This window comes from uncultured Enterovirga sp. (genome assembly GCF_964242715.1).
Lineage (GTDB): Bacteria > Pseudomonadota > Alphaproteobacteria > Rhizobiales > Beijerinckiaceae > Enterovirga.
In genome coordinates, this window is record NZ_CAXTAZ010000019.1 from 1 (window position 1) to 53,546 (window position 53,546).

Below are 53,546 nucleotides of genomic sequence, written 5' to 3' on the forward strand. Positions count from 1 at the left end.
CACCATGTCGACCGCGGTCATGATCATGCCGGGCGTGCAGAAGCCGCATTGCAGGCCGTGATGCTCGCGGAAGGCCGCCTGCATCGGGTGCAGCTCGGCGCCGTTGGCGAGCCCCTCGATCGTCAGCACCTCGGCGCCCTCGCACTGGACGGCAAGGATCGTGCAGGCCTTGATCGCCTCGCCGTCGAGATGGACCACGCAGGCGCCGCACTGGCTCGTGTCGCAGGCGACATGGGTGCCGGTGAGCCGGAGATTCTCCCGCAGGTATTGAACGAGCAGCGTGCGCGGGTCGATCTCGCCCGACACGGCCTTGCCGTTCACTGTCATCGACACGGACGCCATGTGCTCTCCTTGGCGGCCACCTTGAAGGGCGGCCTCGCGGTCCCGACCGCTTCGAACTGTTCTCAGGCGAATGTGGACGAGGGCTCGCCAGGGGGTCAAGCGCTTTGCGGCCCGGCGCGCTGTCCGGCCGCTCATCACGGAGCCGTGTCGGAACGGGTGCTCGTCGAAAACGTCGTAGGCTCAAGGAAAGCAGGCAGGCATGATCAAAACGGCGCTTCTCGCATTCGGACTGATCCTGTCCGCCGTCAGTGCTCGCGCGGCGGAGGGTGGCGAACTCTGGTCCGCGCTGCGGGACGGCGGGGTCGTCGCCATGGTGCGCCACGCCCGGGCGCCCGGGACCGGTGACCCGGCCGGCTTCCGGCTCGGCGATTGCGCTTCGCAACGCAACCTCGACGCCGCGGGCCGTAGCCAGGCGGTCGCGCTCGGTGCGCGCTTTCGCCAGGAGCGTGTGCCCGTCACGGAGGTGAGGTCGAGCCGCTGGTGCCGGGCCTTCGACACGGCGGCGCTGGCCTTTCCGGAGGTCGGGCTCACACCCGATTCGGCGCTCGATTCTTTCTTCGGTGAACGCGAGGCCGGGCCGGGCCAGACCGATTCCGTGCGGGCGCTCGTCGCGGGATGGCGCGACCGCAACACGGCCCTCCTTCTCGTGACGCACCAGGTCAACATCACGGCGCTGACCGGGGTCTATCCCGCCGAGGGCGAGGTGGTGGTCCTGCGCGGAACCGCGGCCGGCGTCGTCACGGTCCTGGGCCGGCTAAAACCCTAGGCGAACCCGCTGCCGCCTCGTTCGTTGACCGCCCGAACGAGGGACACAGAGATGCCGACCGACCTGCCGACAGCCCTGCCGAACGAACGCGCCATCCGGACACCCGGCACGATCGAACTCGATCCCACCAGCGGCGAGGTCGTCGCGACCGACGAGACCCGCCGCCTGATCTCCTCCAGCAAGGTCGAGGGCACCGCCGTCTACGACCGGGCCGGCGAGCAGATCGGGACGATCTCGAACTTCATGGTCGACAAGGTCTCGGGCCAGGTCGCTTACGCCGTCATGAGCTTCGGCGGCTTTTTGGGCCTCGGCGAGAACTACCACCCGCTGCCCTGGCGTTCGCTGACCTACGACGTCCGGCTCGGCGGCTACGTCGTCGACATCGACAAGACCAAGCTCGCCGACGCGCCCCATCACGGAGTGGGCCCCGACCCGTTCGTCGACGACGAATACGGCAAGAAGGTCGACGCCTATTATCGGACGGCACCGACCTCCTGAGGTGTACACGGCGGGGCTGGTGCGGACGGCGGGGGTCGAACCCGCACGGGGGTAACCCCGAGGGATTTTAAGTCCCTTGCGTCTACCAGTTTCGCCACGTCCGCATGCCTCGGCAGTATGGCCGTCACGGCCCGCGATCAAGGGCCGGGTCAGGCGGGCGGCACGCGCCAATCGTAGAGCCAGGCGTAGCGTTCCGTCATGCCGAACGGCCCGAGGCGGCGCATGACGAGGTCGCGCGCGAAGGCGACCGGGCCGCCGGCGTGGTAGGCGAAGCCGTTCCGCCGGGCCTGCGATTGTACCTTGCGGACCCGGCCGATCCGCTCGCGGCCGTAGCGGGCGAGCGCCGCTGGCACGTTCGCGGCATTCTGGCCGAGACGCGCGGCGAGATGAGCCGAATCCTCGATCGCGAGCGAGCCGCCCTGGGCGAGATAGGGCAGGACGGGATGGGCGGCGTCGCCGACGAGGGCCACCCGGCCGAGCGCGAGTTCGCGCACGGGGAGTTCGTAGAGCGACCACGCGGACCAGCGCGTCGCGGCACCGAGGAGGCGGTTCACGTCCCGGTGCCGGCCGGCGAAGAGTTCGAGCAGCCGCGCCGGCTCCTCGTCGCGCGACCAGCCCTCGATCGGTTCCGGCCGGCGCGCCAGCGCGACGACGTTGAGCAGCTTCCCGCCCGCGATCGGATAGTGGACGATATGCCGGGCCGGGCCGAGCCAGAGCCCGACCTCCTCGCGCAGGGAACCTTCCGGCAGCACCTCGATCGGCAAGGTCGTGCGGTAGGCGGCATAGCCGCCGTAGCGCGGCTGCCGGGCATCGCCGATCCCGGCCCGCATCTGCGACCAGAGCCCGTCCGCCCCGACCACGAGGTCGGCCTCGGCCGTCTCCTGCGCTCCGCTCTCCGAGGCGAGGGCCAATTGGACCGTCTCCGCGCCATTCTCGAGCGAGACGAGGCTCCGGCCGATGCGAAGGCGGATGTCGGGCCGGCTCCGGACGGCGTCGAGGAGGGCGGTATGCAGGTCCGCCCGCGCGATCAGGAGGAAGGGCGCGCCGAACCGCTCCCGCATGGCCGGGCCGAGCGCGACGCTGCCGATCTCGCGCCCGTTGCGCAGCGAGCGGACGAGGACGCGGCCGGGTTCGCAGGCGGCCCGGTTCAGCGCGGGACCGAGGCCGAGGTCGAGGAGGATGCGGGTCGCGTTCGGCGAGAGCTGGATCCCGGCCCCGGTCTCGCCGAAACCGGTGCGGCGCTCGTGGACCGTGATGGAATGGCCGGATCCCGCGAGGGCGAGCGCGGAGGTGAGGCCGCCGATCCCGGCCCCGGCGATCGCGATCCGCACCGGTTCGCGCCTCGCGGCGGCCTCAGGCCGCCCGGTCGTTCCAGAGACAGGCCTGCGGGTCGGCCTCGCCGGCGGAGAGCGTGCTCTTGAACTTGTAGAGCGTGCCGCAATAGGAGCAGATGGCCTCGTCCTCGCCGCCCGTGTCGATGAAGATATGCGGATGGTCGAAGGGCGGCTTTGCCCCGATGCACATGAACTCCCGCGATCCGACATGGATCACGCGAACACCCGGATCGTTGTGGAAATGCGGAACGCCCGAAACCGCCATGCGCCAAGCCTCGCCGGATGCCGAAATGGGGCCGTCCCGGCCCGGCCGGCTGTCTCGCACGCGGACAGCAGGGCGGCAATGCTCGGCTGGCCTGAGGGCCGCTCGTGAGCGCGCCGGAGGTGAAGCTCGCCCGGATCGGCGAGGCGGAGATCGCCTATGTCGACGTGCCGCCGGCCCAGCCTGCCGGCGGGGATCCCGCAACGATGCTCCTCATCCACGGCTTCGCCTCGACGCATGTCGTGAACTGGGTCGGGCCGTCCTGGACCGGAACCCTGACGCGAGCCGGCTACCGGGTCGTGGCGTTCGACAATCGCGGCCATGGCGGCTCGACCAAGTTCCACGATCCGGCCGCCTACGACACCCGGCTGATGGCGGCGGACGCAGTCGGGCTCCTCGACCATCTCGGCATCGATCAGGCCCATGTGATGGGCTATTCGATGGGCGCCCGTATCTCCGCCTACGTTGCTCTCGATCACCCCGGTCGCGTGCGCGCCCTGCTCCTCGGCGGGCTCGGCTTTCACCTTGTCGAAGGCGTAGGGCTGCCGCTCGGGATCGCGGATGCCATGGAGGCGCGCTCGGCCGACCAGATTTCCGACCCGACGCAGCGCATGTTCAGGCTCTTCGCCGAGCAGAATCGGAGCGATCTCGTCGCTCTCGCCGCATGCATCCGGGGCAGCCGTCAGGTGCTGTCTCCCGAGGAGGTCGCTCGCATCACGGCACCAACTCTCGTGTCCGTCGGTACCCGTGACGAGATCGCGGGACCCGCTGCCGCCCTCGCGGCTCTGTTCCCGAATGCCCGAGCCCTGGACATTCCCGGTCGGGATCACAACCTCGCGGTAGGAGATCGGGTGCACAAGGAGGGCGTGGTCGCGTTCCTGGCCGGACTTACCCCCTGATCCCCGTCACGACGGGGTGATGTCGGGATGCGACGATCCCGTGCTAGTCAGACGCCGGAGAGGTGCCGCATGTCCCAGACCCTGACGCGCCGCGACAGCGACTCGCTCGCCGGGATCATCGATCCGGTATGGAGTCGGCTGCGCGAGGACGCCGAGGCCGTGATCCGCGCCGAGCCCGCGCTCGCGACCTTCATCGTGACCACGATCCTGAACCACGACAGCCTGGAGGCGGCCGTGATCCACCGGGTCGCGAGCCGTCTCGGCCACCCGGCACTGTCCTCTGAACTGATCGCGCAGATCTATTCCGAACTGAACCTGCGCGACGGCAGCTTCGGCGAGGCCTTCAGGGCCGATATCCTGGCGGTCGCGGACCGCGACCCGGCCTGCTCTCGCCTGATCGAGCCCGTGCTCTACTTCAAGGGCTTCCATGCCATCCAGACGCACCGGCTGGCGCATGCGCTCTGGACGGAGGGGCGCCGCGACGTCTCGCTCTACCTCCAGAGTCGGGCCTCCGAGGTGTTCCAGACCGACATCCACCCGGCCGCCCGGCTCGGCCGCGGCCTCTTTCTCGACCACGCGACCGGCCTCGTCGTCGGCTCGACCGCCGTCATCGAGGACGACGTCTCGATGCTCCAGGGCGTCACGCTGGGCGGCACCGGCAAGGAATTGGGCGACCGGCATCCGAAGATCCGCCGCGGCGTCCTGATCGGAGCCGGGGCGAAAATCCTCGGCAATATCGAGGTCGGGCAATGCGCCCGGGTCGCGGCGGGCTCGGTGGTGCTGCAGGCGGTGCCCCGCAACACCACGGTCGCCGGGGTGCCGGCACGAGTGGTCGGGACGGCGGGCTGTGCCGAGCCGGCCCGGTCGATGGACCAGATCCTGTCCGAGAAGCAGGACGGCTGAGGCTTGCCGCCGCCGGCAGGGCGTGGCAATCGCTCGGCTTCAGAGGCTTCGCGCAGAGCGGCTTGCAGCTGGCCTGCTCGTGGGAGGTGACGTGGACAAGACCGAAATCGCGAAGCTGGAACGCTACCTGCGCGAGAAATTCGCCAACAAATCCATCAAGATCGCGGCCCGGCCGAAGAAGTCGGATTCGGCCGACGTCTATCTCGGCGACGAGCAGATCGGCACCGTTTCGCTCGACGACGAGGACGGCGATCGCTCCTTCGTCCTGACCATGCCGATCCTCGACGTGGACCTCGAAGGCTGAGCCCTTCGGCCGGGTGTTAACCCTCCCGGCAATCCTTGCTTAACGTTCGGTAAATGCGGGGCGACAAGGGCCTTCCCGGAGGTCGCGCCCATGTCCATTTCGCCCGCGAGCATCGAGCTCCTGAAGGCGCTCTGTCTCGGTTTCGCTTTTGCCGGACTCCTCGCCAGCGCCTACGAGCTCCTGGCGGAACGGCCGATCAGCTTCGGCCTGCTGCAATCGGGCGACGCCAGGGCCCTGGCCAGCATCCCGATCCTCGTCTTCTCGGCGCCGGCCATCATCATCCGCAACACGATCCGGGGGCGGCGGATCGACCGCCGGCCGGTCGCGGGCGTCGTGCTCGCGACGGTGATCGCCGGGTTCTGGAGCCTCCTCTGCGGCCGGCTCGTGCTGGACGCCGCCCTCCTGCTCCTGCCGGCTTGACAGGGAGGCTGCCCGGCATTTCGGTGCCGGGCGCCGCGAACAGGATGAGCGATGCCGGTCTACAGCCTCGACGGAATAGGCCCCGAATGCCCCCCGGATGACGCTTTCTGGGTCGCACCCGACGCGCAGGTGATCGGCAAGGTGCGGATCGGCCGCGACGTCGGGATCTGGTTCGGCGCGGTGCTCCGCGGCGACAACGAGATGATCGAGCTCGGCGACGGCACCAATATCCAGGAGGGCGCGATGCTCCACACCGACATGGGCTTTCCGATGCGGCTCGGCCTCGGCTGCACCATCGGCCATCACGCCATCCTGCACGGCTGCACGCTCGGCGACCACGTCCTGATCGGGATGGGCGCGACCGTCCTGAACGGCGCCCGGATCGGGGCCGGCAGCCTCGTCGGCGCGAACGCGCTCGTGACCGAGGGCAAGGTCTTCCCGGACCGCTCCCTGATCGTCGGCTCGCCGGCCAAGGTAGTCCGCGAGCTCGACGACGACGCGGTCGAGGGGCTTCGGCTGACCGCCGAAGGCTACGTCCGGAATTGGAAGCGGTTCCGGGCTGGCCTGAAGCGGCTGGACTGAGCGAGATCGGGGGCGGAGCTAGGCCCGCGCTCGACCTTCCTGCGTGCTTCGAGGCTCGCCTTCGGCTCCCCCGTCAGCATGAGGATGGGCGTGGATTCCACCACCTTCCTCATCCTGACGTCCCCCGCGAAGCGGGGCCTCGAAGGACGCAGGACAGTTTGGCCAGCCTGACCTATCGGTTCGCCGTCGTGATCGGCGAGGACCGGTCGCCGAGCGACACCCAGTCGCGGCCGTCCTGGCCTTCGCGCTTGACGAAGACATAGCCGGTCTCGTGCCAGGGCAGGACGGCGTTGCGCTTGTTGTCGAGGATCAGCTCGCCCTCGCTCGTGCGGACCATCAGCACCGCGTGACCCTCGCCCTGGTCGTCGATCACGACCGTCATGCGGAGCGCGCGTCGGGGCAGGCCGTATTGCTCGACCAGGGTCTTGCGCTTGAGAAGCTGGATGTCCTCGCAATCGCCGGCGCCGTCGCTCGGGATGTCCCAGCGATCGACGACACGCCAATGATCCATGTCCGTCACCGGGCGGATCGCGTCGTTGACCTGGCGGTTGACGGTGGTCAGCATCTTCCACAGGCGCGGCGTGAGGGTGATCGTGGCCGGCTCGGACGGGTCGACGTCGCATTCGCCGGCATAGGTCTGGCAGAACTTGGTCCAGGCCCGCACCGGATTGGCGATGCCGGTGCCCTCGATCCGGCCGATCGAGCCGGATTTGGGCAGGGCGGCGAGGGTTTGGCTGGCGGCCTGCATGCCGCTCGTCGCGACCGCCGTCGTGGCGAGGAACAGGGCCGCGACCGCATTGGCCGCAATGCGCGACCATCCTCGCGTGACGACACCGTTTGTCCGCATGCCGCACCGGCCGGTTAGGGTTTCCTTAACCGTGATCTCACGCGGCCGGCCGGCGCTCAAGGCGCAAATTTAAGCGTCGTTAACGTTGCCGCTTGGGTGTGGTTCCAAAGTCGCGGAGCCGGTGCGGGTAGCACCGGCTCTGCCCGCCTGACCGGCCGAGGGATGGGACGGGGGACCGGCCGGTCCAGCGAACTTGTCAGCGGTTGGCGGTCACCGTCGGAGAGGTGGCGCCGCCGAGCGACACCCAGCCGATCCGGTCGTGGCTCTCCCGCTTCACGAAGACGTAGCCGGTCTCGAACCAGGGCTGGGCGGCGTTCGTCTTGTTGTCGAGGACGATGTCGCCCCGGCTCGTCCGGATCATCAGGACGGCGTGGCCCTCGCCCTTCTCGTCGATCACGACCGTCATCCGCATCGCCCGGCGCGGCAGGCCCTGTTCGGCCAGGAGCTTGCGCTTGAGAAGCTGGAAGTCCTCGCAATCGCCGGCCCCGTCGGTCGGGATATTCCAGCGGTCCGCGACGCCCCAATGGTCCTCGTCGGTGACGGCCCGGATGCTTCCGTTGACGCTGCGGTTGACCGCCGTGATCGTGGCCCAGATCCGCGGCGTCAGCGTGACCACGGTTGGCTCGCTCGTATCCACCGCGCATTCGCCGGGCGTCCGGCGGCAGAACTCCGCCCAGCCCGCCAGCGGCCGGGCCTCGCCGCCGACCGGCGCCGCCACGACGACGGACGGCAACGACGCGAAACTCTGGCTATTGGCCGGGGCCAGTCCTGCAAAGATACCGATCGCCAGCCAGCCGGACCAGATGATCGTCTTCGTCGTCTTGAACATGTTCTTCCCCCTGTCCCGGGGCAGAACATGATCTGCGGCCATCCTTTTGAGCTGAAGCGATTACCGACAATTTGAGCGAACCGGCTTCGCGCAATTTCTTGATGCGAGGTAAGCTGAACTGCTATCTTGCGAAACACGGAGGATTTTACAGGTTCGGAAAAGGCGTCGGAAATTCGCGCATCGAGGGTGCGGACATGCGTGCGCATCCCGCCGCTCGGAGCGTTGCCGGAATCGAGAGCCCGGAACCTACGGCCGGTAGGCTAGTGGACAGCTCCGTGGAGCAGGGGCGTGCGTGTTGCCGACGGGCCCGCAGTTCTTGCCGCGCGCACCCTGCCCGGAACGACGGTCGCGCGAGGCGGCAGAGACCCGGCCGCCTCGACCCGCGGTCAGAGGATGATGTTTTCGTCCAGCCGGTCGGGGGAGAGCGCGAGCCGGAACTCGACCGCGATGCCGCCCTGGAAGTGACGCACGACTTTCGCGTTCGTGCTGCCGACCGTCACGGCCGCACCCAAGGGTGGCCGCGTCACCTCGAGCGAGATGGCGGAACCCGACAGCGAGACGTCGATGATGCGGGCCTCGAGCTCCCGGCCCGATTCAAGCTTGATGATCGTCATCGGGGACCGGGGCACGATGCGCTCGTGTCGGCGATCCTCGGGCAGGCCGAGCGCCTGGCGGTTGGCGAGCCAGGTGAGCTGAGAGGCGATCTTGTCGCGCTTGCGGATCGCGGCCGAGATCGAGAAGGCGAAACCCTGCGGAATGTGGCGCGTGATCTCGCCTTCCACCCGGCCGATATGTTCGAGATAGGCGACCACGCGCTCGCCGATCTTGCCCCGGACAGGCGCGATCATCAGCGCCCCGCCGGGTGACACGTCGATCGTCTGGCACGGATATTCCTGACGGTCGGCCAGCATGTAGCGGCCGAGCAGGGCGACCTGCACGCGTTGGTGGCGGCGCCGTTCGAGCCGGCGCGCTGCGAGTCGAGGGGCTCTCGCCTGCTGTGCGGTCATTCCGGGTGGCTCGATCCTATCGCGAGACGGATAGGCATAGAGCGAGACGGTTAACGCACGATGCAACCGACCCGTGAAGACTGCGAGTTAGATGCGTCCCCCGTCGTGAACCACGAAGAGCGACCGGCGACCGGCCGACGGACGCGGAAAGACGGCCTCGTCCGGTTCAGGGTCGAGATTCGGCTGGACGATGCGGAGCGAGCGCGTCTCGATCGAGCGGATCGGCACCAGGCCCGCCCAGGCCGGGATGGAGGCCGGCGACAGCGCGCCGAGCATGCGGGCCTGCGTGCGCCCGCGGTGGCGGAGCGGCAACAGCAGCATTTCGAGCGGAAGCTCCGACTCGTTTTCGTTCGTGGCGAGGAGCCCGATCACGACCCCGACCGTGTCGCCGATCACGAGCCGGATCACATGGTCGGCTTCCGGGCGGCCCTCGGGAGACCAGAGTTCGCGGAAGCTCTCGCCCTTCAGGTCGCGCCCGAACAGCGCCCGCAGGCGCGTGCCGGCGAGGCGGAACGAGGGTCCCGATCCCTCCTCCTGCGCCAGCATGAAGGTGTCGGCGAGGACGTGGCGCATACCGCCGGGCTGGATGTCGCCGCGGTCCGGCGCCGCCCGGTCGCCCCGGAGCGCGTCCCAATAGGCGAAGAGCATGCGCGAGGTCGTATGTTTCATTTCGGTACTCGGCCGCCCGGCGCGTCTGCGTTTCGCCGTCGTTTCGGATCATGCGAGCCCCGTCTCGGGACGGGGAATCGCGACTCGGTCGGTGAGGTGCAGGCTACACGCCGGGCGCCCGGGGCGATCCCCGCACGGGCTTATCAAGGTTAATCCCCAGGCCCTCCGGCCCGACTTGTCGGATCGGCGGCGGCTGCCCAAGGTGACCCGGATGAGACCGATCGACGGAGCCGCGCCGCGCGAACGCGCGATCAACATGCCGACCGGGCTCCTCGTGGCGATCGGCCTCCTCTTCGCGATCCAAGGCATCCGCTCCTGGCTCGACGACGTCACCGACCTCAACCTCCTGGTCGACCTCTCCTTCATCCCGGCGTCGTGGTCGGCCGCGTTCGGCTGGGCGACCCCGGAGGAGGTGGTGGGCGCCGTCGGGCGCGACGCGGCCGACCCGCAATCCGCCTTTCGCGTGGCGTGGGCCCAGTTCGTGACCGCGGAGGGACGGGCTTATCCCTGGACGTGGCTGAGCTATGCCGTCCTGCACGGCTCCTGGACGCATGTCGCGCTGAACGGCGTCTGGCTCGCGGCCTTCGGCACGCCGGTCGTGCGACGGGTTGGCGGCCTCCGCTCGCTCGTGCTGGCGGCCGCGACCGCGATCGGCGGAGCAACGGCGCAATGGATCGCCGATCCCCTGAGCGCGCAGCCGATGATCGGGGCGTCAGCGTCCGTGTCGGGCTTCATGGCGGCGGCCGCGACCTTCATCTTCGCCCGGCGGCCGGAGTCAGGGATGGCCGCCTTCCAGCATCTTCTGCCCCGGCGCGCCGGCCCGGACTGGAGCTTTCTCCGCCACCGAAGCGTCCTCACCTTCCTGGCGGTGTGGTTCGCCGGAAACCTGCTCTTCGGCCTGATCGCCGTGCCGCTCGGGATTGCGGAGGGCGCCGGCATCGCCTGGCAGGCTCATATCGGGGGGCTCGTCGTCGGGCTCCTCCTGTTCCCGTTCATCGATCCCGGGCCGGCCGCCGAGCCGCCCCGGGGGTTCGGCGCTTGAACGGCGCGGCCGCATTCGCGACAATGTTGCCGACACCGCCGGGCGACGAGCGGCGGCAGGGAGAATATCGATGAGCGTCGAGCACATTCTGGCGGAAAAGGGTCGCGACACGGTCACGATCACGCCCGACAAGACGCTGGCCGACGTCGTGGACATGCTGAGCCGGCATCGGATCGGCGCCGTCGTGGTGGTGGATGGCGACCGGACGGTTCGGGGCATTCTGTCGGAACGCGACGTGGTGAAAGCCCTGGCCGAGAGCGGCGCGGAGGCGCTGGCCGAACCCGTCTCGCGCCGGATGAGCACGGAGGTTGCGACCTGTTCCGCGACGGACGCGGTTCCGGCCCTGATGGCGGTGATGACGGAGGGCAAGTTCCGCCATATCCCGGTCGTCGAGGGCGGGCGTCTCGGCGGGATGGTGTCGATCGGGGATCTCGTGAAGCACCGGCTGGCCGAGATGGAGGCCGAGCACAAGGCGCTCCGGGACTACATCGCGACCGCCTGAGCATCGGGATTTCGGGCCGCGGAGGCAGCACCCAGAACCTCCCGGATGTCGGGCAGGACGCGGCGGGCCGCCTCGGCCCCCCGCTCGATGCATTCGGCCGCGCGATGGAATTCGAAGAGCCCGATCTGCTGCAGCTTCGGCGCGACCATCACGTCGGGCGGATCGCCCGCGAGGCGCGATCGCGAGATGCGGTCCTGGGTGATGTTGAAGGCGTCGATCATCACGGCGGCGATCCCGGGTGCCCCGCTCCGCCGCTTCGTGGCGCCGCCGAAGAAGCGCCGGGTGCCCTGCTCCTCGCTCACGGCTTCGACGACCTCGTCGGGCGCCGGCGTCTGGATCACGGTGCCGCGGAGCCGGATTTCGGCGTTCAGGTTCACGCAGACGACGAGGTCGGCGCCGAGCGCCCGGGCGACCGTGACGGGCACCGGATTGACGAGCGCGCCGTCCATCAGCCAGCGCCCGCCGACCCGCACGGGATCGAAGATGCCCGGGAGGGCGTAGGAGGCCGCGAGCGCCTCGACCAATGCTCCGCGCGTGAGCCAGATCTCGTGGCCCGTGGTCAGTTCGGTCGCGACGCTCGCGAAGCGGATCCCGAGATCCTCGATCCGCTGGTCACCGAGATCCATGTCGAGGAGTTTTCGTAGCCGGTCGCCGCCGATCAGGCCCGACCCGGCGATGTGGAAGTCGAGAAGGCCCATGATCCTGCGCTTGGTCAGCGTGCGGGCGAAGGCCTCGAGCGCGGCGAGCTTTCCGGCCGCGTAGCATCCGCCGACCACGGCCCCGATGGAGGAGCCGGCGATCACGTCCGGCCGAAGCCCTGCCTCTTCCAGCACGTGCAGGACGCCGATATGCGCCCAGCCGCGTGCCGCCCCTCCGCCGAGGACAAGCCCGAGCCGGAGGCGGCGCGAATCCGCATGGGTCGCCTTCGGCGGCGCCACGCGCGGATCCGTGGCGTGTCCGAAGGCAAGGCGAGCGAAGCCGTCGAGGAGCATCCCGGGTCCTCCGTCCCGTCCAACGCAGCCACCATGCCTTCCAGACCGTGAAGGCGGCGTGAATGGTGCGTTGATCGAGCTGTCGGTTCCGTTAGGCGCCGTATGGATGCCCGAAATGCCGATGGGAAGCTTGGCCGCCCTGAGGATCATCCTGCGTTGAACTCGGAACGTAGCTGTTCAGGCTTCAAGCGTCGGCGAAGGTGAGTCGGGCCGGCTTGTCGTCGGTGCCTGGTTCCACGACGCGGTAGAAGCAGCTCCGGCGACCGGTGTGGCAGCAGCCCCCGTCGCCCCCGACCGTGACCTTGATCCAGACCGAATCCTGGTCGCAATCGATCCGCATCTCGCGGACGCGCTGGACCTGGCCGCTCGTCGCGCCCTTGTGCCAGAGGGCGCCGCGCGAGCGCGACCAGTACCAGGCCTCGCCGGTCTCGATCGTCCGGGCCAGGGAATCGCGGTTCATGTGGGCAACCATCAGGAGTTCGCCGGTCCCGGCCTCGGTCGCCACGCAGGTGACGAGCCCGTCCGGACCGAAACGGGGCCGCAAATCCGTCCCCTCTTCCAGCTCCGCCTTCGACACGATCCCGTCCATGAAGCATCCCCTGCGGCACCCTCGCGCTGACTCGCGCGGAGGCGCCGAGCTTCCTATATCGGGTGGGAAGACGCTGATCCGCAAATGGCCGCCTCCATGCTGGACGACATCTACAACCGACGCATCCTGGAACTCGCAGCCGACATCCCGCGGCTCGGGCGGTTGCGGCAGCCGGACGCCACCGCCACGGCGCATTCGCGCCTCTGCGGATCGACCGTCACAGTGGATGTCGCGACTGACGGCGAGCGGGTTACGGATTTCGCGCATGAGGTGAAGGCCTGTGCCCTCGGCCAGGCCTCGTCGTCGATCATGGCCCGGAATGTCGTCGGTGCGACCGCGGAGGAACTCCGGCAGGTTCGGGACGAGATGCGCCGCATGCTGAAGGAGAGCGGCGCGCCGCCCGACGGGCGCTGGGCAGACCTCGCCGTGCTGGAACCCGTCCGCGACTACAAGGCCCGCCACGCCTCGACGCTCCTGACCTTCGACGCCGTGGTCGAGGCGCTCGACAAGGCCGCCCGCGAGCGGACCGACGCAGTGGAGCCCGAGGCCGCCTCGGCGTGAGCTTTGCGCCCGGCAGGCAGGCCGCCCGGCTCCTGATCCGGGGCTACCAGCTGACGCTGTCGGGCCTCGTCGGCCGAACCTGCCGCCATCTACCGAGCTGTTCGGACTATGCCTCCGAGGCGATCGGGCGTCACGGCCTCTGGCCTGGCGCCTGGATGGCCACAGCGAGATTCTGCCGCTGCGGACCCGGCGGTACGGAAGGGCTCGATTTCGTCTGCGAAGAGCTGCCCGGGGAGGCGGCCTGGTACCGGCCCTGGCGCTACGGCCGGTGGCGCGGCACGAACGAGCGGCCGCCGCGCCATCTCAGCCGGGCGTGACCAGGACCTCGACGTCGCGGTCGAGGCCGCTCTCAACCTTGAACTCGCGCGTATAGACCTTGCCGTCGTGGCGGGCGATGAGCGTGTATTCGCCCTCGGCCAGCGTCACGCGCGGAAAAGCCCCGATCGCCTCCCGAATGACGTCGCCGCCGGGTGTCAGGATGCTGAAGGCCGTCCCGGCAAAGGCCTCGCCGGCCTCTTGGGCGACGAGTTTCAGGGTCACGGTCGCGGCTCTGTGGTTGAGGGTCGCGTCCGTGATGCGGCCACTATCGACCTTGAGGTCGGCCCGCATGATCGCGTTCGACTCCCCGTAGGTCGAGACCACGTGGTAGCTGCCCTCCGGCAGCCGGACGAGGTCGCCCGCCTTCACATTCGAGGCGATGAGCCGGCCTTCGCTGTCGTTCGGCAGGGGCTGGAAGATGGACAGGCTGATCCGCTCGGGCGGGATCGGCACCTCGCCGATCGCACCCGAGATGCGGAGGCCGCCGCCTCCGATCACGAGCCGCTCCTGGACCGGTCCGCCCGAGATCGTGATCCGCTTCGTCGCGCTCGCGAGCCCGTAGGCGGCGTGGACCAGGTAGATGCCGGCCGGCAGCGTGGCCGTCGGGGTCGGGACGGTGTGTTTCGAGACGAGTTGCGGCGTCGCCCCGGCGCCCTTGTCCTCGTAGATGCGCCAGATCAGCCCGGACCGGATCGGACGCGAATCGCCGCTCGTGAAGGTGGCGCTGAGCGACAGCGTCTCGGGCCCCGTCGACCTCTCGCCCGGAATGGTCGGGGCCGGCACGGTGGGAAGGGCGGGCAGGATCGGCGCGCTGCCTGGCGGAGGGCCCGATCCGCGAAAGGCGGGCGGCGGCATCGGCTGGGCCAAGGCCACCGAATGCAACGCGAAAAGCGCGGCCGCCGAGATGGCCACGGCCACGGCTTTCACGGCCTCAAGGCTCGGTCCGTTCCGACGCGTCGGCGCCATGTCCGCCCACGATGCCGGTCGCCGCAGCCAGGAGGTTGCGGGCCGAGAGCGGGCGGAACCGCAGCTCGACGACGTGGCGGCCAGGCCCGACCTCGACACCTCTGAAGAGGAGGTTGGTCCGAAGGATTCGGGCCGGCTTGCCGTCAACGGTCGCTTCCCAGCCAGGATAATAGATGTCGTGCAGGACCACGACGGCGTTCCGGTCGCTATCGACCTCGAGTGAGACCGCATTGCGGCGATAGTCCCGGATGGTGACGCTGCCGCCCACGGGAGCGACGTCCGGCGAATCGTCTCGGAGGCCGTAATCCGCCTGCAATCCGTCGACCTGCTCCTGTTCCACCAGCGCCGTGGTGGTGCGGTCGAATTCCGGCAGTTCCTCCTGCGTGAGGACGGTCTCGGAATCCACCGCGACGAGCCGGGTGGCGAGATAGGCCCGCGGCGCGCCCGGACTCAGGCGATAGACCCACATCGAGCCCGCGCCGTAGAGGAGCGTCGCGGCGGTGATGCGCGGAAAGTGCTTCGGCAGCTTCTCGACCGGCCTGTCCAGAACCAGGTATTCGAGGCCGAGAAGACCAGCAAGCCGGCAGCGATAGCCCCGGAAGGTGCCCGGGAACATGCGCAGGTTGGGATCGACCGCATTCTCGCCCGGGCCGATGGCGCGTTCGTAATCCGCGAGCCGGAGCGGGTTGTAGCCGATCGTATCCTCGATCTGGAGGACCATGGAGGCGTTCTGCCAGCCGCCGGTCAGCCCCAAGATCTCGACCCTCGGACGCTCGCCCGCGGCGTGGCGCTTGGCGAGTTCGGTCCGGAGCACCTGCAGGCCCTGCGCCTGGTCGGGCGGAAGCGTCCGGAAGGCAACGTAGCGGTCGATCGGCTCGGCATTGAGCGCGGAAGCTGCGTTTCGCCAGATCAGCTCGCCGCCAGTGGCGGCCACGATGCAGGCGGCGGCGATCGCCCGGCGGCGCGCGGTGCCGTCGGTCCGGACGAGGAGCCAGGCGAAGGCGCCGGCTGCCAGCATCGCGACGGCGATCTCGCCGGCGGCCGTGGCCAGATGCTGGCCCCTGACGGCGAAGAGGAGGGCGCTCACGATCGCGCCGACGACGAGCGCGACGGTGAGCACGACGAGGATTGCGGCCCGGAGCGAGCGCCGTGAGGCGGAGAAGCGCGGCGCGCCATCCTGGACGAAGCGGTGGATGAGGTAGCCGCCCGAGAAGGCGAGGACGATGTTGATCAGGAAGGTCGCGTCGGCCGGGCGCCGATAGAGGGCGACACCCGGCAGGCTGTCGAAGATGAAGGAAAAGGCGGGCGTGTAGCGGCCGAGCGCGTAGACGAGCGTGACGAGGCCGAGCCAGAAGAAGAAGCGGAACTCGCGCGCGAGGAGGCGCCCGCCGGCCAGCCCGTGCCACAGGATCAGCACGGCCGGGATGGTGCCGACGAACAGGTAGTTCGTGGCCCGGTCGGTCCAGGTCCCCTCCGACAGCGAATGCCAGTCCGGACCCCAGTAATCGTAGGTCCACCGGAGCGAGCCGAACACGTTCGCGAACAGGATGGTGGCGAGGCTCTCCGGCGGCAGCGAGCCCATCGCGGCGACGCCGAAACCGAAGGAAGGCCGCGTCGAGGTGGTCAGGAACTGGGCCGTGAGCAGGACCGGCAGAGCGAGCAGGGCCGCGCCGATCAGCGCCATGAGCGCGAGAGGTCCGAGCCGCTCGCGCAGGTAGGAAACCCAGCGGCCGGACTGCGACGCGTGATAGCCGAGGAGCGCGACGAGCGACAATCCGGACAGGAAGGCGACCTGGTCGCGGCCGACGACCATTAGGCTCGCGACCACGGCGAAGATCGCGCCGAGGCCGTAGGAGCGTCGCCGGAGCGATTGCTCGAGAAGGTAGAAGGCCAGCGGGTAGAGACCGTAGCCGAAGATGATGCCGGTATGCTGGAGCCGGGCCGAGGCGGAGCCGCCGAGGACGAAGATCATCGCGGCGACGACGCCGCCTTCGGGACGCCAGCCGCGGCTCCGGAAGATCAGCAGCATGGCGAGCGCGCCCGGGAGGAGGTGGGCGAAGATCGCGAGGTCGAACAGCGTCATCGACGGCTTCGGTACGAGCCAGCCGAAAAGCAGCATCGTCGGTGTGAAGAGGAGGGATTGCGGGTCGGCCACGGACGGGTGGCCGCTGAAATGATATGGGTTCCAGAGCGGCCATTCCCCGCTGGCCAGCGATTCCGAGAGGAAGCGCAGCATGGGATAGAAATGGTTCTTGGAATCCCACGGCACGACGCTGCCGGTCAGTGGCCAGACGAGCGCGGCGGCGAGCCAGAACCCCATCACGGCAAGCGAGGCGACCCAGGCTTCCCTGGCCGCCCAGGCGCCATGAGCCGCAGCCCGGTCCGGTCGGGACGAGGCGAGGTCGGCCGGGATGGTTCCCCCGCCGTAAGCTCCGGCAAACTCTACGCGCATGACCTGTCAGACCTCGCCCGGCTGCGCTGTCGTCCTCGACACCCGCAGGCCGGATGCATTACAGGCCACGCCACTTGGCATCACCGACACGGCCTGGCACGCCCCCGAAACGTCAAACCCGCTCGCCCTCGCTCGACCGCCACCGAGGCGCGCCCTTACCATGTTCAGGCTCCGAGGCCGTCCAAAACAGGCCAACGATGACGGGAGGTCACGAGAAGGATCGCGCTGGCATGCGATGGCCTGCCGGGCGTTCCTCTTTTTCAGCCATAGCGTCTGAAGGCAAGATGAACAATTTGCTCGAACTTCTGCGATCGCGCCGGTCGGTCGCACCACACAACCTCGAAGGGCCCGGTCCTGGCCCGGCCGAACTCGAGGATCTCCTGACGATCGCGGCGCGCGTCCCCGATCACGGGCGGCTCGTGCCCTGGCGTTTCCTGGTGATCGCGGGCGAGGCGCGCCACCGGGTGGGCGAGGTGATCGCGGCGGCCGTGTCGGCCGACGAGCCGAATGCCACGCCCGAACGCCTCGCCACGGAACGCAACCGGCTCGCCCGCGCGCCGCTCGTGGTCGCGGTCGTGTCCCGGGCCCGCCCGCACCCGAAGATCCCGGAATGGGAGCAGGTCATGTCCGCCGGCGCGGTCTGCATGAACCTCGTCGTCGCCGCGAATGCGATGGGCTACGGCACGGCCTGGCTCAGCGAGTGGATCTGCTTCGACCGCCGCATCCTCGACAGACTGGGCCTCGAGCCCGCCGAGACGATGGCCGGCTTCATCCATATCGGCCGACCGACGGAGCGCCCGGCCGACCGGGCGCGGCCGGTTCTCGCCGACATCGTCACCCATCTTTGAGGATCCGATGTTCTTCGACGCGACCGCCAACGACCACGGCCTCCCGTTCAATCCGCTCAAGGCCCTGATCGGCCCCCGGCCGATCGGCTGGATCACCGCGTTGAGCGCCCGGGGCGAGCTGAACCTCTCGCCCTATTCCTTCTTCAACGCGATGGGCGAGAACCCCTTCGTCGTCGCCTTCTCGTCGAACGGCTACAAGGACGCCGTCGCCTTCATCGACGAGACCAAGGAATTCGTCTGCAATCTCGCGACCTGGGATCTGCGCGAGGCGATGAACCACACCTCGGCGCCGCTCCCCCGGGGGGAGAGCGAGGCGGCTTATGCCGGGCTCGATCTTTCGCCGTCCCGGATCGTCGCGACCCCGCGCGTGGCGGCGGCCTCGGCCGCCCTCGAATGCAAGTGGCTCCAGACGATCCAGATGAGCACGGTCGACGGCCGGCTCATGGACCAGTTCATGGTCCTCGGCCAGGTGGTCGGCGTCCATATCGAGGACCGCTTCATCGTCGACGGATTGGTCGACACGGCCGCGATGCGGCCGATCATGCGGGGCGGCTATCACGATTATTTCGTGGCGACGCCCGAGACGAAATTCTCGATGAACCGTCCGACGAAAGCCTGATCACTCCGGCCCGAACACCTCGCGGGCCACCTCGACCTCGCCGGCCTCCCGCAGGAGGACGGCCCGGTAGCCCTGCGCCCGGAGGCCGTCGAATCTGAGCCAGGGCTCGTCGGCCGTCCGCCCCGGGAGGGCGACCGCCGCGGTCCCGATCGCCGCCGCCGCCAGCACCAAGGTGGCGGAGGCGGCCCGCAGCGCCGGGGCATCGTCGCGACAGCGGATCTCGGCCCGCAGACGATTGGGGTCGCTACCGAGTCCTGCAAGCCGCGGGTGTCGTCGGCCGGCAAAGGTCGGCAGGGCGAGCACGCCGGCGGCGGAATCCGCCGCCATGGCGAGGATCCAGATCGAGCCGTCGGGGCGGTCCCATTCGGCCTCGCGAACGGCGAGCTTCGCCGACAGATGCTCCACATCCCGCGACCCTACGCAGCCGCGAAGGACGATCCCGTCCGGCGCGAGCGGCATCAGCCGGTCGAGGGCCGCGTCGGCCCGGCCCGATGCGAGCGCCGGGATCGCGGCAAAGACGAGCGGTGGCCCCACGCGGGACCCGAGCCCGCCGAAATCCGCGGCCACCTCGTCGCCTCCGCGCGACATGTCGAGGACGACGACGTCCGGCCTCGCCTCGAGCGCCGGGTCCCATCCGCCGGCATCCACCTCGAGATAGATGCGTAATTCGCGGGCGGCGTCGGCCGTCATCAGTTCGGGGCGGCGGGCGGGCGTTTGCGCATGAAGGCCTGCCGCCGGCATTCCGCGACCAGCGTGCCGTCCTGCTTGTACCCGCGATGGTGGAACTCGACGATCCCGGCATCCGGACGCGACTTGGACGACCGGGCCGACAGAACCTCGGTCGTGACCCGGATCGTGTCTCCCTCGAAGACGGGCGCCGGGAAGCGCACGTCCGTCATGCCGAGATTGCCGATGGTGGTGCCGACCGTGGTGTCGTTCACCGAGATGCCGACCACGAGCCCGATCGTGAACATGGAATTCACGATCGGCTTCCCCCATTCCGTCTCGGTCGCGCAGAAATGCGCATCGATGTGAAGGGGTTGCGGGTTCAGGGTCATGTTCGAGAAGAGCATGTTGTCCATCTGGGTGACGGTCCGGGTCAGCCCGTGCCGGAAGAGGTGGCCGACCTCGAATTGCTCGAAATAGAGCCCGCCGCGCTCATGGCGCTCACCCGACACTCCCGACATGCTGCCTCCCTGCCGGCGAGCCCGGCTTCAGCCTTCATTTACCATGTTTCGCCACGGTGACGCTCGCACCAGCGCCGGCGTTCCTGCATGTTCCTGTTCACGACGCCGACCTCGACGGCTCCAGCGGCCACTGGTCGATCTGCTGATCTCCCGGTGGTGGACGCGATCCGGCAGGGCGCGGCGGCGACCGGGACCGATTTCGATTACCTCCTGAAGACCGCACGGCGCGAATCCGCGCTCGATCCCGCCGCCAAGGCCCCGACCTCCTCGGCTACCGGGCTGTTCCAGTTCATCGAGCAGACCTGGCTCGGCCTCGTGAAGAGCGACGGCGACCGTCTCGGCCTGGCCGAACAGGCGAAGGCCGTCACAGCGCGGGGCGACGGCACCCTGACCGTCGCCGACCCGGCGACCCGGCAGGCGTTGCTCGACCTCCGCAAGGACCCGCAACTCGCCTCCGTGATGGCCGGGACGCTCACGCGGCAGAACCGTGACGCGCTCGTTGCCGCGACCGGCCGCGCGCCGTCCCCCGGCGAACTCTACATGGCGCATGTGCTCGGCGCCCGAGGCGCGGCGGAGCTGATCGCGACCACGCGGGCCGACCCGTCCCGCGTCGCCGCGCTCGACTTCCCGGACGCCGCGCGCGCCAATCGCGGGATCTTCTTCGACCGTGGCGGCCGTCCGAGAGGGGCGGGAGAGGTGTATCAGGCGATCACCTCCGCGCAGGCCGGCACGGCCTCGACCGAGCTCGCAGCCGCGACGACCCCGGTCCAGCCCGCTCCGCCCGCAGGTCCTCCCGGCCTTCGCGGATTGTTCCAGACCGGCGCTCGGACAGGACCGCTCTCCGACGCGGTCGCGAAGATCTGGCGCACGAACAACGATGGGAGGAGCCAGGCCGCCGCCGTCAGCTTCTTCCCCCGCAGCGCCTCGGCCGGGGATTCGGCATCGCCGGAGGTCGCACCCTCCACGCCCGTGCCCGATGCCTCGGTGGCCGCGCTCGAAGCCGTGCCGACGGCGAGCGTCGCCGCGAGCAGGCCGATCCGGTTCGACCTGCCGCTTCCTCCCGTTCGTCCGGCTTCGGCATCGCCGGCCGGGATTGCGGCCGCCCGGCCCGCCCATGCCTCCCCGGAGCGCCTCGTCGCCAGCCAAGGGTCGCGTTCATGATCGTCAGCCGGTTCCTCCTCTGGGCGCGCGACGCCCCGCCCGGAGATCGTGTCGAGGCGGTCACCGCGCTCGCACAGGCCTTCCTCCATTCCGACCTGACTCCAGACAACCGCTGGGAGGCCCGCATGGCGCTGACCGCGATGCTGGACGACCCGTCGGCGCTGGTCCGCCGCGCGATGGCCGTGGTCCTCGCGTCCTCGCCGGAGGCGCCGCGGCCGATCGTGGTCGCGCTCGCCGACGACCAGGACGACATTGCCGAGATCGTGCTCGCCCGTTCCCCCGTCCTGTCGGATGCCGACCTCGTCGACCGCGCCGCGCTCGGCGCCGAGCGCCTCCAATGCGCGATCGCGACCCGACCCTGGCTCTCCACCTCCGTCTCGGCCGCCTTGGCCGAGATAGGCACGCCGGATGCGCTCCTCCGCCTCGCCCGGAACGAGGGCGCGGAGATCACGGGCGCGAGCCTCGCCCGGATGATCGAACGTCATGGCGGCTCGGGTCTGCTCCGAGAAGCGCTCCTGGTCCGCCCCGACCTGCCGGTCGAGATCACGCAGGCGATCGTGGCCGCGCTCGCCGAATCGCTCGGCGGCTTCGTGACCGGGTGCGGCTGGCTGAGCGCGGAACGGTCGGGACGGATCACCCGGGACGCGCGCGAGCGCACCACGGTCGCGCTCTCCGTGAGTGCCGAATGCGAGGACGCGGAACGGCTCGTCCGCCATCTCCGGCGCAGCGCGCAGCTCACGCCCGCCCTGATCCTCCGGGCGATCCTCTCCCGGGCCACGCCCTTCGCGGCCGCGGCCTTCGCGGAGCTGTCCGGTCTCGCCAGCGCTCGCGTCGCCGCGATCCTGCAGGATGCGCGCGGATATGCATTCCGGGCGCTCTACGGCCGGTCGGGGCTACCCGAGAATCTGCGCCCTGCCTTCGAGGCGGCGCTCTGCGCGCGCCGGGAGGTTGGCGACCCGGACGGCCCGGCGCGCCTTTCCGGCTGGATGGTCGAGCGTGCGCTCGCGGCCTGCGAGGCCCTCCCGCCCGAAGATGCCGGAAGGCTCGTGGCGCTGCTGCGCCGGTTCGAGGTCGAGGCGGCGCGCGACGAAGCCCGGCGGGAGGCCTACGGGCTCGCCGACCAGGCGGCGCTCGCGCTCGTCATGGAGCACGCGCCCGAAATGCTGGTGCCGCACGGCCGCTGGGCGGCCTGAGCCGTCAATAGCCGAATTGTTCGCGCAGGATGCGCTCGTCGAGGCTGTGACCCGGGTCATGCAGCATCACGAGATCGATGCCGTGATCCATGGAGGCGCTGACCCGGCATACGTCGCGGAACTCGGTATGGTCGGCGACGGCGCTGACGGGCCGGTGCTCGGCCTCGATCACCGTCACGCTGATCAGGGCGCGGTCGGGCAGGAGCGCGCCGCGCCAGCGCCGCGGCCGGAAGGCCGAGATCGGCGTGAGCGCGAGGAGCGGCGCGTTCAGCGGCAGGATCGGGCCGTCGACCGAGAGGTTGTAGGCCGTGGACCCGGCCGGGGTCGCGATCAGGATCCCGTCCGAGATCAGTTCGGCGAGTCGCACATGGCCGTCCACCTCGACCCGCAGCTTCGCCGTCTGGTGCGACTGGCGCAGCATATGGACCTCGTTGATCGCATAGGCCGTGTGTTCCGCGCCCTCGGTGTCGATCACGGTCATCAGGAGCGGATGGGCGACGCTGCGCTGGGCCGCCTCCAGGCGCTCGATCAGGCCCTCGGTCCTGAACTCGTTCATCAGGAACCCGACGGTTCCCTTGTTCATGCCGTAGATCGGACGGCCGCTCCCCATGAAGCGGTGCAGGGTCCGGAGCATCAGCCCGTCGCCGCCAAGGGCCACGACGACATCGGCGTGTTCCGGCTCGACATGCGGGTATTGCGCCTTCAGCGCCGCCTCGGCCATCTCGGCCTCGAGACTTGGGCTCGCCACGAAGGCGACCGTCGCGAAGCGCCGCGCCATGTCCGAACCACCCTTGCGCGCGCTCCGGCCGGGACCCGGCCGACGCCGTCCGTGCTCTACACGAGGCTGAGGGCGAGGCCAACGCACGGCGCCGTCCGCGGCAGGAGGGCAGCCGAGCCCGCTCCTCAGGTGAAAAGGCGCAGCTTGTCGCGGATGTCGAGGGCGTCGAACCGCGCGAGTTCCTCGAGAGCAAGGTCGCGTGCGGTTGGGTTGTCTCCTTGCGGTCCGTCCGGTTCGGATCCGCTCCTGGGAACGGCCGGGCCCTGTCCTGCCGCGCCGGCCGGTTCGTCACGGAGGACGAATTCGACGTCCCTGTTGGCGAGTGTCGGAGGCGGGTCGAGGGGCGGCCGCGAGGCTGCGAGACCCGTTCTCGTCAGGAGGTCGAGCCGTTGTTCGAGCCCAGCGAAAACCTGGACGAGCGCGCCGAGCCCGCGGGCCGCAACCTCGTGGCGGGCGCAGGCGGCGTAGATCTCCGTCGCCCGGTGATCGAGCAGGTCGCATAGGGCCGAATCGAAGCCGCCCTCGCGCATCGTCCAGGCCGTCTCCTGGATCTGCTCGGTCGCATCCTGGATGTCGGCAGCGGCCCGATCGGCGTGGCGCATGAGGTCGTCGAGATCGGCCCCAGCGGCGCCGGGCCGGTCGGGGTCGGCCGCCTTGTCCATGATCGCGACCCGCGCGGCCCGGAGCTCGTCCAGCAGGGCCCCGACTTCGGCCCGGAGCAGGGCGGTGTCATGCTGCGGCGCGGTCTCGGTCACCCTTCGCGCCAGAGCCGCGATCGCATCGAGCAGGAGCCTGGTGTCGGCGGTCCGGCTGCGCCGGGCGAAGTCGGCGAGGAAGCGCCGGCCCCGCGCCGTCGCGCCGAGCGCGGCCTCGATCTCGCAATGGGCTTGCTCCGGCAGCATGGGAGCGTCGGTGTCGGGCATGGCGGATCAGGCGCTTCGGAGCCTCAATGTCGGCCAGCAATCCTTTCGGGTCCGTATGCGCGGCTATATCAGCCTGCTTCTACCTTCTACCCCCACAGGGCGGGGGAGGGCGGGCGAACGAGGCTTCCCTCGAAGGAGAGGCCCGGCTCGCGGTCGGCGGCGAGGAGGAGCGGCCCGTCGAGGTCGACGAAGCGGGCGGAGGGCGTGAGGAGAAAGGCCGGCGCCATCGCGAGCGACGTGCCCAGCATGCAACCGACCATGATGGTGAAGCCGAGAGCTTGCGCCTGGGAGGCGAGGGCGAGCGCCTCGGTCAGTCCGCCGGCCTTGTCGAGCTTGATGTTGATCGCGTCGTAGCGGCCCCGCAGACGGGCGAGGTCGCCGCGCTCGTGCAGGCTCTCGTCGGCGCAGATCGGCACGTCGTGCCGGATCCGGGCGAGGATCTCGTCCTCGGCGGCCGGGACCGGCTGTTCGATGAGCGCGAAGCCGGCCGCCGCACAGGCCGCGAGATGCGTCTCGAGATTGGCAGCAGTCCAGCCCTCGTTCGCGTCCGCGATCAGGGTCGCGTCGGGGGCGGCGCGCCGGACGGCCGCGATCCGCTCGACATCCCCGTCCGGGCCACCGAGCTTGATCTTGAGGATGGGCCGGCCGGCAGCCTTGGCTGCTCCCTCGGCCATCTCCGCGGGCGATCCGAGCGAGATCGTATAGGCCGTGGTCGCCGGCCCGATCCGGTCGATCCCGGCTGCGACATGGGCCGGCACACCGGTAAGTTTCGCCTCGAGGTCCCAGAGCGCACAATCGACCGCGTTCCGGGCGGCGCCGGCCGGCATGGCCTCCTGCAACTCGCTGCGGGACATCCCGGCCGCGACGCGACCCGCGACGTCCCGGATCGCGGCTGCGACACCGTCGACCGTCTCGCCGTAACGGGCGTACGGGACGCATTCGCCGCGCCCCGTCGCGGCACCGTCCCGGATGGTCGCCGTCACGACGACGGCCTCGGTGCGCGAGCCTCGGGCGATCGTGAACGTGCCGAAGATCGGGAACCGCTCGACAGCCACCGCGAGCTCGCGCGTCATCCGGATCTCCAGGAAGCGCGCTCGACTTGCCCGCCCTCGGCGCGCTATCACCTGAGGCGAGGGGTGCCAAGGGGCTTGCTTGGCTGGCTGCTTGGCGGCGGAAAGGCGGAAGCGGCTTGGGTGCAAAGGAGCTGGGCGCGGGTCGGGATCGGCGGGATCCGGATGTCCGTGATCCGAAGGTCGAGTTCGAGCGCCACGGCGACGAACTGAGGGCCTGGCTGAACGGCCGGTGGACGGTCGAGCATGCCGGCGCGGTCGAGCGCGAGATGGCCGGCCTCGTCGAAGCCACCGTCGATTGCAACCGCATCCTGATCGACCTGTCCGGGATCGAGCGTCTCGACACGCTCGGCGCCTGGGTGCTGGACCGGACGCGTCACGAATTCGGCGGCGACGGCCTCGCGGCGGATTTCGTCAATGCCCGGTCCGAGCACCACATCCTGTTGAACGAGGTCGCCTACCGGGGCTTCCAGCCCGAGGTGGTGGCGAAGCCGCCCGGCTTCATGGACCTGATGGCCGATATCGGCGGGGCGGTCGCCGGCGCCGGCAAGGATTTCGTCCGCGGCGTCAGCTTCCTCGGCGAGTTGGTGTCGGCGCTGATCCGCGTGATCGTGAACCCGAAGCGCTTCCGCGTTCCGGCGCTGACCAACCAGCTCGAACAGATCGCCTTCCGGGGCGTCCCGATCATCGTCCTCATCTGTTTCCTGGTCGGCTGCATCGTGGCCCAGCAGGGCCTGTTCCAGCTCCAGCGCTTCGGCGCCCAGACCTTCGTGGTCAATCTCGTCGGCATCCTGGTGCTGCGCGAACTCGGCGTGCTTCTCACCTCGATCATGGTCGCGGGCCGGTCGGGCGCGGCCTTCACGGCCGAAATCGGGTCGATGAAGATGCGCGAGGAGATCGACGCGCTCCGGGTGATGGGCCTCGATCCGGTCGAGGTGCTGATCGTGCCCCGGATCCTGGCCCTCGTGATCGGGCTGCCCATCCTGGCCTTCCTGGGCAGCATGGCGGCGCTGATCGGCGCCGGGCTCGTCTCCTGGATCTACGGCGACATCGTCCCGGACGTGTTCCTGGCGCGGCTGAAATCCACGATCGACGTCAAGACCTTCATGGTCGGGCTCATCAAGGCGCCTTTCATGGCGCTCGTGATCGGGGTGATCGCCTCGATCGAGGGCCTCGCCGTCGAGGGCTCCGCCGAATCCCTCGGCCGCCACGTCACGTCGTCGGTCGTGAAGGCCATCTTCATGGTCATCGTGCTGGATGGCTTCTTCGCCATCTTCTTCGCAGCGATCAAATTTTGAGCGCCCCCGCAGCCGCCGAACGCATGCAGGCCCCGCACGAGCAGGACGACGAGCGCGAGGTCGTCATCCGGGTGCGCGACCTCGAGGTCGGGTTCGGCGAGCGGCTCATCATGAAGAAGCTCGACCTCGACGTGTATCGGGGCGAGATCCTGGGCTTCGTCGGTCCCTCGGGACAGGGCAAGTCCGTCCTGACCCGCGCGATCCTCGGCCTCGTTCCGAAGCGGAGCGGCTCGATCGAGGTCTTCGGCGAGAATGTCGACGACATCACGGAGAATTCCCGCTCGGCCATCGAGCGGCGCTGGGGCGTCCTGTTCCAGCAGGGCGCCCTCTTCTCGGCCTTGACCGTGCGGCAGAACGTCCAGGTCCCGATGCGGGAATACCTGGAATTGTCGCCCCGGCTCCTCGACGAACTCGCGATGCTGAAGATCGAGATGGTCGGCTTGAAGCCCGAGGCGGCGGACAAGCTGCCCTCGGAATTGTCGGGCGGCATGATCAAGCGGGCCTCGCTCGCCCGGGCCTTGTCGCTCGATCCTGAGATCCTCTTCCTGGACGAACCGACGTCCGGCCTGGATCCGATCGGGGCCGGCGAGTTCGACGAACTCATCGCCACGTTGCAGCGTACGCTGGGCCTCACGGTTTTCATGGTGACTCACGACCTCGATAGCCTTTATACGGTATGTGACCGGATCGCGGCTTTGGGGGACGGGCGCATCATCGCGCACGGCCCGATGGACACGATGCTGGCGTCCGAAGACCCTTGGGTGCGGGCCTACTTCCACGGGAAACGGGCGCGTTCGGCCATGAGTGCCGGCGGATAAGACGGACACAATGGAAACTCGCGCCAATTACGCCATCATCGGATTGTTCACGATCGCCGTGATCGCTGCGGCTTTCGGCTTCGTCTACTGGTTCGCCGGGTCGGAAAGCGGGACCAAGCGGACCGCCTTCCGGATCATCTTCACGGGATCGGTCGCGGGGCTCTCCAAGGGCTCGCCAGTCCTGTTCAACGGCATTCGGGTCGGCGACGTGACCGATGTCGGCCTGAACAAGGACGACCCGGAGCAGGCGCTCGCCAAGATCGAGATCACGCCCGACACGCCGGTGAAGGTGGACACGAAGGCCTCGCTCGACGTCGCCATCCTGTCCGGGGCGGCCGTCATCGCGCTGAGCGGCGGGCGTGTCGACGCGAAGCCTCTCGAGAAGAAGGATGGCGAGGATCTCCCGACCATCCGGGCCGAAAAGGGCGGCCTCGCCAGCATCCTGGAGACGGCCCGGAGCACCGCGGATCGGGCCAATGCCCTCCTCGACAACGTGAACGCGCTCGTCGGGGAAAACCGCGGCACCATCACCAAGGCCGTGGGCGACGTCAGCGTCTTCACGGAAGCCCTCGCCAAGAATGCGCCGGCCCTCGACAATCTCCTGAGTTCGGTCGCGAGCGCGGCCAGCCGGATCGGCCCGCTCTCCGAGAAGCTCGAAGGGCTGACCGAGAGCGCGACCTCCATCCTGTCGGCGGTCGAGCCTGACCGGGTGCGCAACACCCTCCGCAACATCGAGGGCGTGACCCAGACCGTGGAAGAGAGCCGTCCCAAGATCTCGACCTTCCTGGCCGATGCCTCCGCGCTCGCCGGGCGGCTGAACGAATCCGCGCCGAAGCTCGACCAGGCTCTGAGCGACATGAACCGCGCCTTCGCGGCGATCGACCCGGTAAAGTTGAACCAGACGATCGACAACACGCAGCGCTTCACGGCCGGCCTCGCGTCCTCGACGGAGGACGTCCAGTCCACGGTCCGGAACGCCAACCAGCTCACCGCCAAGCTGAACTCGGCCGCCGACAAGATCGACGGCGTGATGAAGGCGGCGGAGAACTTCCTCGGCTCGGCGGCCGGGCAGGAGGGCAAGAGTACCTTCGAGTCCATCCGCACCGCGATGGATGCCTTCCGCAAGGCGAGCGAGAATCTTGACCGTCAGGCGACCGTGATCGCGCAGGGCGTCTCCCGCTTCTCGGGCGTGGGATCGAAGCAGATCGAGGCGCTCTCGACGGATGCGCGGCGCACCGTCAACACGGTCGGCCGCGCCGCCCGCAACCTCGAGCAGAACCCGTCCTCGGTCATCTTTGGCTCGGGGCGCGCCTCCATTCCCGAATTCTCCGGCCGCTGATCCCGGAAAGCGCGTGCCCCACCATGCATAACGTGACACCGTCGTCGTCCCTGCCGATGGTAGGACGGCGGCGACGCGCCCTGACCTTCGCGGTCCTCGCCGTCGCCACCTGGGGGCTCGGCGCCTGCTCGTCGGCACCAAGCCCCGCCTTCGACCTCACCGCCCCGCGCCTGGCGGTACGCGGCGGAGGGGGGATCGCGGGTCAGCTCGTGGTCGCGGAGCCGTCTGCGATCCAGCCGCTCGAAGCGGAGCGCATTCTGGCCCGGGACGCCGCGGGATCGGTGTCCTACATCAGCGGCGCGCAATGGGCGGACCGCCTGCCCCGCCTGATCCAGGCCAGGCTGCTCCAGACCTTCGAGAACGCGACCCGCATCCGGGCCGTGGCGCGACCGGGCGAGGGCGTGACGGCCGAGTACCAGCTCAACACCGACATCCGGGCCTTCCAGTTGGATGCGGCGCGCGGCGAAGCCGTGGTCGAGATCTCGGCGAAGGTGCTCGACGCGAGGACGGGCAAGATCGTCAACGCCCGCGTCTTCAGCGCCCGGACGCCGGTCTCCGATTCGGCGGGCGGCACCGTCGCCCAGGCACTCGACCGGGTGCTGTCCGGCGTGCTGCTCGACATCGTCCGTTGGGTCGGCGCGCGGGGCTGAGCCGACGTCCGGAACCGCTGCGGACCAGTCGGTTCGACAGACGTTCTTCAGGCCTGCCTCTCGCGGCCTGTCGACGGCATGCTTATGTCTCGGCGACGCAATCGACCGAGGGCCCAACATGAAGACCACCTTTGCCTTGACCGTCGCAGCCCTCGGCCTCGCGGCGAGCATGGGGGGCGCGGCTGCGCAGACGGCCCGGACGGCGACGATCCAGCCTGGCAAGCCGGCCCGGATCGCGGTCGAGACGGCGCTGAAGAAGGATTGTTCGATCGGCGAACTCGGCGGCATTCGGGTCATCACCGCGCCGAAGAATGGCGAGGTCATCGTCCGCAGCGGCACGCTGAAGACGCCGGCCAGCTTCCGTTGCCCGAACAAGGACACGCCGGTGCAGCAGCTGGTCTACATGCCGAAGAAAAACTTCAGCGGGACGGACGAGATCTCCTACGAGACACGCACGCCGGAGGGGCAGACGCAGGTCTTCAACGTAAAGATCAACGTGGGCGGCAAGCCGGCCTCGACCGGAAGCGGCGGCCTTCAGGACCTGTGATCGTCCGAGGCTCGCCCGACCATCAGCTTGGCGCTTAGTCCTCCTCCCTGCGGGGAGGGCGGCCGCGCTTCCCGGGTCCCGAGCCCGACGGCAGCCGCTCGACTTCCCGCGCCCCTTTCCGGATAAGGGCCGCCTCTCGGTCGCGGGAAGCGGGGTCGCCGTGCTGTCATCCGTCCTCATCGCCAATCGCGGCGAGATCGCCTGCCGGATCATCCGCACGGCGCGTCGTCTCGGCATCCGGACGATCGCCGTCTATTCCGAGGCCGATGCCCGCTCCCTCTTCGTGCAGCAGGCGGACGAGGCCCACCTGATCGGGCCGGCGCCTGCCCGCGACAGCTATCTCGCCATCGACCGCATCATGGCGGCGGCGCGGGCCTCCGGCGCGGCCGCGATCCATCCGGGCTACGGCTTCTTGTCGGAGCGGGCCGAGTTCGCGGAGGCCTGCGAGGCCGAGGGCATCGCCTTCGTCGGCCCGCCCGCTTCGGCGATCCGGGCCATGGGTCTCAAGGACGCCGCAAAGGCGCTCGCGATCGGGGCGGGGGTCCCGGTCGTGCCCGGCTATCACGGCAGCCGCCAGGAGCCCGAATTCCTCCGGCAGAAGGCCTATGAGATCGGCTATCCGGTGCTGATCAAGGCCGTCGCGGGCGGCGGCGGCAAGGGCATGCGGCGCGTCGACAAGCAGGCCGAGTTCGAGTCGGCGCTCGAGAGCGCGCAACGCGAGGCGGCCTCCGCCTTCGGCGACCCCCGCGTCCTCGTCGAGAAATACGTGCTGTCGCCCCGCCACGTCGAGGTGCAGGTCTTCGCCGACAGCCACGGTCACGCCGTTCACCTGTTCGAGCGCGACTGCTCGCTCCAGCGCCGCCACCAGAAGGTGATCGAGGAGGCGCCGGCGCCTGGGCTTTCGCCCGAGATGCGCGAGATCATGGGCCGGGCCGCCGTCGAGGCCGCGAAGTCGGTCGGCTATGTCGGGGCCGGCACGGTCGAGTTCATCGCCGATGCCCGCGAGGGGCTGAGGCCCGACCGCTTCTACTTCATGGAGATGAACACCCGGCTGCAGGTCGAGCATCCGGTCACGGAGGCGATCACCGGGCTCGACCTCGTCGAATGGCAGTTCCGGGTCGCCGCGGGCGAGCCGCTCGCCGTCCGCCAGGAAGACCTCCGCATCGACGGCCATTCCGTCGAGGCGCGGCTCTATGCCGAGGATCCGGCCAAGGGCTTCCTGCCCTCGACGGGCAAGCTCTGGGCGCTCCGCTTCCCGGAAGGGGAGGGCATCCGCATCGATACCGGCGTCGTCGCCGGCGACGAGGTCACGCCCTTCTACGATCCGATGATCGCGAAGGTGATCGCGCATGGGCCGGACCGCGACACCGCGCTCGACCGGCTCTCGGCGGCGCTCGCCCGGACGGTCGTCGCGGGACCCCGGACCAATGCCGGCTTTCTCCGCGCGCTCTGCGACATGCCGGAATTCCGGACGGGCGGCTTCGACACGGGATCCATCGACCGCAATCTCGACGCGCTGACCGGCGCGACCGAGGGCCCGGACGGCGAGGTCGTCGCGGCTGGCCTGCTGAAGCTCCTCGACGCGGACGAGCGCGCCCGCAATCCGAGCCCGATCCAGGCAGCGGCCCAGGGCGGGTCGGCCTGGCGCGGCGATCCGTGGCGGAACCAGGACGCCTTCCAGCTCATGGGCGAGCGCCGCACCCGCCATCTCGTCCAGGTCGACGGCGAGGTCGTCCCCGTCGCGCTGCGCTGGCGCGGCACGGAGGCCGAGGTAGAGATCCCGTCGCTCGGCTATGCCGGCCGACCCGACTTCAGCTGGGACGAGGACAGCCATTTCGGCACCTTCGGGGCGGACGGCGCCCAGATCGTTCCGACGCCCGACGGCATGGTCCTGGTCCGGGGCGGCCGGCAGACCCGGGTCGCGATGGTCGATCCCTTCGCGGTCGATCTCGACCATCTCGACGCCGGCGACAGCGTCAAGGCGCCGATGCACGGCAAGCTGATCGCCGTCTTCGTGGCGGTCGGAGACCAGGTCGTGCGTGGCCAGCGGCTCGCGATCGTCGAGGCGATGAAGATGGAGCATGCCCTCCTCGCGCCGCGCGACGGCGAGATCGCCGAGGTCACCGCGGAGGCGGGAGCCCAGGTCACGGAGGGCGGCCGCCTCATCACGCTCGCGCCGGCGGCAGCGTAGAGGCGCGGGTCTCCCTTGCGGGACGGCCGGCCCGAGCCGAGCCGGCCCTGCAAGGTAAAGGAAGTCCGCCCAATCCGTAAAATCCGCCGTAACCAAGCAACGTTCCTGCAACCAACAGATTTCCGCTCCGCTTAACCTGAAAATCCGTTGATATCTACGGATTAACCTCCCGTCCGGACAGCTTGCCTAAGTGTTGATGGCGTAGCGGGACATGAGAGCCAGCAAATGGCTCCGGGGAGCATCGAACATGGTCAAGTCGTCACTCGAACACTTCGTCAAGACCGTGCTGGCCAAGCGCGAGATCACGGTGGAAGACGTGCGGCGTCTGCAGCGCGACATCCTGCCTGACGGTCTCGAGAGCCGCGACGAGGCGGACATCCTGATCGCGCTCGACCGCGCCATTCCCTACAAGCATTGCAGCTGGAGCGCGTTCGCGAGCCAGACGGTCGTCGACTACGTGGTGTGGACCTCGCGCCCCACCGGCTATGTCGACCACGAGACGGCGACCTGGCTCGTCGCCTCGCTCTCGGCCGGAACCGGCCCGAGCCCCGTCGCGGAAGCCATCGCCTTCGACGTGGTGCGCGAGGCCGAGCGGGCCGATACGACCCTCATCGCCTTCGTGATGCGCTCGGCCCGGGGCCGCATGAACGCCACTCCGGGCGACATCCTGGACGCGATCGCCGCCTGAACCCGAGCGGGCCTCCCGGCTCGCTTCCCTGTCTCGTCGGCTTGCGATAACGGACAGGATCGCGTCCTGCGATCCCTCACGCCACGGCCGATTCAGAGCGCATGTTCGACAAGATTCTGATCGCCAATCGCGGCGAGATCGCCTGCCGGGTGATCAAGACGGCGCGGCGGATGGGCATCAGGACGGTAGCCGTCTTCTCCGATGCCGATCGCGACGCGCTGCATGTCGGGATGGCCGACGAGGCCGTCCATATCGGACCGGCCGCGGCCGCCGAATCCTACCTCCTGATCGACCGGATCGTTGAGGCCTGCCTCCAGACAGGGGCCCAGGCGGTCCATCCGGGCTACGGCTTCCTATCCGAGCGGGAGGCGTTTCCGCGCGCGCTGGAAGCCGCCGGCATCACCTTCATCGGGCCGAACCCGCACGCCATCGCCGCGATGGGCGACAAGATCGAATCCAAGAAGGCGGCGGCGGCCGCGAATGTCTCGACCGTGCCGGGCTTCCTCGGCGTGATCGAGAGCCCGGACCATGCCATGCGGATCGCGGGCGAGATCGGCTATCCGGTGATGATCAAGGCCTCCGCCGGCGGCGGCGGCAAGGGCATGCGCATCGCCCATTCCAAGGACGAGGTCGCGGAGGGATTTGCGCGCTCGAAATCGGAAGCCGCGTCGTCCTTCGGGGACGACCGCGTCTTCATCGAGAAGTTCATCACCGACCCGCGCCACATCGAGATCCAGGTGCTGGGCGACAAGCACGGCCACGTGATCCATCTCGGCGAGCGGGAATGCTCGATCCAGCGCCGGAATCAGAAGGTGATCGAGGAGGCGCCGTCGCCGCTCCTCGATCCCGAGACGCGGGCGAAGATGGGGGCGCAGGCGGTCGCGCTCGCCAAGGCCGTAGGCTACGATTCCGCGGGCACGGTCGAGTTCGTGGCCGGCCAGGACAAGTCCTTCTACTTCCTCGAGATGAATACCCGTCTCCAGGTCGAGCATCCGGTGACCGAGATGATCACCGGGCTCGATCTCGTCGAGCTGATGATCCGGGTGGCGGCAGGCGAGAAGCTGCCGCTGACGCAGGAGCAGGTGCGGCTCGACGGATGGGCGATCGAGAGCCGCGTCTATGCCGAGGATCCGACCCGCAACTTCCTCCCCTCGATCGGGCGTCTCGTGACCTATCGGCCGCCCGCCGAGGGACCGGTCGACGGCGGCGCGACGGTGCGGAACGACACCGGCGTGGAGGAGGGCGGCGAGATCCCGATCTTCTACGACCCCATGATCGCGAAGCTCGTCACCCACGCGCCGACCCGCATCGCGGCGATCGAGGCCCATTCCACGGCGCTCGACGCCTTCGCGATCGACGGGATCCGGCACAACATCCCGTTCCTCTCCGCCCTGATGGCGCATCCGCGCTGGCGCGAGGGACGGCTGTCGACAGGCTTCATCACCGAAGAATTCGCTTCGGGTTTCAGCGAGCTTGCCCCGACCGGCGCGCAGGCCCGGCAGGTCGCCGCCGTCGCGGCCGCGATCGACCACCTCCAGAACGAGAGGAAGCGCGGCATCTCCGGCCAGATGCGGCCGGGCTTCGTCCGGTTCGAGCGCGACCGGGTCGTGGCACTCGGCCCCGACCGGCACCCGGTCACGATCGACGATGGCGAGGCCGGGCCGGTCGTGGCCTTCGCGGATGGCGAGCGGCTTGCCGTGTCCTCCGCCTGGCGGCCCGGCCAGCCGGTCTGGACCGGGACGGTCGGCGCCAAGGTCCTCACCCTGCAGGTGCGGCCGATCCGGAACGGCGTTCGCCTCGCCCATGCCGGCACGGCGGTCGAGGCCCGGGTCTACACGCGGCGCGAGGCCGATCTCGCGGGCCTGATGCTGGAGAAGGTCGAGAGCGGGGCCGGCAAGGCTTTGCTCTGCCCGATGCCGGGCCTCGTCAAGGCGATTCAGGTCAAGGCAGGCCAGGTCGTGAAGGCCGGCGAGCCGCTCGCGATCGTCGAGGCGATGAAGATGGAAAACGTGCTTCGCGCCGAACGCGACGCCACGATCGCCAAGGTCGTCGCGAAAGAGGGCGAGAGCCTCGCGGTGGACGCGGTGATCCTGGAATTCGCCTAGGCATTCTTCGGCCGAGGGCCACGTGGCGCTTTCCTCTGGACGGCGCCGCCCTGTCGCATTCGCACGGGGCTGCTTTGCGCTATAGGCGAGGCATGGCGCTTCACCTGATCAAGCTCTGCGTCGGGGTCGACACGATCGGCGAACTCGAGGCCTGGATCCTCGAGAAGCGGCGCCGCCTGTCGAAGGACGGCTCGGCCCAAGAGCATGTCCACGTGACCCGTATGGCTCCGAAACGGGCGGACGAGCTCCTCGACGGCGGCTCGCTCTACTGGGTCATCCGGGGGCAGCTCGCCTGTCGGCAGCGCCTCACCGCCATCCGGACCTTCACGGACGGCGAGGGGATCGGTCGCTGCCGGCTGGTCCTGCATCCGGAGGTCACCCCGGTGTCGCCGCGCCCCTGCCGGCCTTTCCAGGGGTGGCGCTATCTCGGCCATGCCGACGCCCCCGCCGATCTCGGCGATTCCGCGGCCTCGATTCGGGCTTTGCCGGAGACGATGCGGCGCGAGTTGGTGGAGCTGGGCCTCCTGTGACCGACCTCCGCCACCCCCTCGTGGCTGCGCTGCTGTTGCTGGCCGTCCCGGCGGCCGCCGAGACATGCCCTGTCCGGGGCGATTCGGCCCAGCGCGCGCGCAGACCGGCAACCTGTCCGCCACCGGCCAAGGTCGAACCCTACGATCCCGACCGGGCCAGGGCGGGAAGGCGGCCGGGCTTCATCGATCTCGGGGGCGGAACCGAGGTCCGGATCGGCGGCCGGGCGCGGGTGGATTACGATGTCCGGCGCTGAGCCTCGCTCGCCGGCCGCGATCCGTCGGCGGTGGAGGCCGGCCCTTCTGCTCGGAATGGCGTGTGTCGCGCTCGCCTCCATGCCGGCAGCGGCGGCCACGCGCGGCTCGGCCAAGAGCTGCTCGGACGAGCTTGGCCCGAAGGGTGCCGCCTCGCTGGTGGGCCAGTGCCGGCAGGTGTCGCTGGCCTCGCGTCCGCCCTGCAACGCCGAGTATCGCTGCGGGCTGATCCGGGACGAGATCCACCGCAGCTGCGCCCTACTCGGGGCGGAGGCGCCCGCCTTCTGCCGCGCTCATGTCGGCGAGGAGGAGGACGACGAGGACGAGACCGAGAATTAGGCCCGGGTAGGATCGCCCGGCCATTGCTGCTAGAGGCGCGCGATGAAACGCGCTTCGCTCTCACTCCTCACCGTCTGCGGCCTCGAAGAGCTCGACGGACACCGCGACAGCGGCGTCAGCCACATCCTCTCGATCCTGGACCCAGGCACGCCGGATCCCGAATCCTTCCAGGCCTACGACCGGCACCACCGCACCACGCTGCGCTTCCACGACATCGTCGCGCCGATGGGCGACATGATCCTTCCCGAGCGGCATCACGTCGAGGAGATCGTGGCCTTCGGCGACGAGGTGGTCGAGGGTAAGGCCGAAGGCGAGAGCGGGCACCTTCTCATCCATTGCCACATGGGCATCTCGCGCTCGACGGCCGCGATGACGATGATGCTGCTCGCGGCCTATCCGGACGAGAGCGATGACGGCGTCATCGAGCGGCTCGTCGCGATCCGGCCCCAGGCGTGGCCTAACCTGCGCATGATCGGCTTCGCTGACGACATCCTCGGGCGCGACGGCCGGCTCTCGGCCGCGGTGACCCGGCTTCATGCCCGGCAGATCGCCGCGAAGCCGCATCTCGCCGACGTCATGCGCCGGCTCGGCCGCGCGCTCGAGGTCGACCGTGCCGTCGAGGTGGCGGCCGCGGCCTGAGCCACCCATGCTGATCGGCATCGACTGGGGCGGCACCAAGATCGAGGGAATCGCGCTCTCGACCGAAGGCGAGACGCTGGCACGCCGACGGGTCGCGACCCCGAAGGGCGATTACGACGGCTGCATGGCCACGATCGCCGGGCTCGTCGCCGAGATCGAGGCCGAGACGGGCCGCACCGGCAGCGTCGGGATCGGAATCCCGGGCGCGATCTCGCCCGCGACCGGCCTCGTCATGAATGCGAACTCGACCTGGAATAACGGCCGTCCGCTCGACCGCGACCTCGCCGGCGCGCTCGGCCGCGAGGTTCGGGTCGAGAACGACGCGAATTGCTTCGCGGTCTCCGAGGCGGTGGACGGGGCAGGGGCCGGCCATCCCGTCGTCTGGGGCGTCATCCTCGGAACCGGTGCCGGTTCCGGCATCGCGATCGACGGTCGGGCGCTCGGCGGCCGCAACCGTATCACGGGCGAATGGGGCCACAACCCGCTGCCCTGGCCGCGAGACGAGGAGCGGCCCGGCCCGCCTTGCTTCTGCGGACGGTCCGGCTGCATCGAGACCTTCGTATCCGGGACCGGCATCGAGCGCGACCATCGCGAGCGTACCGGCCAGGCCCTGGAGGCTGCCGCCATCGTCGCGGCCATGCGGCAGGGAGACTCCGCGGCGGGTGCGACCTATGCCGCCTATCTCGACCGCCTGTCGCGCGGCATCGCGAGCGCCGTGAACCTCATCGATCCGGACATCATCGTGCTCGGCGGCGGCATGTCGAATGTCGACGAGCTCTACCGCGACCTCCCGGCCGCGATCGAGCCGCATGTCTTCTCCGACCGGTTCGCGACGGCCATCGTGCGGCATCGGCATGGCGACGCCTCGGGCGTCCGGGGCGCCGCCTGGCTCTGGAAGGCGTGACGGAAGCCCGCGGGTCGGGAGCGCTCCGCTCGCTGCGGACCGGACTCCTTCGATGATCCGGAATGCCATGCTGGTCGGTCTTCTCGGGCTCGGCTGGGGGCTGAACTGGCCGGCGGTCCGGCTCGCGTTGGATGAGATCCAGCCCTGGACCCTGCGCAGCGTCGGCTTCGCGGCCGCCACGGTCCTGATGTTCGGCGCGATGGCGGCGACCGGCATGTCGCCCGCCGTGCCGCGCCGGATGTGGGTGCGGCTCCTCGGCATCGGGGTCCTGCCGATCGTGGGCTACAACCTCCTCAGCGCCTTCGCACAGGTTTCGGCCTCGACCAGCCGGAGCGCGGTCCTGTCCTATACGATGCCGATCTGGACGGTGATCTTCGCCAGGATCGTGCTGGGCGAGCGGCTCGACCGGCGCCGGATCACCGGCCTCGGGCTCGGCGGCGCGGGCCTCGTCGCGCTCGGCTGGCCGGTGATCCAGGCCGGCGAATTCTCGGTCGGGCTCGTCTATGCGCTCCTCTCGGGTGTGGTCTGGGCCGCCGGCAGCATCCTCCTGAAACGCTACCCGATCCCCGTGCCCCGTCTCGTCCTCACGAGCTGGCAGATGGCGTTCGGCGCGGTGCTGACCACGATCGGGATGCTCGCCTTCGAGGGGCTGCCGCAGGAGCTGCCGCGGCTCGCGACGACGTGGTTCGGGCTCGGCTACAACATCATCGTCGGCCAGGCGCTCGCGACGACGCTCTGGTTCGTGATTCTCGGCCGGATGCCGGCCGGGATTGCGTCGGTCGGCTCGCTCCTGGTGCCCGGGATCGGCGTCATCGGCGCGACGCTGATCCTCGGCGAGCGCCCGACCGCCACGGACTGGATCGGCCTCGCCCTGATCGTCGCGGCCTCGGCGACCGTGTTGCTGCGAGGTGATCCGCCCCGGGCTGCACCGCGGAACGGAGCCGCCCCCAGCCCCGAGGACGACGGCCCGTCGGAAACGGAACGGTCACCCGGACAGGCCATCCTGGCCGCTCCGAATCGACCCCGACCCTGAAGGATCCCGGATGAGCGCATGGCGCGACGGCCGGAACGAAAAGTCGCTCGCCCGGCTCCGGCGGGCCCTGCCGGCCGTGTTTCCCGCGCCGGTGCTGAACCATGCGCTCGCCCGCCCGCTGATCCCGCCGACCCTGCGGCGGGCGATGGAAGGCTATTGGCGCGCGCATCCGTTGCGTGCCGACCGTCTGGCGCGGGCGCTCGCCCGACGCTCCGGCACCCCGGACGGCTGGGCCTGGCGTCTCGACGTCGCGACGGAGGGCCGACGCACGAGCTTCCGCTGCCCGCCGGCGCCGTTCCGCGAAACCGCCTTCGCCCGAGGACCCGGCCATTGCTGCGTCTGCGGCCAGCCGGTCTTCCGCTTCGGCTGGCACCGCGACCTCTGGGGCGACGGGCGGCCGAACAAGCGCGCGACGTGGCATTCCGCCTGCGTCGTCGCCTGGCAGCTCTGGTGCGATCCCTCCGGACAGGTCCAGGCCTTGAAGCGCGCGCAGGGGCGCTGCTGCCCGGAGACGGGACGCCGCCTTCTCAGGACCGCCGAGGTGGATCATCGCGTGCCGCTGTTCCGGGTCTGGCGCGAGCATCGGGCCATGCCCTGGCCGGATCTCCTCGATCATTGGGGCCGGCCGAATCTCCAGGTCATCAACCGCGAGGCGCATCTCGGGAAATGCGCCCGCGAGGCGCAGGCGCGGGCCGGCCAGCGGGCCAAGGCGAAGCGCGACGCCCTCCCGGAGGGCCCGCTCGCACCAGGTTGAGGCATTCGCGTCCGTGATGGGAGGGATGAACCGAACGCGTTTGGCGGATTCCGTATTGATCGCTAAAGCGGTCCGGTCTAGCGCGGAGAGATCGACATGTGGCCACGCGTGGACGGGCGGATGCCGCCCGAGTGGATCGTCTTCGCGGGTTGCGCGATCGCGCTGATCGGCTTCGGGCCGCGGGCTTCGGCAGGGCTCTTCCAGCTGCCGATGATCACCGAATTCGGCTGGGGCCGCGACACGTTCGGCCTCGCCATCGCGATCCAGAACCTGCTCTGGGGCCTCGGCGCGCCTTTCGCGGGGGCGATCGCCGACCGCTACGGCATGACCCGCGTCCTCTGCGTCGGGGCCGTGCTCTACGCCGCCGGGCTCGTCGTCATGTCCTACGCGACCACGCCCGGCCTGCTCCATCTCGGGGCCGGCGTGCTCGTCGGCTTCGGCCTCTCCGCCGCCTCCTTCAACCTTATCCTCGGCGCCTTCGGGAAGCTGCTGCCGGAGAGCTGGCGCCCGCTCGCCTTCGGGGCCGGCACCGCGGCCGGCTCCTTCGGCCAGTTCTTCTACCCGCCGATCGGCAACGTGCTCATCGCCTCCTTCGGCTGGGAGCAGGCGCTGGTGGTGTTCGCCGCTAGCGTCCTCCTCATCCTGCCCCTGTCGACCTTCCTGTCCACCCGGCCCGGGCCGAACACCTCGCCGATGGGCGGCCCGAGCCCGGCGCCGAACCAGTCGATCCCGCAGGCGCTCGGCGAGGCCTTCCGGCACCGGAGCTTCGTGCTCCTCACGCTCGGCTTCTTCACCTGCGGCTTCCAGCTCGCCTTCATCACCGTCCACCTGCCGGCCTTCCTGAAGGATGCCGGTCTGCCGTCCTGGGTCGGCGGCTGGACGCTGGCCGCCATCGGGCTCTCGAACGCGGCCGGATCGCTCACCGCCGGGTGGCTCTCGTCCCGAATGCCGCGCCGCTTCTTGCTGGCCTGGATCTATCTGGGGCGTTCCCTCGCCATCGCCGTCTTCATCCTCCTGCCGATCACGCCGACCTCCTGCATCGTCTTCGGCATCGTGATGGGCGCCTTCTGGCTCTCCACCGTCCCGCCGACCTCGGGCCTTGTCATGCTGATGTTCGGCACGCGCTACATGGCGATGCTCTACGGCTTCGTGTTCTTCTCCCACCAGGTCGGCGGCTTCCTGGGCGTCTGGTTGGGAGGGGTGCTCTACGAGGGCTTCGGCAGCTACGATGTGGTCTGGTGGCTGTCGGTCGCGCTCGGGCTCGCCTCCGCCGCGATCAACCTGCCGATCCGCGAGCAGCCGGTCGTCCGGGAACCTCAGGTGGCCGTGCCGGCTTGACCGGCGAAGGAGACACCCGTGGACACTGAACTCACATATCTCGCCTGGACGATCGTCCTCGGCCTCGTGCAGGTCATCGCGACCGCGCAATTCCTCACCGCCGCCAATGGCTTCGCGTATGGGGCGGGCAATCGCGACACGCCGCCGCCCCGACGCATGTCGATCTACGGCGAGCGGCTCGAGCGGGCGACCAAGAACCTGCTGGAGACGTTCGCGTTCGCCGCTGCCGCGATCCTGATCGTGCATGTGACGGGCCGCCATAACGCGCTCACCTATTGGGGGGCGACGTTCTATTTCTGGGCCCGGCTGGCCTATGTCGGAATTTACGTGGCCGGGATCACCTACGTCAGGACGATGGTCTTCCTGGTTTCGGTGCTCGGTATCTTGCTGATGCTTCTTGGCCTCCACTGGGGTTGAACGCGATGTCGGGTTTCCGGGCCGTCGTCATCGCGGAGAAGGGCGCGGCACCCCGCATCGGCGCGTTCGCCGAAGCCGACCTGATGGACGGCGACGTGACCGTCCGGGTCACGCATTCCACCGTGAACTACAAGGACGGGCTCGCCCTCACCGGCACGGCGCCGGTCGTGCGCCGCTTTCCGATGGTCCCGGGGATCGATTTCGCCGGCGTGGTGGAGGCCTCGTCGCATCCGGATCATGCGCCCGGCGATACGGTCGTCCTCAATGGCTGGGGCACGGGCGAGACCCATCTCGGAGCCTATGCGGAGCGCTCGCGCGTCAAAGGCGACTGGCTCGTGCCGCTGCCGGAGGGCCTGTCGCCCGCCGACGCGATGGCGATCGGCACCGCCGGTTATACGGCGATGCTCTGCGTGATGGCCCTCGAGCGGCACGGCCTCTCGCCCGAAAGCGGCCCCGTGGTCGTGACGGGCGCGGCCGGCGGGGTCGGGTCGGTCGCGATCACGCTCCTGTCGAAGCTCGGCTGGCAGGTGACCGCGTCGACCGGCCGAAGCGAGGAGACTGACTACCTGAAGGGCCTCGGCGCGAGCGACATCGTCGCCCGTGCGGAGCTGGAGGGGACGCCGCGGCCGCTCGCGAAGGAGCGCTGGGCCGCGGGCGTGGACACGGTCGGCTCGACCACGCTCGCCAATGTCCTCTCGATGATCCGCTACGGCGGCGCGGTGGCGGCCTGCGGTCTCGCCGGCGGCATGGACCTTCCCGCCTCGGTCGCGCCCTTCATCCTGCGCAACGTCGCCCTTCTCGGCGTCGATTCCGTGATGGCCCCGAGGGCGTTGCGGGTGGAGGCCTGGACACGCCTCGCCCGCGACCTCGATCGCGAGAAGCTCTCCGCCATGACGACGACGATCCCGCTGGAAGGCGTCATCCAGGCCGGCGCCGACATCATGGCGGGCCGGATCCGCGGCCGGCTCGTCGTCGAGATCGGCTGAGCCGCGCGGCTACGGGGCCACCTCGCCCGCGAGCCGGGCGCGCTCCCGGCCGATCGCCTCGCCCAGGACGTCGAGCAGCGCCCGCACACGCGGGGTGTGGCGGAGGTCGGGATGGGCGAGCAGCCACATCGATCCGGCGAGGTCGGGATCGGGCGGCAGCAGCCGGACGAGGCCCGGGCGCCGATCGGCGACGTAGCAGGGGAGGGGTCCGATGCCGATCCCGGCCTCGACCGCATCCGCCAGCGCCAGCACCGTATCTACCCGGTAGACGATCCGCTCCGCGGATGCCTGCCGTCGGACGAAGCGCGCTGCCGGCACCGCCTCCATCCCGCCGCCGAGCGCGACCCAGTCCTGACCGGAGAAGTCGGCCGGTGGCGCGGCGAGGCCGGCCCAGCCGTAGAGGGCCCAGGCGACGGTGGCGATGCGTCGTCCGACCAGCGTCTCGGGCGGGGAAGGCGTGACCCGGATCGCGACATCCGCATCGCGGCGCGCGAGGTTCAGGGCGGAATTCGAGACCACGATGTCGAGGCGGATCTTCGGGTGGGTCTCGCGGAAACGCGCGAAGATGGGTGTCAGGAGATGCTGGAGCAGCGTGTCGTTGGTGGTGACCCGGACGTCGCCCTCCGGGGCCGGAGCGTGGCCCGCGAGGCGCCGCGACAGGGCCGCGATCTCGTCCTCGAACCGGGCGCCGAGCGCCGCCATGTCCTCGCCCGCTGGGGTAGGCACGTAGCCGGTGCGGCTTCGCTCGAACAATGTCGTCCCGAGCCGCGCTTCGAGCGTCCCGAGCCGCCGAAACACGGTCGAGCCGTCGACACCGAGCCGCCTCGCCGCCGCGCCGAGGCCTCCGCCCTCGCTCACGGCCAGGACGAGTTTCAGGTCATCGGAGGAGAAGGTGTCGGGCATCCTTGCATCCGGGCAAAGGTGAGGATGCACCGTTAGGCGTGTCGCGATCGCCCGGAAAGGCCTAGTTGAGCGCAACGCCGGTCCGGCCGGCCGCATAGACGAGGTGGTTCGATGCCTGCGAAAGTCCTGGTCCTCTACTATTCCACCTACGGCCATATCGAGGAGATGGCCTTTGCGGCAGCCGAAGGCGCTCGTGCCGCCGGGGCCGAGGCGGTGGTGAAGCGGGTGCCCGAGACGGTGCCGCAGGACGTCGCCGCCGCGTCCCATTACAAGCTCGACCAAGCCGCCCCGATCGCGACCGTCGATGAGTTGCCCGACTACGACGCCATCCTGTTCGGCACGCCGACCCGCTACGGCAACATGGCCGCGCAGATGAAATCCTTCATCGACCAGACCGGCGGTCTATGGGCGCAGGGCAAGCTGAACGGCAAGGTCGCGGGTGTCTTCACGTCGTCGGCAACGCAGCATGGCGGGCAGGAATCCACCATCCTGACTTTCCTGCCGGTGCTGATGCATCTCGGCTTCGTCATCACCGGCCTGCCCTATTCCTTCCAGGCACAGATGGGTGTGGCCGAGGTCATGGGGAATTCGCCCTACGGCGCCTCGACCATCGCAGGCGGTGACGGCAGCCGCAAACCGAGCGCGGTCGAACTCGACGGCGCCCGCTTCCAGGGAAAATACCTCGCCGAGATCGCAGCAAAGTTGAAGGGCTGAGGCGCCGCCCGGCGCGTTCCCTGACGTGCTCTAGAAGAGCGCGAGCTGCGCGCCCTGCCGCATGGGGGGCGTGAACAGGTCGGTCCGGAGCGTCCGGCGCTGCTTGTTGAAGCCGATCCGCTCCGACGCGGCCTCGAAGCGGCGGCCGATCATCCAGGCATAGGGCCCGACCCCCGTCTGGCGCTCGCCCCAGGCCGAATCGTAGAGCTTGCCGCCGCGCGTATCCTCGACCAGCGACAGGACGTGCTTCATGCGGTCCGGGTAGTTCTCGGCAAGCCAGTCCCGAACGAGCCCCTTCAGCTCGTTCGGCAGCCGCAGCATGACGTAGCCCGCCTCCCGCGCCCCGGCCGCATAGGCCGCGCGGAGCACGCCCTCGATCTCATGGTCGTTGATCGCCGGAATGATAGGCGCGACCAGGACCGAGACCGGGATCCCGGCCTCAGCCAGCATCCGGATCGTCGAGAGCCGCTTGGTCGGGGTCGCCGCACGCGGCTCCATGCGCCGGGCAAGCTTCGGGTCGAGCGTCGTCACCGAGATCGCGACCTTGGCGAGCCCCCGCTCCGCCATCGACGCCAGGATGTCGATGTCCCGCGTCACGAGGGCCGATTTCGTGACAATCCCGACCGGGTGGTTCGTCGCGTCCAGCACCTCTAGGATGGAGCGCGTGATCCGGTAGGTGCGCTCGATCGGCTGATAGGGGTCGGTGTTGGTGCCGAGCGCCATCGTCTTCGGCTCGTAATTCGACGCCGCGAGTTCCTTCCGCAGGAGCTCGGCCGCGTTCGGCTTGGCGAAGAGCTTGGTCTCGAAATCGAGCCCGGGCGACAGGCCCTGGTAGGCGTGGCTCGGCCGGGCGAAACAATACACGCAGCCATGCTCACAGCCCCGATACGGGTTCACGGACCGGTCGAAGGAGATGTCCGGCGAATCGTTCCGGGCGATGATCGTGCGGGGCTTCTCGAGCGTCACCTCGGTCCGGATCGGAAGCGGCTCGTCGGCGAAATCCCATCCGTCGAAGGCGCGTTCGCGCTGGATCGGCTCGAACCGGCCGTCCGGATTTCCGCCGACCCCACGGCCGTGCCGCCGCTCGCGCTCGACGCCCTCATAGGTCCGGATGTCCGGCCGACGACGGTCGATGACGGTATGCACGCCGCGCTGCGCCGGTCGGGGCGGCTCGGCCGGTGTCCCCTTCAGCTGCGTTCTGGCCATCTGAACCTCCTGGCCGGGCGATTCGGCATCGCTAGACTAGAACGAAACGCGAACATTGCAACGGCGACGCTCTAAGGGCGCGTTCTCACTACGGTCGTGATGGCAAGGATCACGTACCTCCTATGTTCCGACGGGCCTGTGGATAAGCCCCGGTTCCTGTGGACAAGTCGGGCGGGGGGCGGGCGATATGCCCGGTCAGCGCCGCAGGTGTTCGTCCAGCCGCGGCATGATCTCGACGAAGTTGCAGGGCCGGTGCCGGTAATCGAGCTGAGCCTGGAGGATGCCGTCCCAGGCGTCCCGGCACGCGCCGGGCGAGCCCGGCAGGACGAAGATGTAGGTCGCGCCCGCGACGCCCGCGGTCGCGCGCGATTGCAGCGTCGAGGTGCCGATCTTGTCGTAGCTGATCCGGTGAAAGATGGCCGAGAAGCCGTCCATGCGCTTCTCGAAGAGCGGTTCGAGCGCCTCCGGTGTCACGTCGCGGCCGGTGAAGCCGGTCCCGCCCGTTGCGATGATCGCATCGACGTCCGTATCCGCGATCCAGCCGCGCACCGCCGACCGGATCGCCTCGACGTCGTCCGGCACGATGCTGCGGCCGGCGAGAACATGCCCGGCTTCGGTCAAACGCGCGACCAGCGTGTCGCCCGACCGATCGTCCGCGAGCTGACGGGTGTCGGACACGGTGAGCACCGCGATCCCGAGGGGGACGAAGCTCCGGGCGAGATCGAGGCCGGCCACCTAGAGGCGGCTCGTCCGGAAGGTGTCGCAGCTCTGTACCTGCCCGGTCCGAAGGCCCGTCTTCAGCCAGCGCACCCGCTGCTCCGAGGAGCCGTGCGTGAAGCTGTCCGGCATCACCTGGCCCCTGCTCTGGCTCTGCAGCCGGTCGTCGCCGATGGCCTGGGCGGCCGCGATCGCCTGGCGAATATCCTCGTCGTTGATGGCGTTGTATTTTTCGTTGGACTTGTTGGCCCAGACGCCGGCCAGGCAATCGGCCATGAGTTCGATCCGGACCGAGAGCTGGTTCGCCTCGCGCTCGTCCACGTCCTGCTGCCGGCGCTGCACCTTGCCCAGGATGCCGAGGACGTTCTGGATGTGATGGCCGACCTCATGCGCGATCACATAGGCATAGGCGAAGTCGCCACCGGTCCTGAACTTGCGCTGCATCTCGTCGAAGAAGGTCGTGTCGAGATAGACCTTGCGGTCGAGCGGGCAATAGAAAGGTCCCATCGCCGATTGGGCGCTGCCGCAGCCCGACCGCGTGCCGCGGGTGTAGAGCACCATGCCGGTCGGCACGTAGGCCTTGTTGGCCTGGGCGGGCAGGACCTCTTTCCAGACGTCCTCCGTGTTGCCGAGGATCCTTTGCGCCAGCCGGCCATACTGGTCCGTGACCTGGCCGCCGCTGCCTTGCGGACGCGGGGCCGGCGGGCTGCGCCGGTCCGGCTGCTCGTAGCCCGGGTTGCCGCCGCCGCGCGCCATCTCGGCGCCCTGGATCAGGATGCGGGGGTCGATGCCGAGCGCCCAGCCGACAAGGCCGAGCACGACCATGGCGCCGATGCCGAGGCCGCCGCCACCGCGCCCCATAGGGATGCCGAAGCCGCCACCCCCGCCGCCGCCGTCGCCGCGTCGGTCCTCGACATTGTCGGACGGGCGAAAGTCTTCCCAACGCATCGTGCAAGCTTCCCGAGCGCGCGGGAGGGCGCGCCAGAACGTTCAACCTTCAAGTCGGTTCGGGCGGGCGGGGTTCCGCACGGCCGTCCAGCGCATGGCGGAGCCGGAGGAGGTCGCGCCACGCCAGCCGTTTATGCAGCGGCTGCCGCAAAAGATAGGCGGGATGCAGCATCGGCAGGACGCGAAGCCGGGCCTCGCCGAATGTCCGCTCGGTCCAGCGGCCGCGCGTCCGGAAGATGCCCTCCTTCGAGCCGAGGACCATCTGGGTGGAGGGGGCGCCGAGCGTCACCAGGATGTCGGGCCGGGCAAGCTCGATCTGGCGCTCTGTGAAGGGCAGGCAGATCGCCACCTCCTGCGGAGTCGGGGTCCGGTTCCCGGGCGGACGCCAGGGCACCACGTTCGCGACGTAGACCGAGCCGCGGTCGAGCCCGATCGCGGACAGCATCCGGTCGAGAAGCTGGCCCGCGCGTCCGACGAAGGGCCGGCCCGTGCGGTCCTCCTCCGCCCCGGGCGCCTCGCCCAGGATCATCACGCGCGAGCCCGGAACGCCGTCGGCGAAACAGAGCTGGCGGGCGGAGGCCTTGAGCGCGCAGCCGTCGAAGGCGGCCACCAGCCGTTCGAGGTCGTCGAGGGTCCGGGCCTCTCGAGCCAGCCGTCGGGCATCCTCGGCGATCTCGGCCGGCGCTCCGGCGGCCGCGGCCGGGAGGGCAGGGCGCGAGGCGGGGCGTTCCGGCTGGGGATGACGCGAGGGCAGGGGCGCGCGGGGCTCGGCGGGCGCTTCGGGCGAGACCCAAGCCAGGCTCGTGTCCTCCGCGAAGCGGTCGTGCGGCGCCTCGTCCAGCGCGAGATCGATCCCGGCAGCGACGTGGAAGTCGAGAAGCGCGATGAGCGCCTCGCGATCGGCGGGGGCCGGCAGCATGGGTCCTTGTAACCCACGAGACCGCGGTCACAAGCCGCCACCGGCTCTCGCTTGTCAGGGAACCGGTGCCCCCCCATAGCTCGTTGGAACAGGTCGAAGCTGAGCGGCTGGCCGCTCCGGGGAGGAACTATGCCGGAGAGTGAGATGGCGGGCGAGGCGCTGCCGCCGCGGGAGTCGATGGACTTCGACGTCGTCATCGCCGGCGGCGGCCCGGCCGGACTCGCGACCGCGATCCGGCTGAAGCAGCTCGCGGCCGAGAGCGGGGCCGAGATCTCGGTCGTCGTCGTCGAGAAAGGGTCCGAGATCGGGGCGCATGTCCTCTCCGGCGCCGTCGTCGATCCGATCGGCCTCGATCGCCTCCTGCCGGATTGGCGCGCCGATTCCGAGCGGCCGCTCACGACCGAGGTGACCAAGGACGAGTTCCTGTTCCTCGGGCCGGCCGGGGGCGTGAAGATCCCGACGCTGACCCTGCCGCGCCTGATGAGCAATCACGGCAATTTCATCGGCTCGCTCGGCGACGTGGCCCGCTTCCTCGGCCGCCAGGCCGAGGCGCTCGGCGTCGAGATCTATCCGGGCTTCCCGGCAGCCGAAATCCTGATGGAAGACGGCAAGGTCCGGGGCATCGCGACCGGCGACATGGGGGTCGGGCGCTCGGGCGAGACGAAGGGAGACTTCACCCGCGGCATGGAACTGCGCGGCCGCTACACGATCCTGGCCGAGGGCGCCCGCGGCAGCCTGACGAAACAGGCCATCGCCCGGTTCGGGCTGAACCAGAATTCCGACCACCAGAAATACGGCCTCGGCGTCAAGGAGGTCTGGCAGGTCCGGCCGGAGCGGTTCCGGAAGGGGCTCGTGCAGCATTCCATGGGCTGGCCGCTGCCGAACAAGGCCGGCGGCGGGTCCTGGCTCTACCATTACGACGACAACCTCGTGTCGGTGGGATTCGTCACGCACCTGAACTACGAGAACCCGACGCTGTCGCCCTTCGACGAGTTCCAGCGGGTGAAGACCCACCCGATGATCCGGGACACGTTCGAGGGCGCGAAACGGATCGGCTATGGCGCGCGCGCCATCATGGAAGGCGGCTGGCAGTCGGTGCCACGGCTCGTCTTCCCGGGCGGGTGCCTCGTCGGCGATTCGGCCGGTTTCGTGAACGTGCCCCGCATCAAGGGCTCGCATAACGCGATCCTGTCCGGGATGCTCTGCGCCGAGCATCTGGCCCCTGCGCTGGCCGAGGGCCGGGCCCATGACGAGATCGAGAGCTACGAGGAGAGCTGGCGCGGCTCCGATATCGGCTACGACCTCTACCGGGTCCGCAACGTGAAGCCGCTCTGGTCGCGCTACGGCACCCTCGTCGGGATCGGCCTCGGCGGGATCGACATGTGGATGACCGAGCTCCTCGGTTCCTCCGTCTTCGGGACCCTGTCGCACGGCAAGGCCGATTTCGAGACCCTGAAGCCGCTGTCGGAGGTGAAGCCGATCACCTACCCGCGGCCGGACGGGGTTCTGACCTTCGACCGGCTGTCCTCGGTCTTCCTGTCGAACACGAACCACGAGGAAGACCAGCCGGTCCACCTGAAGGTCGCCGACATGGAGCTGCAGCGCCGCTCCGAGCACGACGTCTTCGGCGGCCCCTCCGCCCAATATTGCCCGGCCGGGGTCTACGAATGGCTGGAGGACGGCAAGGAGCCGCGTTTCCAGATCAACGCCCAGAACTGCGTCCATTGCAAAACCTGCGACATCAAGGATCCGAACCAGAACATCACCTGGGTGACGCCGGAGGGCGGCGGCGGGCCGAACTACGTCGGCATGTGAGCCGGCCCGAACGGATCCGGCGCGGCTTCCTCGGGACCCGCGCCGCGCGGCATCGAGGTGCCTTGCCGGGCGGAGTCCGAGGGTTCATTCTGCGGATCAAGTGAGTCATGGGCGTCGCGCGAGGCGGGCGGTCGTCGAGGGTGGAGCCGTGATGGTCGTTTTTCCTGTGGGTCGCTTCGCGATCGGCCGCGCCGTCGCGGTTGCGCTGGCGCTCTGTGTTGCGGGCGGGAGTGCCGAGGCGCGCCGCGTCGTCGCGCCGGCCCAGAAGCCCAACACCTCGCCCTACACGCCGGCCGGCAGCCTCGAGGGCAATTACCTCGCGGCCTATATCGCGGGCGCTTCCAAGGACACGGCCGCGGCCGCGATCTTCTACCGAGAGGCCCTGCGCGAAGACCCGGCCAATCCCGAGCTTCTCGAGCGCGCCTTCATCTCGCTCCTGGCGGACGGCGACGTCGATGGGGCCGCCGGCGCGGCCGATCGGCTGACCCTGAAGGATCCATCGAACGGGCTTGCCCAGCTCAGCCTCGGCGCGCGCGCCTTCAAGACGCGGCAATTCGCGGTCGCCCGCACGCTGCTCGCCCGGGGCGTCCGCGGCCGTGCGGCCGACCTTACGGCTTCGCTCCTGATCGCCTGGTCCCATGCCGGATCCCGGGACGGGAAACGCGCCCTCGACACGGTGAATGGCGTCCGGGCCGATCGCGGCTTCGCGGTCTTCCGCGACTACCATGCCGGGCTGATCGCCGAACTCGTCGGCAACCTGCCCGAGGCGGAGCGCCGGCTGAAATCCGCCTACGATTCCGAGAAGACGACCCTTCGCCTCGTCGATGCCTACGGGCGCCTCCTCGCCCGGATCGGCAAGAAGGACGAGGCGCTCGCGGTCTACCAGGCCTATGACGTGATCGCGCCGCGTCATGCCTTCGTCCGCAACGCTCTCGCCGAGATCGGCGCGGGCCGCACGCTGCCGCCGATCGTCCAGAATGCGCAGGACGGTGCGGCCGAGGTGCTCTACGGGCTCGGTTCCGCGGGCAACCAGCAGGGCGACGAACTCGCGTCCCTGATCTATCTCCGGCTCGCCCTCTACCTGAACCCGGATCATTCGCTCGCGCTCGTGACGCTGGCCGATGTGTTCGAGCGGATGAAGCAGACGGAACAGGCGCTGGCGGCCCTGAAGCTCGTGCCGGCGATCTCGCCGCTGAAGGCGAGCGCGGACGTGCAGATCGGCCTCAGCCTCGAGCAGCTCGGACGCGGCGAGGAGGCCGTGAAACATCTCGAACGGCTCCGCGCCGAGCGGCCGAACGACACCGACGCGCTGGTCGCTCTCGGTGGCATCCTGCGCATGCGCAAGAAGTATCTCGAGGCGGCCGAAGTCTACGGGCAGGCGATCGACCTGACCAAGGAGGGCGATAGCGGGCGCTGGCCGCTCTTCTACTATCGCGGCACGAGCTATGAGCGGGCCAAGGAATGGGCCAAGGCCGAGGCCGACCTGAAGACCTCGCTCGAGCTCGTTCCCGACACCCAGACGGTCTGGAAGGCGCAGGTCCTTAACTATCTCGGCTATTCCTGGGTCGATACCGGCAAGAATATCGACGAAGCCTTCAAGATGCTGAAGCGGGCGGTCGAGCTCTCCCCGCGTGACGGCATGATCATCGACAGCCTGGGCTGGGCCTATTACCGCCTCGGGCAGTTCGACGAGGCGGTGCGCGAACTCGAAAAGGCGGCCGAGCTGAAATCCGGCGACCCGGTCATCAACGACCATCTCGGGGACGCCTATTGGCAGGTCGGCCGTCGGCTCGAAGCCCGGTTCCAATGGCAGCACGCCAAGGATTCGAGCCCGGAGCCGGACGATCTGAAAAAGATCGAGGACAAGCTCCAGGGCGGGCTTCCGGACGTCCCGAAGCCGGCCGAGGCGCTGACGAACCCGACCGACCAGATCAAGAGCGGCGGCTGACCGACGCGCTTCGCCTCGGCGGAGCGGCGTCCCGCTCGTCTCTGCGATGAGACCCGAGCCTCCCAGCCGGCCCGCCGGGCTCGGCCTCACAACGCGCGCGCCGGCCAAGGTCAACCTCACCTTGCACGTGCTCGGACGACGGGCGGACGGCTACCACGAGCTCGAAAGCCTCGTCGTCTTCGCCGGTATCCACGACCGCCTGACCCTGGTTCCGGGCGAAGAGCTGTCGCTCGTCGTCGAGGGACCCACGGCCGGGGCGGCGGGTCCGCCCGGGGCCAACCTGGTGATCCGGGCTGCCCGGGCCCTGGCCGAGCGCCGGCCGGGCCTGTTGGCGGGAGCCTTCCACCTCACGAAGCGCCTGCCGGCCGCCGCCGGTATCGGAGGCGGCTCCTCGGATGCGGCCGGCGCGCTGCGGCTCCTGGCCCGGCTCAACGGCCTTGCCCTCGACCATCCCGACGTCGTCGAGGCGGCCCGGGTCACGGGCGCCGACATCCCGGTCTGCCTCGACCCCCGCGCCCGCATGATGCGGGGCGCGGGCGAGGAGGTCGGCCCCCCGCTGGCCCTGCCGCCACTCTTCGCCGTCCTGGTCAATCCGGGCGTAGCGGTGCCGACCGCGGGCGTGTTCAAGTCGCTCGGGCTTTCGCCGGGGCAGATGTTGGCCGCTGGTGCGTCCTTCGAGAGCGACCTTCGATCGGCACCTCAGGATGAGGAGGTTCGTGGAATCCACCCACGTCCTCATGCTGAGATGCGAGCCGGTCCCGCGCAGCGGGCAGGCGAGCCTCGAAGCACGGACGGGGACGTGTCAGCCCTTTTCGCTACGCTGGCTGAGACCCGCAACGATCTCGAAGCGCCAGCGCTCGCGCTCGCCCCAGAGATCGGCTCGGCGCTCGCCCGGCTTCGCGCGACCAAGGGCTGCAGGCTCGCCCGCATGTCGGGGTCGGGTGCGACGGTCTTCGGGCTCTACGACGATTGCCGGGCCGCGGCGCGGGCCGCGAAGGCCGTTCGGTCGGCCGAGCCGGGCTGGTGGGTGAAGGCGACCGTCTTCCGATGAGACGTCAGCCGCTCAGTGCGCGCGGCCGATGCAGAAATCCACCGCGCCGAGAAGCGCGCTCTTCATCGGGCTGCCGGGGAAGAGCGCCAGCGCGTCGCGGGCCATCTTGCCGTAATGGCGGGCCCGCTCGACCGTATCCTCGATCGCCCGATGCCGGCGCAGGATGCCGAGCGCGCGCTCGACGTCGCCCTCGCCGATCTCGCCCCGTTCCAGCGTGCGGCGCCAGAATTCCCGCTCCGGCTCGTCGCCGCGGCGGTAGCAGAGCACGATCGGGAGCGTGATCTTGCCCTCGCGAAAATCGTCGCCGACATTCTTGCCGAGGGCGGAGGCCGTGCCGCCGTAATCCAGCGCGTCGTCGACGAGCTGGAAGGCGATCCCCAAATTCATGCCGTAAGACCGGCAGGCGGCGAGCTCGGCCTTCGGCCGCCCCGCGATCACCGGCCCGACCTCGCAGGCGGCCGCGAACAGTTCCGCGGTCTTGCCGCGGATCACGGCCAGGTATTCGTCCTCGTTCGTCTCGACATGCTTCGCGGCGGCGAGTTGCAGCACCTCGCCCTCCGCGATGATGGTGGCGGCCGAGGACAGGATCGCGAGCGCCGGGAGCGAGCCGACCTCGACCATCATCTTGAAGGCCTGGCCGAGGAGGAAGTCGCCGACGAGGACGCTCGCCTCGTTGCCCCATTTCAGCCGGGCCGCGATCTTGCCCCTGCGCATGGTCGAGGCGTCGACGACGTCGTCATGCAGGAGCGTCGCCGTGTGCATGAACTCCACGGCGGCTGCCAGGCTGACATGGCCGTCGCCCCCGTAGCCGGCGAGCGAGGCGGTCGCGAGCGTCAGCATCGGCCGGAGCCGCTTTCCGCCCGACGAGATCAGGTGGTTCGCGACCTCCGGGATCATCGTCACCCGCGAACCGGTCCGGGAGACGATCAGGCGGTTGACCCGCTCCATGTCGTCCCGCACGAGCCCCACGAGATCGTCGAGGCTCGCCTCCGCGCCCGGCACCCTGTCCTCGAACGATAGAACCACGCCCACGCTGACCGCCCCCGTTGCCGGATCGACGTCCCGGCCGGATGATGCTCCCTTGCACGCCGCCCTGGTCACCGCAACGCGCGGCTTGACGCAAGACGAGGCCCGACCTTCCCGATGCGCGAATTGATCCGGACGAACGATGTCGTGCTGATCGACGTCGTCACGCAGTTGCTGGAGAGCGAGGACATCCCGGTCTTCGTCGCGGACGGGCATATGAGCGCGCTGGAAGGCTCGATCGGGGTGTTCGGTCGACGCGTTCTCGTGCCGTCCGACTGGGCCGATCGCGCCCGGCGCCTCGTCGTCGAGGCCGGCCTCGGGGCCGAATTGCGTGACGCCTGACGCCATTCCGGAGGTCACGGAGGACCTTTTCCTCGAGGGTCGCCTGCGGCTGCTTCAGCCGCGCCGTGGGCACCGTGCCGGAACGGACGCCGTCCTGCTCGCCGCCACTGCCGAGATCCGGCCCGGCGACCATGTGGTCGACCTCGGCAGCGCCAGCGGTGCGGTCGGGCTGATGGCCGCGATAAGGGTCGGGGCGACGCGGCTCAGCCTCGTCGAGCGCGAGGCAATCCTCGTGACGCTGGCGCGGCGCAACATCTCCTCCAATG

The 53,546-nt window shown here is 69.6% G+C and carries 61 protein-coding genes and 1 tRNA gene (1 of these 62 running past the window's edge); 39 read left to right on the forward strand and 23 right to left on the reverse strand.

Translation table 11 applies throughout. The features are described from left to right. Nucleotides 1–342, reverse strand: a 342-nt coding sequence (locus ACFE87_RS11345; protein WP_375459741.1) for a (2Fe-2S)-binding protein, incomplete at its 3' end; no start/stop codon positions are given. Nucleotides 343–541: 199 nt separating this feature from the next. Between ACFE87_RS11345 and ACFE87_RS11350 the strand changes: the two genes are divergently transcribed. Together ACFE87_RS11350 and ACFE87_RS11355 are read left to right on the forward strand one after the other, a co-directional pair. Beyond that, complete coding sequence (locus ACFE87_RS11350; RefSeq protein ID WP_375459742.1) at nt 542–1,108, forward strand: histidine phosphatase family protein; 567 nt, start codon at nt 542–544, stop codon at nt 1,106–1,108. Nucleotides 1,109–1,171: 63 nt separating this feature from the next. After that, the gene (locus ACFE87_RS11355) at nt 1,172–1,606 is read left to right on the forward strand and encodes a PRC-barrel domain-containing protein (protein ID WP_375459821.1); all 435 of its coding nucleotides are present in this window, start codon (nt 1,172–1,174) and stop codon (nt 1,604–1,606) included. A gap of 17 nt (nt 1,607–1,623) precedes the next feature. Here ACFE87_RS11355 and ACFE87_RS11360 read toward each other — a convergent pair. The 3 genes from ACFE87_RS11360 to ACFE87_RS11370 form a co-directional block, all read right to left on the reverse strand. Next, a tRNA-Leu gene (locus ACFE87_RS11360) sits at nt 1,624–1,710 on the reverse strand. Nucleotides 1,711–1,755: 45 nt separating this feature from the next. Then, the gene (locus tag ACFE87_RS11365) at nt 1,756–2,937 is read right to left on the reverse strand and encodes an FAD-dependent monooxygenase (RefSeq protein WP_375459743.1); all 1,182 of its coding nucleotides are present in this window, start codon (nt 2,935–2,937) and stop codon (nt 1,756–1,758) included. Nucleotides 2,938–2,959: 22 nt separating this feature from the next. Next, complete coding sequence (locus tag ACFE87_RS11370) at nt 2,960–3,205, reverse strand: zinc-finger domain-containing protein (protein ID WP_375459744.1); 246 nt, start codon at nt 3,203–3,205, stop codon at nt 2,960–2,962. Between the two features lie 104 nt (nt 3,206–3,309). Here ACFE87_RS11370 and ACFE87_RS11375 point away from each other — a divergent pair, with 104 nt between their 5' ends. The 5 genes from ACFE87_RS11375 to ACFE87_RS11395 all read left to right on the forward strand — a co-directional run bounded on the left by ACFE87_RS11375 (nt 3,310) and on the right by ACFE87_RS11395 (nt 6,310). Further along, complete coding sequence (locus ACFE87_RS11375; RefSeq protein WP_375459745.1) at nt 3,310–4,101, forward strand: alpha/beta fold hydrolase; 792 nt, start codon at nt 3,310–3,312, stop codon at nt 4,099–4,101. A gap of 69 nt (nt 4,102–4,170) precedes the next feature. Continuing rightward, nucleotides 4,171–5,004: a serine O-acetyltransferase gene (gene cysE / locus ACFE87_RS11380; RefSeq protein WP_375459746.1), complete on the forward strand. Its 834-nt coding sequence runs from the start codon at nt 4,171–4,173 to the stop codon at nt 5,002–5,004. 91 nt (nt 5,005–5,095) lie between these two features. Beyond that, complete coding sequence (locus ACFE87_RS11385) at nt 5,096–5,308, forward strand: DUF3126 family protein (protein WP_375459747.1); 213 nt, start codon at nt 5,096–5,098, stop codon at nt 5,306–5,308. A gap of 90 nt (nt 5,309–5,398) precedes the next feature. Continuing rightward, nucleotides 5,399–5,728: a DUF6949 family protein gene (locus ACFE87_RS11390; RefSeq protein WP_375459748.1), complete on the forward strand. Its 330-nt coding sequence runs from the start codon at nt 5,399–5,401 to the stop codon at nt 5,726–5,728. Nucleotides 5,729–5,779: 51 nt separating this feature from the next. Next, nucleotides 5,780–6,310: a gamma carbonic anhydrase family protein gene (locus ACFE87_RS11395; RefSeq protein ID WP_375459749.1), complete on the forward strand. Its 531-nt coding sequence runs from the start codon at nt 5,780–5,782 to the stop codon at nt 6,308–6,310. Nucleotides 6,311–6,482: 172 nt separating this feature from the next. Here the strand turns inward: ACFE87_RS11395 and ACFE87_RS11400 are convergent, their stop codons facing one another. The 4 genes from ACFE87_RS11400 to ACFE87_RS11415 all read right to left on the reverse strand — a co-directional run bounded on the left by ACFE87_RS11400 (nt 6,483) and on the right by ACFE87_RS11415 (nt 9,662). Next, nucleotides 6,483–7,157 (reverse strand): transglutaminase-like cysteine peptidase, encoded by a 675-nt coding sequence (locus tag ACFE87_RS11400; protein ID WP_375459750.1) that lies wholly within the window; start codon nt 7,155–7,157, stop codon nt 6,483–6,485. Nucleotides 7,158–7,353: 196 nt separating this feature from the next. Beyond that, on the reverse strand, nt 7,354–7,986 hold the full coding sequence (locus tag ACFE87_RS11405) for a transglutaminase-like cysteine peptidase (protein WP_375459751.1): 633 nt from the start codon (nt 7,984–7,986) through the stop codon (nt 7,354–7,356). Nucleotides 7,987–8,372: 386 nt separating this feature from the next. Further along, nucleotides 8,373–8,993, reverse strand: a complete 621-nt coding sequence (locus ACFE87_RS11410) for a PilZ domain-containing protein (protein WP_375459752.1) — start codon at nt 8,991–8,993, stop codon at nt 8,373–8,375. An 87-nt stretch (nt 8,994–9,080) separates the two neighbouring features. After that, a complete protein-coding gene (locus ACFE87_RS11415; RefSeq protein ID WP_375459753.1) occupies nt 9,081–9,662 on the reverse strand; it encodes a PAS domain-containing protein in 582 nt (193 codons plus the stop codon). A gap of 211 nt (nt 9,663–9,873) precedes the next feature. On the opposite strand from ACFE87_RS11415, the gene ACFE87_RS11420 reads away from it, so the two are divergent. Continuing rightward, on the forward strand, nt 9,874–10,704 hold the full coding sequence (locus tag ACFE87_RS11420; RefSeq protein ID WP_375459754.1) for a rhomboid family intramembrane serine protease: 831 nt from the start codon (nt 9,874–9,876) through the stop codon (nt 10,702–10,704). A gap of 70 nt (nt 10,705–10,774) precedes the next feature. Next, nucleotides 10,775–11,206 carry a CBS domain-containing protein gene (locus ACFE87_RS11425; RefSeq protein ID WP_375459755.1) on the forward strand — a complete coding sequence of 144 codons (432 nt, stop codon included), beginning with the start codon at nt 10,775–10,777 and terminating at the stop codon, nt 11,204–11,206. On the opposite strand, the gene ACFE87_RS11430 is transcribed toward ACFE87_RS11425, so the two are convergent. Further along, nucleotides 11,188–12,198: a patatin-like phospholipase family protein gene (locus ACFE87_RS11430; protein ID WP_375459756.1), complete on the reverse strand. Its 1,011-nt coding sequence runs from the start codon at nt 12,196–12,198 to the stop codon at nt 11,188–11,190. The genes ACFE87_RS11425 and ACFE87_RS11430 overlap by 19 nt on opposite strands. Before the next feature lie 184 nt (nt 12,199–12,382). Beyond that, nucleotides 12,383–12,787, reverse strand: a complete 405-nt coding sequence (gene hisI, locus ACFE87_RS11435; protein ID WP_375459757.1) for a phosphoribosyl-AMP cyclohydrolase — start codon at nt 12,785–12,787, stop codon at nt 12,383–12,385. 96 nt (nt 12,788–12,883) lie between these two features. Here hisI and ACFE87_RS11440 point away from each other — a divergent pair, with 96 nt between their 5' ends. Then, nucleotides 12,884–13,348: an iron-sulfur cluster assembly scaffold protein gene (locus ACFE87_RS11440; RefSeq protein WP_375459822.1), complete on the forward strand. Its 465-nt coding sequence runs from the start codon at nt 12,884–12,886 to the stop codon at nt 13,346–13,348. Next, nucleotides 13,345–13,665, forward strand: a complete 321-nt coding sequence (gene yidD, locus ACFE87_RS11445; RefSeq protein ID WP_375459758.1) for a membrane protein insertion efficiency factor YidD — start codon at nt 13,345–13,347, stop codon at nt 13,663–13,665. The genes ACFE87_RS11440 and yidD overlap by 4 nt, the downstream gene beginning before the upstream one ends. Here the strand turns inward: yidD and ACFE87_RS11450 are convergent. Further along, entirely contained in the window at nt 13,652–14,632 is a 981-nt protein-coding gene (locus ACFE87_RS11450) for a hypothetical protein (RefSeq protein ID WP_375459759.1), read from the reverse strand. The genes yidD and ACFE87_RS11450 overlap by 14 nt on opposite strands. Next, nucleotides 14,598–17,084 carry a YfhO family protein gene (locus ACFE87_RS11455; RefSeq protein WP_375459760.1) on the reverse strand — a complete coding sequence of 829 codons (2,487 nt, stop codon included), beginning with the start codon at nt 17,082–17,084 and terminating at the stop codon, nt 14,598–14,600. Before ACFE87_RS11455 ends, ACFE87_RS11450 begins: the two co-directional genes overlap by 35 nt. Nucleotides 17,085–17,368: 284 nt before the next feature. Between ACFE87_RS11455 and ACFE87_RS11460 the strand changes: the two genes are divergently transcribed. Next, nucleotides 17,369–17,932: a nitroreductase gene (locus ACFE87_RS11460; protein ID WP_375459761.1), complete on the forward strand. Its 564-nt coding sequence runs from the start codon at nt 17,369–17,371 to the stop codon at nt 17,930–17,932. 7 nt (nt 17,933–17,939) lie between these two features. Beyond that, entirely contained in the window at nt 17,940–18,551 is a 612-nt protein-coding gene (locus tag ACFE87_RS11465) for a flavin reductase family protein (protein ID WP_375459762.1), read from the forward strand. Here ACFE87_RS11465 and ACFE87_RS11470 read toward each other — a convergent pair whose 3' ends face one another. Beyond that, complete coding sequence (locus ACFE87_RS11470; RefSeq protein WP_375459763.1) at nt 18,552–19,241, reverse strand: hypothetical protein; 690 nt, start codon at nt 19,239–19,241, stop codon at nt 18,552–18,554. Beyond that, a complete protein-coding gene (locus ACFE87_RS11475) occupies nt 19,241–19,738 on the reverse strand; it encodes a MaoC family dehydratase (protein ID WP_375459764.1) in 498 nt (165 codons plus the stop codon). The genes ACFE87_RS11470 and ACFE87_RS11475 overlap by 1 nt, the downstream gene beginning before the upstream one ends. A gap of 87 nt (nt 19,739–19,825) precedes the next feature. Between ACFE87_RS11475 and ACFE87_RS11480 the strand changes: the two genes are divergently transcribed. Both ACFE87_RS11480 and ACFE87_RS11485 read left to right on the forward strand, forming a co-directional pair. Continuing rightward, nucleotides 19,826–20,899, forward strand: coding sequence for a lytic transglycosylase domain-containing protein (locus tag ACFE87_RS11480; protein WP_375459765.1), 1,074 nt, complete (start codon nt 19,826–19,828; stop codon nt 20,897–20,899). After that, complete coding sequence (locus ACFE87_RS11485; RefSeq protein WP_375459766.1) at nt 20,896–22,092, forward strand: DUF2336 domain-containing protein; 1,197 nt, start codon at nt 20,896–20,898, stop codon at nt 22,090–22,092. Before ACFE87_RS11480 ends, ACFE87_RS11485 begins: the two co-directional genes overlap by 4 nt. A 4-nt stretch (nt 22,093–22,096) precedes the next feature. Here ACFE87_RS11485 and ACFE87_RS11490 read toward each other — a convergent pair whose 3' ends face one another. From ACFE87_RS11490 to dgcA, 3 genes are all read right to left on the reverse strand, one after another. Further along, on the reverse strand, nt 22,097–22,870 hold the full coding sequence (locus ACFE87_RS11490) for an NAD kinase (RefSeq protein WP_375459767.1): 774 nt from the start codon (nt 22,868–22,870) through the stop codon (nt 22,097–22,099). A 125-nt stretch (nt 22,871–22,995) separates the two neighbouring features. Next, the gene (locus ACFE87_RS11495) at nt 22,996–23,793 is read right to left on the reverse strand and encodes a hypothetical protein (protein ID WP_375459768.1); all 798 of its coding nucleotides are present in this window, start codon (nt 23,791–23,793) and stop codon (nt 22,996–22,998) included. A gap of 86 nt (nt 23,794–23,879) precedes the next feature. Then, the gene (gene dgcA, locus ACFE87_RS11500; RefSeq protein WP_375459769.1) at nt 23,880–24,866 is read right to left on the reverse strand and encodes an N-acetyl-D-Glu racemase DgcA; all 987 of its coding nucleotides are present in this window, start codon (nt 24,864–24,866) and stop codon (nt 23,880–23,882) included. A 206-nt stretch (nt 24,867–25,072) separates the two neighbouring features. Between dgcA and ACFE87_RS11505 the strand changes: the two genes are divergently transcribed. From ACFE87_RS11505 to ACFE87_RS11590, 18 genes are all read left to right on the forward strand, one after another. Continuing rightward, nucleotides 25,073–26,161 carry an ABC transporter permease gene (locus ACFE87_RS11505; protein ID WP_375459823.1) on the forward strand — a complete coding sequence of 363 codons (1,089 nt, stop codon included), beginning with the start codon at nt 25,073–25,075 and terminating at the stop codon, nt 26,159–26,161. A 23-nt stretch (nt 26,162–26,184) separates the two neighbouring features. Next, complete coding sequence (locus tag ACFE87_RS11510; protein WP_375459824.1) at nt 26,185–26,979, forward strand: ABC transporter ATP-binding protein; 795 nt, start codon at nt 26,185–26,187, stop codon at nt 26,977–26,979. 10 nt (nt 26,980–26,989) lie between these two features. Further along, nucleotides 26,990–28,318: an MlaD family protein gene (locus ACFE87_RS11515; protein ID WP_375459770.1), complete on the forward strand. Its 1,329-nt coding sequence runs from the start codon at nt 26,990–26,992 to the stop codon at nt 28,316–28,318. A 23-nt stretch (nt 28,319–28,341) separates the two neighbouring features. After that, nucleotides 28,342–28,968, forward strand: a complete 627-nt coding sequence (locus ACFE87_RS11520) for an ABC-type transport auxiliary lipoprotein family protein (RefSeq protein WP_375459771.1) — start codon at nt 28,342–28,344, stop codon at nt 28,966–28,968. 118 nt (nt 28,969–29,086) lie between these two features. Next, nucleotides 29,087–29,515, forward strand: a complete 429-nt coding sequence (locus tag ACFE87_RS11525; RefSeq protein WP_375459772.1) for a 4-aminobutyrate aminotransferase — start codon at nt 29,087–29,089, stop codon at nt 29,513–29,515. 160 nt (nt 29,516–29,675) lie between these two features. Continuing rightward, nucleotides 29,676–31,706, forward strand: a complete 2,031-nt coding sequence (locus ACFE87_RS11530; protein ID WP_375459773.1) for an acetyl/propionyl/methylcrotonyl-CoA carboxylase subunit alpha — start codon at nt 29,676–29,678, stop codon at nt 31,704–31,706. A 247-nt stretch (nt 31,707–31,953) separates the two neighbouring features. Continuing rightward, entirely contained in the window at nt 31,954–32,394 is a 441-nt protein-coding gene (locus ACFE87_RS11535) for a hypothetical protein (protein ID WP_375459774.1), read from the forward strand. Nucleotides 32,395–32,495: 101 nt separating this feature from the next. Beyond that, complete coding sequence (locus ACFE87_RS11540; RefSeq protein ID WP_375459775.1) at nt 32,496–34,499, forward strand: acetyl-CoA carboxylase biotin carboxylase subunit; 2,004 nt, start codon at nt 32,496–32,498, stop codon at nt 34,497–34,499. A 92-nt stretch (nt 34,500–34,591) separates the two neighbouring features. Continuing rightward, a complete protein-coding gene (locus tag ACFE87_RS11545) occupies nt 34,592–35,029 on the forward strand; it encodes a DUF1489 family protein (protein ID WP_375459776.1) in 438 nt (145 codons plus the stop codon). After that, nucleotides 35,026–35,283, forward strand: a complete 258-nt coding sequence (locus ACFE87_RS11550) for a hypothetical protein (protein WP_375459777.1) — start codon at nt 35,026–35,028, stop codon at nt 35,281–35,283. The genes ACFE87_RS11545 and ACFE87_RS11550 overlap by 4 nt, the downstream gene beginning before the upstream one ends. Before the next feature lie 79 nt (nt 35,284–35,362). Further along, a complete protein-coding gene (locus ACFE87_RS11555; RefSeq protein ID WP_375459778.1) occupies nt 35,363–35,620 on the forward strand; it encodes a hypothetical protein in 258 nt (85 codons plus the stop codon). A gap of 42 nt (nt 35,621–35,662) precedes the next feature. Further along, nucleotides 35,663–36,259, forward strand: coding sequence for a tyrosine phosphatase family protein (locus ACFE87_RS11560; protein ID WP_375459779.1), 597 nt, complete (start codon nt 35,663–35,665; stop codon nt 36,257–36,259). A gap of 7 nt (nt 36,260–36,266) precedes the next feature. After that, nucleotides 36,267–37,163 (forward strand): ROK family protein, encoded by an 897-nt coding sequence (locus ACFE87_RS11565; protein WP_375459780.1) that lies wholly within the window; start codon nt 36,267–36,269, stop codon nt 37,161–37,163. Nucleotides 37,164–37,215: 52 nt separating this feature from the next. Continuing rightward, a complete protein-coding gene (locus tag ACFE87_RS11570; RefSeq protein WP_375459781.1) occupies nt 37,216–38,196 on the forward strand; it encodes a DMT family transporter in 981 nt (326 codons plus the stop codon). A 10-nt stretch (nt 38,197–38,206) separates the two neighbouring features. Further along, nucleotides 38,207–38,950, forward strand: coding sequence for a hypothetical protein (locus tag ACFE87_RS11575; protein ID WP_375459782.1), 744 nt, complete (start codon nt 38,207–38,209; stop codon nt 38,948–38,950). A 96-nt stretch (nt 38,951–39,046) separates the two neighbouring features. Then, nucleotides 39,047–40,288 (forward strand): MFS transporter, encoded by a 1,242-nt coding sequence (locus tag ACFE87_RS11580; protein WP_375459783.1) that lies wholly within the window; start codon nt 39,047–39,049, stop codon nt 40,286–40,288. A gap of 18 nt (nt 40,289–40,306) precedes the next feature. Beyond that, nucleotides 40,307–40,705 carry an MAPEG family protein gene (locus tag ACFE87_RS11585; RefSeq protein ID WP_375459784.1) on the forward strand — a complete coding sequence of 133 codons (399 nt, stop codon included), beginning with the start codon at nt 40,307–40,309 and terminating at the stop codon, nt 40,703–40,705. Nucleotides 40,706–40,710: 5 nt separating this feature from the next. Next, nucleotides 40,711–41,691, forward strand: a complete 981-nt coding sequence (locus ACFE87_RS11590) for an MDR family oxidoreductase (protein ID WP_375459785.1) — start codon at nt 40,711–40,713, stop codon at nt 41,689–41,691. Nucleotides 41,692–41,700: 9 nt separating this feature from the next. Here the strand turns inward: ACFE87_RS11590 and ACFE87_RS11595 are convergent, their stop codons facing one another. Next, a complete protein-coding gene (locus ACFE87_RS11595; protein WP_375459786.1) occupies nt 41,701–42,594 on the reverse strand; it encodes a LysR family transcriptional regulator in 894 nt (297 codons plus the stop codon). A gap of 111 nt (nt 42,595–42,705) precedes the next feature. On the opposite strand from ACFE87_RS11595, the gene wrbA reads away from it, so the two are divergent. Further along, a complete protein-coding gene (wrbA, locus tag ACFE87_RS11600) occupies nt 42,706–43,308 on the forward strand; it encodes an NAD(P)H:quinone oxidoreductase (RefSeq protein WP_375459787.1) in 603 nt (200 codons plus the stop codon). A 30-nt stretch (nt 43,309–43,338) separates the two neighbouring features. On the opposite strand, the gene ACFE87_RS11605 is transcribed toward wrbA, so the two are convergent. The 4 genes from ACFE87_RS11605 to ACFE87_RS11620 all read right to left on the reverse strand — a co-directional run bounded on the left by ACFE87_RS11605 (nt 43,339) and on the right by ACFE87_RS11620 (nt 47,098). Continuing rightward, entirely contained in the window at nt 43,339–44,514 is a 1,176-nt protein-coding gene (locus tag ACFE87_RS11605) for a PA0069 family radical SAM protein (protein ID WP_375459788.1), read from the reverse strand. Nucleotides 44,515–44,709: 195 nt separating this feature from the next. Then, nucleotides 44,710–45,249 carry a molybdenum cofactor biosynthesis protein B gene (moaB, locus tag ACFE87_RS11610; protein WP_375459789.1) on the reverse strand — a complete coding sequence of 180 codons (540 nt, stop codon included), beginning with the start codon at nt 45,247–45,249 and terminating at the stop codon, nt 44,710–44,712. Continuing rightward, a complete protein-coding gene (locus ACFE87_RS11615; protein ID WP_375459790.1) occupies nt 45,250–46,179 on the reverse strand; it encodes a neutral zinc metallopeptidase in 930 nt (309 codons plus the stop codon). A gap of 49 nt (nt 46,180–46,228) precedes the next feature. Next, the gene (locus tag ACFE87_RS11620; protein ID WP_375459791.1) at nt 46,229–47,098 is read right to left on the reverse strand and encodes a uracil-DNA glycosylase family protein; all 870 of its coding nucleotides are present in this window, start codon (nt 47,096–47,098) and stop codon (nt 46,229–46,231) included. Between the two features lie 144 nt (nt 47,099–47,242). Here ACFE87_RS11620 and ACFE87_RS11625 point away from each other — a divergent pair, with 144 nt between their 5' ends. The 3 genes from ACFE87_RS11625 to ACFE87_RS11635 all read left to right on the forward strand — a co-directional run bounded on the left by ACFE87_RS11625 (nt 47,243) and on the right by ACFE87_RS11635 (nt 51,912). Next, nucleotides 47,243–48,913 (forward strand): electron transfer flavoprotein-ubiquinone oxidoreductase, encoded by a 1,671-nt coding sequence (locus ACFE87_RS11625; RefSeq protein ID WP_375459792.1) that lies wholly within the window; start codon nt 47,243–47,245, stop codon nt 48,911–48,913. 151 nt (nt 48,914–49,064) lie between these two features. Next, a complete protein-coding gene (locus ACFE87_RS11630) occupies nt 49,065–50,861 on the forward strand; it encodes a tetratricopeptide repeat protein (RefSeq protein WP_375459793.1) in 1,797 nt (598 codons plus the stop codon). A 46-nt stretch (nt 50,862–50,907) separates the two neighbouring features. Then, a complete protein-coding gene (locus ACFE87_RS11635) occupies nt 50,908–51,912 on the forward strand; it encodes a 4-(cytidine 5'-diphospho)-2-C-methyl-D-erythritol kinase (protein ID WP_375459794.1) in 1,005 nt (334 codons plus the stop codon). 12 nt (nt 51,913–51,924) lie between these two features. On the opposite strand, the gene ACFE87_RS11640 is transcribed toward ACFE87_RS11635, so the two are convergent. After that, nucleotides 51,925–52,944, reverse strand: coding sequence for a polyprenyl synthetase family protein (locus ACFE87_RS11640; protein WP_375459795.1), 1,020 nt, complete (start codon nt 52,942–52,944; stop codon nt 51,925–51,927). A 111-nt stretch (nt 52,945–53,055) separates the two neighbouring features. On the opposite strand from ACFE87_RS11640, the gene ACFE87_RS11645 reads away from it, so the two are divergent. Together ACFE87_RS11645 and ACFE87_RS11650 are read left to right on the forward strand one after the other, a co-directional pair. After that, nucleotides 53,056–53,280, forward strand: coding sequence for a DUF2007 domain-containing protein (locus ACFE87_RS11645; RefSeq protein ID WP_375459796.1), 225 nt, complete (start codon nt 53,056–53,058; stop codon nt 53,278–53,280). Next, nucleotides 53,270–53,546, forward strand: partial view of a tRNA1(Val) (adenine(37)-N6)-methyltransferase gene (locus ACFE87_RS11650; protein ID WP_375459797.1) — the beginning only. 500 nt of this gene lie beyond the right edge of the window; 277 of the gene's 777 nt are visible here — the first part of the coding sequence; the start codon lies at nt 53,270–53,272; its stop codon lies off the right edge, out of view. The genes ACFE87_RS11645 and ACFE87_RS11650 overlap by 11 nt, the downstream gene beginning before the upstream one ends.

Bases quoted from the DNA above. Each gene is read 5' to 3' on its own strand.
- ACFE87_RS11350 (WP_375459742.1), top strand. From the start codon at position 542: ATGATCAAAACGGCGCTTCTCGCATTCGGACTGATCCTGTCCGCCGTC.
- ACFE87_RS11370 (WP_375459744.1), bottom strand. From the start codon at position 3,205: ATGGCGGTTTCGGGCGTTCCGCATTTCCACAACGATCCGGGTGTTCGC.
- cysE (WP_375459746.1), top strand. From the start codon at position 4,171: ATGTCCCAGACCCTGACGCGCCGCGACAGCGACTCGCTCGCCGGGATC.
- ACFE87_RS11390 (WP_375459748.1), top strand. From the start codon at position 5,399: ATGTCCATTTCGCCCGCGAGCATCGAGCTCCTGAAGGCGCTCTGTCTC.
- ACFE87_RS11395 (WP_375459749.1), top strand. From the start codon at position 5,780: ATGCCGGTCTACAGCCTCGACGGAATAGGCCCCGAATGCCCCCCGGAT.
- ACFE87_RS11400 (WP_375459750.1), bottom strand. From the start codon at position 7,157: ATGCGGACAAACGGTGTCGTCACGCGAGGATGGTCGCGCATTGCGGCC.
- ACFE87_RS11405 (WP_375459751.1), bottom strand. From the start codon at position 7,986: ATGTTCAAGACGACGAAGACGATCATCTGGTCCGGCTGGCTGGCGATC.
- ACFE87_RS11410 (WP_375459752.1), bottom strand. From the start codon at position 8,993: ATGACCGCACAGCAGGCGAGAGCCCCTCGACTCGCAGCGCGCCGGCTC.
- ACFE87_RS11415 (WP_375459753.1), bottom strand. From the start codon at position 9,662: ATGAAACATACGACCTCGCGCATGCTCTTCGCCTATTGGGACGCGCTC.
- ACFE87_RS11420 (WP_375459754.1), top strand. From the start codon at position 9,874: ATGAGACCGATCGACGGAGCCGCGCCGCGCGAACGCGCGATCAACATG.
- ACFE87_RS11425 (WP_375459755.1), top strand. From the start codon at position 10,775: ATGAGCGTCGAGCACATTCTGGCGGAAAAGGGTCGCGACACGGTCACG.
- ACFE87_RS11430 (WP_375459756.1), bottom strand. From the start codon at position 12,198: ATGCTCCTCGACGGCTTCGCTCGCCTTGCCTTCGGACACGCCACGGAT.
- hisI (WP_375459757.1), bottom strand. From the start codon at position 12,787: ATGGACGGGATCGTGTCGAAGGCGGAGCTGGAAGAGGGGACGGATTTG.
- ACFE87_RS11440 (WP_375459822.1), top strand. From the start codon at position 12,884: ATGCTGGACGACATCTACAACCGACGCATCCTGGAACTCGCAGCCGAC.
- ACFE87_RS11450 (WP_375459759.1), bottom strand. From the start codon at position 14,632: ATGGCGCCGACGCGTCGGAACGGACCGAGCCTTGAGGCCGTGAAAGCC.
- ACFE87_RS11455 (WP_375459760.1), bottom strand. From the start codon at position 17,084: ATGCGCGTAGAGTTTGCCGGAGCTTACGGCGGGGGAACCATCCCGGCC.
- ACFE87_RS11460 (WP_375459761.1), top strand. From the start codon at position 17,369: ATGAACAATTTGCTCGAACTTCTGCGATCGCGCCGGTCGGTCGCACCA.
- ACFE87_RS11465 (WP_375459762.1), top strand. From the start codon at position 17,940: ATGTTCTTCGACGCGACCGCCAACGACCACGGCCTCCCGTTCAATCCG.
- ACFE87_RS11470 (WP_375459763.1), bottom strand. From the start codon at position 19,241: ATGACGGCCGACGCCGCCCGCGAATTACGCATCTATCTCGAGGTGGAT.
- ACFE87_RS11475 (WP_375459764.1), bottom strand. From the start codon at position 19,738: ATGTCGGGAGTGTCGGGTGAGCGCCATGAGCGCGGCGGGCTCTATTTC.
- ACFE87_RS11480 (WP_375459765.1), top strand. From the start codon at position 19,826: ATGTTCCTGTTCACGACGCCGACCTCGACGGCTCCAGCGGCCACTGGT.
- ACFE87_RS11485 (WP_375459766.1), top strand. From the start codon at position 20,896: ATGATCGTCAGCCGGTTCCTCCTCTGGGCGCGCGACGCCCCGCCCGGA.
- ACFE87_RS11490 (WP_375459767.1), bottom strand. From the start codon at position 22,870: ATGGCGCGGCGCTTCGCGACGGTCGCCTTCGTGGCGAGCCCAAGTCTC.
- ACFE87_RS11495 (WP_375459768.1), bottom strand. From the start codon at position 23,793: ATGCCCGACACCGACGCTCCCATGCTGCCGGAGCAAGCCCATTGCGAG.
- dgcA (WP_375459769.1), bottom strand. From the start codon at position 24,866: ATGACGCGCGAGCTCGCGGTGGCTGTCGAGCGGTTCCCGATCTTCGGC.
- ACFE87_RS11510 (WP_375459824.1), top strand. From the start codon at position 26,185: ATGCAGGCCCCGCACGAGCAGGACGACGAGCGCGAGGTCGTCATCCGG.
- ACFE87_RS11515 (WP_375459770.1), top strand. From the start codon at position 26,990: ATGGAAACTCGCGCCAATTACGCCATCATCGGATTGTTCACGATCGCC.
- ACFE87_RS11520 (WP_375459771.1), top strand. From the start codon at position 28,342: ATGCATAACGTGACACCGTCGTCGTCCCTGCCGATGGTAGGACGGCGG.
- ACFE87_RS11525 (WP_375459772.1), top strand. From the start codon at position 29,087: ATGAAGACCACCTTTGCCTTGACCGTCGCAGCCCTCGGCCTCGCGGCG.
- ACFE87_RS11535 (WP_375459774.1), top strand. From the start codon at position 31,954: ATGGTCAAGTCGTCACTCGAACACTTCGTCAAGACCGTGCTGGCCAAG.
- ACFE87_RS11540 (WP_375459775.1), top strand. From the start codon at position 32,496: ATGTTCGACAAGATTCTGATCGCCAATCGCGGCGAGATCGCCTGCCGG.
- ACFE87_RS11545 (WP_375459776.1), top strand. From the start codon at position 34,592: ATGGCGCTTCACCTGATCAAGCTCTGCGTCGGGGTCGACACGATCGGC.
- ACFE87_RS11555 (WP_375459778.1), top strand. From the start codon at position 35,363: ATGCCGGCAGCGGCGGCCACGCGCGGCTCGGCCAAGAGCTGCTCGGAC.
- ACFE87_RS11560 (WP_375459779.1), top strand. From the start codon at position 35,663: ATGAAACGCGCTTCGCTCTCACTCCTCACCGTCTGCGGCCTCGAAGAG.
- ACFE87_RS11565 (WP_375459780.1), top strand. From the start codon at position 36,267: ATGCTGATCGGCATCGACTGGGGCGGCACCAAGATCGAGGGAATCGCG.
- ACFE87_RS11570 (WP_375459781.1), top strand. From the start codon at position 37,216: ATGATCCGGAATGCCATGCTGGTCGGTCTTCTCGGGCTCGGCTGGGGG.
- ACFE87_RS11575 (WP_375459782.1), top strand. From the start codon at position 38,207: ATGAGCGCATGGCGCGACGGCCGGAACGAAAAGTCGCTCGCCCGGCTC.
- ACFE87_RS11580 (WP_375459783.1), top strand. From the start codon at position 39,047: ATGTGGCCACGCGTGGACGGGCGGATGCCGCCCGAGTGGATCGTCTTC.
- ACFE87_RS11590 (WP_375459785.1), top strand. From the start codon at position 40,711: ATGTCGGGTTTCCGGGCCGTCGTCATCGCGGAGAAGGGCGCGGCACCC.
- ACFE87_RS11595 (WP_375459786.1), bottom strand. From the start codon at position 42,594: ATGCCCGACACCTTCTCCTCCGATGACCTGAAACTCGTCCTGGCCGTG.
- wrbA (WP_375459787.1), top strand. From the start codon at position 42,706: ATGCCTGCGAAAGTCCTGGTCCTCTACTATTCCACCTACGGCCATATC.
- ACFE87_RS11605 (WP_375459788.1), bottom strand. From the start codon at position 44,514: ATGGCCAGAACGCAGCTGAAGGGGACACCGGCCGAGCCGCCCCGACCG.
- ACFE87_RS11615 (WP_375459790.1), bottom strand. From the start codon at position 46,179: ATGCGTTGGGAAGACTTTCGCCCGTCCGACAATGTCGAGGACCGACGC.
- ACFE87_RS11620 (WP_375459791.1), bottom strand. From the start codon at position 47,098: ATGCTGCCGGCCCCCGCCGATCGCGAGGCGCTCATCGCGCTTCTCGAC.
- ACFE87_RS11625 (WP_375459792.1), top strand. From the start codon at position 47,243: ATGGCGGGCGAGGCGCTGCCGCCGCGGGAGTCGATGGACTTCGACGTC.
- ACFE87_RS11630 (WP_375459793.1), top strand. From the start codon at position 49,065: ATGGTCGTTTTTCCTGTGGGTCGCTTCGCGATCGGCCGCGCCGTCGCG.
- ACFE87_RS11635 (WP_375459794.1), top strand. From the start codon at position 50,908: ATGAGACCCGAGCCTCCCAGCCGGCCCGCCGGGCTCGGCCTCACAACG.
- ACFE87_RS11645 (WP_375459796.1), top strand. From the start codon at position 53,056: ATGCGCGAATTGATCCGGACGAACGATGTCGTGCTGATCGACGTCGTC.